Genomic DNA, 54,358 nt, shown 5'->3' with positions numbered 1-54,358 from the left:
CGCCTTTGACCTGACGGCCGTGCGGGCGACGTCCAGCGTCGACGTCGTTGACCCCGTGTGGCTGATCACGAAACAGACGTCGCGCTCATCAAGGCCGCGGGCGATCACCTCTTGGGCAATGAAGTCAGGGGTGAACGCGGCGTCGAGCCCAAGTGTCGTGAAACGGTAGGCAGCGTCTGAAGCGAGCGGGGCCGAAGTGCCCACCGCGGCGAAGCGCACGCGACGTGCCTTCACCAGCGCAGTGACAATAGCTACGACTGTGCTCGGGTCAAGATGCGCCGCAGCATCCTCAAGCGCAGCACTACTCTCGCGCAAGGTCCCCAACACGGTCGCGGTAACCGGATCGTCGTCGTGTGTCGCGGCCGGGCGCTGGGGAAGGACGGTCTCGCGGGAGAGAAGCAGCTTGAATTCCTGAAATCCGTGCAGGCCGAAGCGCTGGCAGAACCGCACTACCGAGCCGACGGACGTGCTAGAGACCTGAGCCAGTTCGGTCACCGAATAGGTCATAACCGAATGAGGGTCAGCACGCACCACTCGCGCGATCTGCGCCTCGGATGGCGAAAACGCAGCCGAATCGCGACGGATCTGCTCGAGGATCGGCTGCTCATCAGAGCGCCAGAGCCTCGACACTGTCTCAGGCTGTCTATTCATGGTGCTCACGCTAAGAATCGCGCGTGACCGGTCAGTGACACCCAATCAAACGGCGGATGAACTTTCCAGATACTCGCTGTTCATGGAAAGAAACTCCAGAGACACCCCTCTGATCATCCCAACGCAGAGTTGCCAGTAGTCGCGCAGGAACATTCAAAATCTTTGGTCACCCGGCCGTGAAGATCACCGTACCGAGGGGCCAGGCAGCCGTCCTGGGCTCCGAAAACGCAGCCACGCCCAACACACCGAGACCCCGGAACCGAGCGCCCAGGGCATTTCATTCTTGATCCTCTTCCAGCTGACGTTCCTTCTAAACACCTTTGTGCTGATCGACACGCTGCACAGTTGGTTGAGCGGTTTCGTCAAAGTCAGCGCGGTCGGTCGCATGATCACGACGGCAAGTTCGCGAGCGATATCTGGCTGGCCCTTACCGACGTCGCCGTGATCGTAGCGATCTCCGCGCGTCTGACCGTATGGGCGTACGTGTGGAAGCCCTAAATGTCAGGGTGCACAACTTCCGTGATGCGAACCCTGACTCAGCGTCGAAATTGGTCGCCTTCAGCCACGCTAAGCGCAAGGCGACTTTTCCGGCCGACACTCTGCCTCGGGAATCTAAAGCTTTCCGAGGCACGCAAACCCTCTCCCGGACCGCGGGAAGGAGTGGCGGATTTCCGGGGCGCGATGCGTCTCGGAAACATGTCTTACCGCAAAGTGTCTTTTCTCCGCCGCTGCTAGCAGTTGTTGAGGCAGAATGGCCCGGTGAGACATCTCGGGTACACACGGGTCAGCACCAGAAGCCAAGACGCGAAACTGCAAGTCGATGCGCTCGTCAAGTCCGGCGTCCAAGAGCGGGACATTTTTGCCGACGTCACCTCGGGCAGCCGGACCGCGATCTCGCGCCCAGGGATGAAGAAGCTCCTCGAGTACACCAAGCCCGGCGACACCGTCGTCGTCTGGCGGGTCGATCGGCTTGGACGGTCCCTGATCGATGTGCTCAACACGGTGAAGCTGCTCCGAGAGCAGGACGTGCAGGTGAAAAGCATCTCGGATGGGATCGACCCCTCGACGACCTCGGGCCGGTTGATGTTGAACATGCTCGCCACTTTGGCCGAGTACGAACGCGAACTGATCACAGAACGCGTCAACGCCGGGATCACCGCAGCCCGGCAAGGCGGAACCAAGTTCGGCCGGCCCCTGTCAGATCCCGTCGTCGTTGCTGACAAGCTCAAGCTCGTCGCCGAGGCCAGGGCGAAAGGCCGCACGGCGAAGGAGGCGGCGAAACTCGTTGGGTGGAGCCGGGCGACTCTGTACCGTCACCAACAGGCCCTCGCGGCTCGCGAGAGCGCCACCGTGTAGGTGGCTCGTGGATGCGGCGGAGCGGTGGCGTGTTCTTCGGCTGCATGTCGAAGACCAGATCCCGCTCGTCGTCCTCGCTCGAGAGACCGGGATCTCTGTCCGAACTCTGCAACGCTGGCTCCAGCTCTACCGCGCGGGCGGCGTCGCAGCCCTCGACCCTCACCCTCGCACCGACAAGGGTGTCCGCCGAACCTCATCGGAGACGGTCGCGTTCATCGAACGTTTGGCGCTGACCCGGCCACGCCCAAGCATCGCCACCCTGCACCGGCTCGCCTCCGCGGAGGCGAAAGCTCACGCACTGCCGGTGCCGAGTTACGCGACCGTTCGCCAGATCGTTCAGGCACTCGATCCGGCCCTTGTCACCCTGGCACTTGAGGGGCCGGTCTCGTACCGGGACAAGCACGAGCTCGTGTTCCGCCGCCGCGCAGAACACCCCAACCAGACATGGCAGTCCGATCACACCGAACTCGACATCCTCATCGTCGGCGCCAACGGGAAACCCGACCGGCCCTGGCTCACCACGGTCATGGACGACTACTCCCGCGCCATCTGCGGATACATGGTCTTCACCGGCGCACCCTCAGCGATCAACACCGCCCTGGCTCTCCGGCAGGCGATCTGGCGGAAGACTGACCCGGCGTGGGCGATGTGCGGCATCCCCGACATCCTGCACGTGGACCACGGCTCCGACTTCATCAGCCACCACCTCGAGCAGACCGCACTCGCCCTGCACTTCAGGATTATTCACTCGACCGTCGGCCGGCCCCAGGGCCGAGGGAAGATCGAACGGTTCTTCGGAACCATCAACACCGAACTCCTGGCCACGCTCCCTGGCCACCTCGGACCGGGCAGCCGAACACCAACGCCCCTGCTGGACCTCGCTGGTCTCGACCGCGCGATCAGCGAATTCATCGGCACCTACAACGACCGGACCCACAGCGAGCTGGGGATCTCACCGCGAGACGCGTGGGTCGCGGACGGCTGGATGCCTCGTATGCCCGACAGCCTTCAAGAACTCGACGGGCTCCTCCTTACTGTTCCAAAGAACCGGGTCGTTCAACGCGACGGCATCCACTTCCAAGGCCAGCGCTACCTCGCCCCAACCCTCGCCCAGTTCGTCGGTCACACCGTCACAATCCGGTACGACCCCCGCGACATCTCCGAGATCCGCGTTTACGACCGCGACACGTTTCTCTGCACCGCCATCGACGAAGCTCACCCCAACCTTCGCCTCAGCCTCCGCGACATCGAAACCGCCCGCCGCGCCCGCCGCAAGCAGCTGCGGCGAGCCATCAACGACCGCATCCCGATCGTTGCCACCCGCGAGGAACTTCGCACCCCCGAACCCAGCAAACGGCGGCCGAAGTTGCGCACCTACGAAGAGGATGAGTGATGAACCAAGCATTCATCGTCACCAAAGAACACCGACGCTTCACCGAGTTCGCCAACGCCGTCCGAAAGGAGAAGACCATCGGGATTTGCCACGGCGCCGCCGGCGTCGGGAAGACCAACTCCGCCCGCCGCTACGCGAACTGGGACGCACTCGAGCCGTATATCAACGCATGGGGACCGAGAGGTGATCACGACGCCAAGCACTACGCCCTGGCGAACCGATCCCGCACCGTCTTCTACACACCCGAAGTCCTCTGCCGGCCCAAGGACCTCATGCACGACATCGACCACTGGCAGATCAAAGTCGGGATCTGCGCCGACGAGCACCTCCGCTCCCTCATGCCCGACGGGGAAGTGGTCAGGCAGAACGACGTCACTCGCCTCGTCGAGCTGCTCATCATCGACGAAGCCGAACGGCTCACCCCCACCGCCCTGGAGCTTCTTCGGGACCGGCACGACCGCACCCACCTCGCGATGATCCTGATCGGCATGCCCGGCGTCGACGAACGCTTCCGCCACTACCCCCAGCTCTACAGCCGCCTCGGCTTCTCACACCACTACCGTGCCCTCGGCCGTGAAGAGCTCCTCTTCGTTCTCGATCGCCACTGGAAGCGACTCGGCAGGACTCTCGACCCTGACGACTTCACCGACGCGCAAGCCATCGCCGCGATCGAACGCATCACCCGAGGCAACTTTCGCCTCCTCGAACGGCTCTTCCCTCAGATCAACCGGGTACTCAAGATCAACCAGCTCGACACCATCACCGACGACGTCATCGAAGCCGCCGCCAGCATCCTCGTCATCGGCAATTAGCGACACAAAGCGATCACAGAACACCGCCAAAGAGCGGCAAACTCCACAGCCCAGGTGCTCAAAACCGTTGCCAAAACCCCATTCTGTGCAAAACCTCTTCTATGGGTTTTTGAGCATGTCGGGTAGACTAGAAGCAACGAGGGAGGTCACCATGAGCGTCAAGACCGCCGGCACGATTTCCGCAGCCGAGCGCGAGCTGCGCGAGCGGGTCGTGGCCGACGCCGCGCACAGCTCCGCGATGGAAGGCCTGACCGCCTCGCCGGAGTACCGCGCCGACGCTGCCGCGTTCGTGGCGGGGGAGTACGACGCCGACGAGCTGGTCGCCCGCACTCGCGCCCGTTACGGCCTTGCCTGAGTTCGTCGACCCGTACCTCGAGCCCGCATCGGGCATCCTTCGGAACAGACTCGGCATCACGACCCAGCAGGCGCTCGACGTCGCCGAGGCCGACCTGGTGGAGGCGCGTCGCGCACAGATGATCGCGCGGCCGGTGAAAGTCACCGGAGATCTCCGACAGCTTCAAGCGATCCACGGACAGCTCTTCCAGGACGTGTACGACTGGGCCGGCCAGCTGCGCACCGTCGACATCCGCAAGGGCACCGACCCCGCGGCGGAGTTCTTCATGCCGGTGTCCCGGCTGGAGTCCGCCGCGGGGTTCGCGTTCGCTGAGCTCGCGGACGACCATCAGCTTCACGGCCTGGACCGTGACCGGTTCGTGGCGCGCCTGGCGCACCACTACGACCAGGTGAACTACCTGCACCCGTTCCGGGAGGGCAACGGCCGCACGCAGCGAATCTTCTGGACGCAGATCGCCGCCGGCGCCGGCTTCGACCTCGACTGGAGCCGAGTGACCGGAGCGGAGAACGACCAGGCGTCACGGGCCGCGATGGAACGGCAGGACTTCACCGAGTTGCGCGCGATCTTCGACCGCATCGTGCAGCCCGCGGCGGGTGGCCGGCTCACCCCGGAACGGATGGAGCAGCTGCGCGCCTTCGCTAACCTCAGCAGCAGCCTGCCACCCGGCCGCTCCGTCCCGTCGACGTCGACGGGACGCTCGCGCCGCCAGGCAACGCCCGGCCGAGAAGCCGAACAGGGGAGGGGACTATGACCGTCGTCGGATATGCCCGGGTGTCCAAGCGTGAACAGAACCCGAAGGCGCAGGAGGCCGAGCTGCACGCCGCCGGTGCGGCGCGCGTGTTCGTCGACCACGGCGACTCCAGCCGGGTCAAGGACCGCCCGCAGTGGGTCGCGTGCATGGACTACCTGCGCGCCGGCGACGTGCTGTTGGTGCGGCGCCTCGACCGACTCGGCGGGACCGAGCGCATCCTGATCGAGACGCTGCACGAGCTGGAGGATAAGGGCGTCGACATCAAGAGCCTCACCGAACCGGTGATCGACACCACGACTCCGATGGGCCGTGCCCTGTTCGGCATCGTGGCCGTGTTCGCGCAGCTGCGCGTTGACACGATCCGGGAGAACACCCGGCTCGGTCTGGAGTACGCGCGCGCTCAGGGCCGCGTCGGCGGCCGCCCCACGGTGATGAGTGCTGAGCGGGTCGAGGTCGCCCGGCAGATGCGCGCCCAGACCCCACCGGCGACGTGGGAGACGATCGCTAAGACGCTGCACGTCAGCTCCGCGTCCGTGCGCCGGGCGCTGGCCCAGCCCGAGAACGTGAGGACATAGACATGTGCGGGCGCTTCGCGATGAACAAGGAGACGAACGAGCTGATCGAGGAGTTCGTCGCTCAGGGTGGCCGCGCGCAGGACTGGCGGCCGTCATACTCGGTTGCGCCGACATCGGACGCTCCGATCGTTCGCGAGTGGGCCGGCGAGGACGGCACGGTGAACCGAGAGGTCACCGTCGCGCGCTGGGACTGGCCGAAGCCTCCCAGCCGCCCTACGGGCGCGCCGATCATCAACGCCCGGATGGAGAAGCTGCCGACCGGGTTCTGGGTGGGCGCGTTCTCGAACGCACGGTGCATCGTTCCGATGCTGGGCTACTACGAGTGGACCGGCCCGAAGGGTGACAAGCAGCCGCACTTCATCCACAGCGACGAGCTGCTTGCTGCCGCTGGCTTGACGTGGACGATGGACGTTGCGGGGGAGAGGCGCCGGGTGTTCGTCGTCGTCACGCGCGAGGCCCGCGACGCCAGCGGAGAAGTACACGACCGGATGCCGGCATTCCTCACCCCGGACCTGTGGGACGACTGGCTGAGCCCCGTGTCGCTCACCGTCGACGGCGACGCCACGCAGTCGAAAGCTCACCGCGCCGAGCTGCTTGCGGACCTCGATCACACCTCGTCTGCGATCGCGTCAACGATGCGCACATACGAGGTCGACCGCCGGGTGAACAACTCCCGCACGGTCGACCCTTCCGACTCGTCCCTTATCGAGCCGGTGTCATAGCCGCAGCCTCCAGCACCGACTCGCGGGCGTAGCGGATCAGTCCGCGGCCGAGGTCGTGGAACGATGGCCCGATGTTCTGGCCACGCCACCGACGCAGCTCCGCCACGTCGCGGCCGAGGATCGCTGCCGCCTCGTCGGGGGTCAGCAGGACAGGGGCGGGGGAGTGCTCGTGCAGCATCACACGTCCTCTCTCGTGAGGGTGTCGATCACGGTGATGAACTCGGTTCCGTTGACCGTCACCGTGTTCGCCAATCGGTACCCGTGCCGGCCGTAGTCGTGCAGCTGTTGGTCGCGTTCCTCGACCTTCTGCGAGAGCCGGTAGTGGTCCTCGTCGCCGGTGGGGAACGTCGTCTGGATCGTCGCGAAGCTCACTGTCGTGCTCACCGCTCACGCCGCCCTGGACTTGACCAGCTCGTCGATCCGATCGGGTCGGAAACCCGACCACGGATCACCCGCGCCCTCGACCACGGGCGCCTGGAGGAAGCCCGACTCTTTGACGTGCTGCAACGCCACCGGATCGCCGCTCAGGTCGACCACGCGGTACGGGATGCCGGCGTTGTCGAGCGCCCGCAGCGTCGCCGTGCACTGCACACATCCGGCCTTGGAGTACACGGTCAGCGGTTCATCGTTCATGGCACTTCTCCTCTCCAAACCTCATTGCCTTTCGGCAAAAGCCGAATCACAGCGTTGGGGGCGCGGAGGCAAGAGACCGTGGAATACCGGACTGAGCGCAGCGAGGGAGGATATGCCGCGAAAGCCCTTGCCGCAGCGAAACCGGCGCGTATCATCCACAGGCCGAAAGGCAACGAAGTTGCCCCACGCAACGGCCCCCGTCAGCGCGCAGCGTGACGGGGGCCGTTGAGAAGATCAGAGCCGGAGGCTACTCCTCCGAAGAAGCGGAAACAGCACCAGTTGAGGATCGGGTGCCGGCGCTACGAGCACGTCGGGGACGGCTCGTCTGGCCAGGTGCGCGCGCGCCCGTCGCGCGCAGATCCTTCTCCGACCAGCCCGCATCAATCGCTGCACGCCACGCGCGCTCGTGAGCGGCACTGGCGTCCTTCCAGCGTCGTTCGGCGTCGTCCGCATCGTTGGTCGCCGCCACGACCTGGCGCACGGCCTCGACCCGCGCGTTCACATCGGCTTCGATCAGTTCCCGCGCTCGTTGGGCTGCCTCATCAGGCCTGGAGTCCCGCGGGGTGGTGGTCTTTCGGGCCCGCGGCGTCGTGACCGCGACGGGGTGAGCCATCGTGCGATGGTCAGTGAGAACGACCAAGAACTCACACAGAAAGACGACACCGCACGATGGCTCTTGACCAGTCTGCCCTCCTCGAGCTGCTCGGGGAACTGAAGCTCACCGGCACCACCGACCGCATCCGAGCCGCGACCGAGCGGCTCTACCAGGAGCTGATCGACGCGGAGACAGCCGCATTCATCGGCGCCGCCCCCTACGAGCGCACGAGCGAGCGCACGACTACCCGCAACGGTTCCCGGCCGCGGGTGCTGTCGACCACGGCTGGGGATCTGGAGTTGCGGATCCCGAAGTTGCGGCAGGGGTCGTTCTTCCCGTCGCTGCTGGAGCGGCGCCGCCGGGTCGACCAAGCCTTGTTCGCGGTCGTGATGGAGGCCTACCTCCACGGCGTCTCAACCCGGAAGGTCGATGACCTCGTCAAAGCGCTCGGCGCTGACACTGGCATCTCGAAGTCCGAGGTGTCCCGCATCTGCCAAGGGCTCGACGCCGAGGTCGCATCGTTCCGCGACCGCTCGCTGTCTGACATCGCCTACCCCTACGTGTTCCTCGACGCGACCTACTGCAAGGTCCGCATCGACCACCGTGTCGTGTCCCAGGCGGTCGTCGTCGCGATCGGCGTCGCCGCTGACGGGCGGCGGGTCGTGCTGGGCTTCGATGTCGGAGACAGCGAGACCGAGGAGTTCTGGAAGCAGTTCCTGCGCTCGTTGAAGACACGAGGTCTGGGCGGGGTGAAGCTGGTGATCTCCGACGCCCACGCCGGACTGAAGAAGGCCGCAGCGACCGTGTTGCAGGGCGCCGCCTGGCAGCGCTGCCGCGTCCACTTCATGCGCAACGTCCTGACCGCCCTCCCGAAGGGCCGGCAGGAGATGGTCGCCAGCGTGATCCGCACGATCTTCGCCCAACCCGACGCCGAGCACATCGATGCCCAGTTCGACGAAGTCGTGCGCATGATCGAGCGCGTCCACCCCAAGACCGCCGTGATGCTCACCGACGCCCGTGACGACATCCTCGCGTTCAAAGCGTTCCCCGCCCGGCATTGGCGACAGATCTGGTCCACGAACCCGCTGGAACGCCTCAATCGGGAGATCAAGCGCCGCACCGACGTCGTTGGCGTGTTCCCGAACAACGCCGCCCTGCTCCGCCTGGCCGGCTCCGTCCTCGTCGAGCAACACGACGAATGGGAAGCCGCCGACCGCCGCTACTTCTCCGAAGCCTCCATGACCGAGCTCACCGCGACCACCCCCACCATCGACGAGGCGGTGATACTCCCCGAGATCACCGCCGCCTAAACTAACGACAGCTGATCATCGCAACGAAGCGAAAGACCACCACTCAAACGGACGCGGCCCTCATCAGGGTTCAAGATTGCGTCGCTCATGCGACTCAGCTTAATCGTGGTCGAGTCCGTCGAGTAGAGAGAGAATGACCCCTAGCGGGGTAGACCTTCCGCCACTAGCGTTCTGGGCGGGGCGGAGCCGCTGGCAGAGCAAGCTATAGACTTAGGTACCCTAAGTCTGGACCCGGCGGGGTCGCCGGTGCATACTGGTCGTATGGTCCCCGCCAGGAGGCTGGTTCGCTGCGCTGGGCCGGAGGGACGGTGAGAACATGACGGAGCAGAACGAGCGGCGACTGTTCGGTCGTCAGCGGCGCGCGAACTCTGACACCCCGAGGGATGCCGGCCGGTATGTCGTGAAGACGAACGCCGAGGAAGACGCGCAGCTGCGAGCCCGCGCCGTTGTCGCGGGCGTGACGGTGCCGCGGTTCCTGGTCGAGGCAGGCATGAACGCCAACGTTGAGACGAGCACAGAGCAGAAGCAGACGATCGCGGAGTTGTTCGCTCTGGCGCGGACGCTCGGCACCGTGGCGAACAACGTCAACCAGCTCGCCCGGTACGCGAACACGGAGGGCCGGTTCCCCGCCGAGGCGGAGGCCGTGGTCGCGGAGTACCGCGGGCTGAGCGCACGCATCGACGAGACGATCCGCAGGCTGGCCGGCGCATGATCCCGAACATCACCCGCGGCACTCGCGTCGTCGGACTGATGACGTATCTGGCGGGGGAGGGGCGCGCCAACGAGCACACCGAACAGCATCTTGTCGCGGGCGATCACGCGATCATGGCGCGCCACGGGTATGCAGTTCTGGACAAAGCGGCGGCACGCGAAATCGGGATCGCGCTGGACACTCCGCGGCTCGCCTACGGCGTCGACGTGACTCGTCAGGTGCGGATCGAAGATCCTCAGACCGGCGAGCTGCACACCGAGCGAGTACCCGCGGACGTGTGGCACTGCTCGCTCTCGCTGCACGCTGACGAGGGCCAGCTCAGCGATGAGCAGTGGGGCACGATCGCGCAGCAGTTCGTCGACCGGATGGGCTTCACCGAAGAGTCAGGAAAAGCCCCATGCCGGTGGGTTTCCGTGCGACACGGGCTGTCGAAGAACGGCAACGATCACGTGCACATCGCCGTGTCGCTCGTGCGCGAGGACGGCACGAAGGCCACCACGCACAACGACTTCAAGCGCGCTCAGGACGTGTGCCGCGACCTGGAGCGCGAGCACTCCCTGACACCGTTGGAATCCCGTCAGCTCGGCATCGGTGAGCGTGGTGTCAAGCCGGGCGAACGCGAGAGCGCCGACCGCCGAGGAAGCGTCGAAGTCGACGCGCACCGGCTGGAGCGCACGGTGCGCGCCGCAGCGATCGCGTCGCTGGACGAAGGCGAGTTCGTGCGGCGGATGCGCCGCGGCGGGGTGCTGATCCGCCCCCGCTACGCGGCCGGACGCGATGACGTCGTGGCCGGCTACTCCGTGGCTCTGCGCCCCACCGGGGAGGACCGTCCCGTGTGGTACGGCGGCGGCCGCCTCGCTCGCGACCTGACCCTCCCGCGGCTGCGCGAGGGGTGGCCGGACAGCCCACAGACCGCGCAGACCGCGGTCGACGAGTGGCGCGCCACGAGCAAGAACCCGTGGCAGTACCGCCCCGTCGCGCCGGGCCGGGAGGAAAGCACCCCGGACCCGCAGCTGTGGGAACAGTACAGCCGGGAGCTGGGCGAGCTGCGCACCCGTCTGCGTGAAGTGCCGGCGACCGACCGGGCGACATGGGCCCACGTCGCCCGTGAGACGGCCGGAGCGTTCGCGGCCTGGTCGCAGCGGGTCGAGACGACACCAGGGCCTCTCGCGGAGACAGCCCGCGAGCTGTCCCGCAGCGCACACATCCGCGCTCACCAGTCCGCACCTAAGCCGGTGCGGATGGGCTCGGCATCCGGCGCAGCAATGATCCTGTTGCAGGCGGCCACAGCCGGACGCGGGACCGCGGCGGAGGCGATCTTGTTCCGCCAGCTCGGCCGACTGTCGGTCGCGTTGCTCGACGCGCACAAGGCCGCCGGGGACGCGCGACGCGCCGAGCAGATGACCGAATCGCTGCGCGGCAAACTCGCCGCGATTCAGGAGCGGCTACCCGCGATCGCGACGAAGGACACCGCGCAGCCAGCTGCGCCGGCGCTCACCCCGGAAGAGGAAGCGGTGCGCAGGGCGCAGCGCGGCCTCGCCGCTCCCGGCACACGCTCGCCGCTACCCAACCCGATCACCCCACGCAAACGCTCAACGTCCGACACGTCACGCGATCGTGACGGCAACGGCAGGGAATAGAAGGGACCAACGATCATGGCCGATGACACAGACGGCGTAGGCGAGACGTTCGACGACTCACTGCGCATCGCCCTGACAGTCGCCTCGCAGTTCGGGGAACGCATCTCCCGGCTGCGCGAACAGCTGTCCCGCCAGCGCGAGGCGGAGGCCCGGCAAGAGGCTCGCGAGCTGCAAGCACGCTTCGACGCCGAACGTGGCGCCGCTCGTGCCCAGCTCGCGGTAGTGAACCAGCCCGAGTGGTGGACTCGTGCGAGCGTCGAGGACATCGCCGGCGTGCACGAGACAGCGACCGCGTGGCGTGACCACGACGACACCGCGGCCGCCGCGCACGACACCATCCGCCGGGAGGTCCGCGACCGCCACGGCGTCGACGTCGACCGCCCCGGCGCCGACCCCGCCGCCGTCGCTCAGGCGCTCCGAGAAGCGGAGCGCGATCGCGCAGAAGCGCGCGAGGAACGCCGTCGCTCCGGCGAGGAGCTGACCGCCAGCCAGATCCTCCTCTCTACCGCCGAGGGCCGGGACAGGGACGCCGACGACGCACGCAGCCGCGCATGGGAGGCCGATGACCCCGACGTCGCCGCACAGGCCGAGAGAGAGGCCGCTGACGCCGCTCAGGATGCCCGGGCCGCCCGTGACGGCAGCACGGTGGCGTATGACAGCGCCGAGCGGCGAGACGCCTTCGCACGGTCGCTGGAAGGCACCGCGTCGGAGCAGGAGGTCCGCGGCCGCGTCCTCGCGGACACCGGCAACGCCAAGCACCCCCGCGAGGCGGTCACCACGCCCACTGGCCGCACCCCCAAGCCCCGCAAGGCCCGTGCCGGGCTCACGCAGCAGCGCGACCGCGGCGGCCTCTCCCGATGACCGACACCCCGCCGCCGGCACCCGCCGCACCGCGGCGGCGCCTCCCGGCGCTGTGGTGGCTGTTCGCCACCATCGGCGCCGTGGCCGGGGTGATCGCCGGGCTGATCATTCCGCCGCCCTACCCGGACGGACAATGGTGGGGCACGTTCCTCACATCGGCCGGGTTCGGCGGCAGCCTCGCCGTGATCGGCGCGGGCATCGCCGCGGCGATCGCGTTCTACAACTCGCGCAGCGACCGCCGGCAGAAGCAGGACGCCGACGCTCTCGCGCAATGGTGGGGCCGGTTCACCTGGGCGTGCGAGAAGGCCGTCAGCACCAAGCGCGGCGAGTCAGAGATGGGTTTGTCCGTCCTGACGGCGTTGATAGATGCGCCGTGGGCCAGAGACGAGGATAATGAAATGGCGATCGGGGTGGCCAACGTCATCAACGACGCGATGAACGCAGCACCGGACAAGAGGTGGTGGCAACGATGAGCGGATACAGCGAACAGTCGCAGAAGCTCGCGGAGGAGCTGGCCGAGAAGGCAGCGAAGAACCTCCGCCGCTCCGGCCGCACCGTCGAGCGCAGCGCCGCCACGGGCCGCTACGTCGTCAGCCGCAAGGGCGACGGTGCGACGATCCACAAGAGGGACGGGTCGGGCAGCATCATCGTCCGCCGCAACGGCTGATCACAGACCCCGAAGGGCCGCGCGATGCGCGGCCCTTTCTCATCCCCACCCGGTAGCTGATGATCCGGCCCTACACGCGGCGGTGTCAAGGGCGCGCAGCGTCGCAGAGCGATGCCCGACCGGGCACCCTTGACACCACCACGGAGGGGCCACAATCGGCCGGTTGTTGGGTGGGGAGAAGAGAACCGCGGGAACTACCCCCGCATGTCGGGAAACCAGCCCGCGGGCGGAGGCGCGTAGGGCAGCGGTTCGCCCGGCTCGCATGTGTCTTTCGACCGTGCGAACGGGCCGTCAGGGCTGAGGAGGATCGTCATGTGGTGGTCGGCGTGCTCTGCCCACCAGGTGCTCGATCCAGTCGCGGGGTCCTGGCGCAAGTGCTCCCACGCGCGCCACAGACCCTCGATGCGGGCGACCGCTTCGGGAGACTTCCACCACTCCGCCGCCCAGCGGTACCGCGCGTTGCCCCCGCCAACAGGGCGGGTGTACATGTGGCGCAGGTACTCGCGCACGAACTCGTCGACGGAGCCGTACACGAGGCCTGGCGCCTCGTCGACATCGGCCGAGTCGTCGTCCTCACGGAAGTCATCGAGCACGTCACTCACGCGCCCGGCTCCGTCCGGGTCGCATCGTTGATCCACGCATCCGACACATCCGCCGCTGGCGTCGACGCGCTGGGCGGCGCCGGGAGAGGCGCGGCAGGCGCCCCGGTGCTGTGAGAGGGATCGTGCGCGGCAATCGAGGCGCGCAGCGCAGCCGCGTGCGGGCCGTTCATCCACGGAACGGTCTCCACGAGCGTCGCGGGCGCTCCCGAGGCAAACACCACGGCACGGCCGCGGGGCAACGCGCCGAGGTCTGCAATGTCCAGGGTGCGCTCACGCTGGATGCCGTGCGAGGTCGAGCGGGAGCCGCGGCCAACGCTCGTCGACGTGGTGCGGCGGTCGTAGTCACCGATCATCTGTGACAGCTCGTTCAGGAACTCCGGTTCCTTCACCCCGCCGCCGTAGACGGCGACGTTCGAGGCGCTCCACAGCTTCCGCATGCCGTCACGCCCCCACACCTGCACGCCCTGAGACCAGGACTGCAGGATGGTCATGAGCACGATGCCGCGGGAGCCGTAGTGGCTGTAGAGGTCGGGGAGGTCATGCCACCGGCACACGTTCGCAGCCTCGTCGAGGACGCCGAGCATCGGCGTCTGGAGACGCCCGCCCGGCTGGGTGGTCGCGTACTCTTCCGCGGCCTCCACCGTCGCCGCGGTGAGCGCGGTGACCAGCGGGCCGGCGGTGCCGCGGCCCTCCTTGGACAGGCTGTAGAGGGTGTCCGTGCTGCGCACGAAGGCGTGCGGGTCGAACTGGGGGCGCGGGTCGTATCCGTCGCCCTGAGGGGTGACCCACTGCGCGATCGCGCGGACCTTCAAGCACGACGCCATTTGCGCGGCCGTGCCGTACACGCTGTCACGGCGACGGGACTCGCCGTTGACCTGCCCCGACACGGCGTCGGCCATTTGGTCGTACCCGTGCCGGCGGAGGATGCGCACCGGCTCGTCGTCTCCCGGTGTGGTCGTCCAGGTGAACGCCGTGGTGATCGGCAGGTTCTCGAGCGCGGCCGCCAGCAGGAAGCCGGCGAGAAGATCCTGGCCGGCGTTGTCGAAATAGGCGTCTCCGCGGCTGTCGCCTGCGCGCGAGCCGGACGCGAAATGAGCCGCGAGCTTCGCGGCTTTCACGTCGTCAGTGACGTAGCTGAGCGGATTCCACCACCAGGTGGGCGACTCCAAAGCGATGCTCTGAGGATCAAACGCCCACACGCGGCCCTTCGACGCGCGCAGCTCGCGCGTCGCGTCGAGCACGTCGCGCTTGTTCGACGTGGTGAGCACCGCGCCGGGCGCATCCGCGATCGCGGGGATGACGTAGGCGGTGGACTTGCCGACCCGAGGGCCGGCGATGAGCGTCAGCATGTCCTCCGGGGAGGCGTAGATGCGCTGCCGGCCCGCCACGGTGATCCCTACGAGCACACCGACCCAGTTCTGCACGCCGAGCCGCTGCGCGGTCTGACGGGCGCCTGTGGCCGACAGTGAGCGCAGCTGCTTGCCCTTGCCCATGTGCATCGCGGCGGAGTCGACCGCGCTGCGACGCCGGCGAGCTCGCGCGATCGAGACGCCGACCAGCACGGCCAAGGCCGTGATGACGGCGAGAATCCCCACGAGGATCCAGGTGGCGGATGCCGGCCAGGTCACCGTGCCGCGGATGACGCCGAAGAACACCTCGAACGGGTCAGATGTGCGGTCCGCATTCACCCCGTCGAACTGCGAGCCGAGCGCGACGGCCGCCCACACGCTGCCGAGGATCACGAACGCAGCGACGACCGCGATCAGCAGGGCGATCGTCGATCCATCGATGCCCTGCCCGCGCTTGTTGGTGGCGCTCACGCTGCGCCCTCCTCAGGCTCGACGGGCGCCGCGCCGTCGACTTCGACGGCGAACTCGTGCGCGGCGTGCTCCGCATCATCGAGGCCGATCATCGGGTTCGACTCGTCCGGGGCAGGGAACGCCGTGGTGGCGTGCCAGAGCTTGTTGGTGTCGTTGATAGCGCGTTCGGCCTCGACCAGCTCGACCTTGATCGGAATGCCGGGGTGGCCGCCGACCTTGATGAGGAACTTCCCGCGGCCTGGCGGTTCTGAGCCCGGTCCCGAGTCCCAGGTGCCGGGGTCCTGCCAGGACGTGAGAAGTTCCTGCTCGGCGCGCGAGAGCGGAACAGCGCTGGTCAGCATGTGCATTTCGGCGCCGGGGAGCCCTCCGCACACGACCATGCCGGCGCGTTCGACGAAGCCGCGCGCCTTCATCCGGTCCTCATCGGAAGGCAGCGCCAGAAGATCGCTCATCGTGTGAGAAATCATCGCCAGGCCGACGCCGCGCTGACGGTTCAGGCGTGTCAGGGCATCGACGCGATCGACCATGCCGCGACCGGCACGAAGCGCCCGCCACAGCTCGTCGAGGATGACGAAGTAGTGCCGGCGGGGCTCCAGGCCAGCATCGGCCAGTGCGTTCGCGACGTTCACGGTGCCGAATCCGGCCGACCAGCAGGCCAGCAGGATTGCGGCCTGCATGTCGGTGTCGGAGTCGTCGATCGAGGACACGTCGTACACAACCGGCCGGTCGCGCATCATCGGCACGTCGGTGGCGTGCGCGAACGTCTCACCGAGGCGACCGCCGGACGTGAGGCTGATCAGAGACGCCTCCAGATTCTCGGTGATCGCCTTGTAGCGGGTGTCGTCGCCCCGGTCGAGGGCGACGTCGCGGACCTCCTGAGGAGCCTCCTGGATCACGCGCAGCAGATCCCCGAGCACCGGGACGCCCGTGTGGTGCTCGTCGAGCACCCGCAGGGCGCGGTCGATGATCGACTCTTCCCGGTCGGTCGGAGGCTCCTTGCGGAGGATCGTCAGCAGCGCCGACACCATCGTGTGCCGGCGGCCGTGGGCGTCCGCGAGGACCTGGGCGCGCTCCTTCTCCTTCCCGGCCTCGCGCAGCCGCTCGGCGGCTTCGAACGCCTCGCCGGGGTCGAGGATGTTCAGGTGCCCACGGCCGCGGCCGAGGGTGATCACCTGGCCACCGAGCGCGCGGATCATGTCCACGTAGTCGGGTTTCAGATCACCCAGCACCAGCGGGAGGGTACCGAGGCCGGCCAGCCCCGCCGCGGTGCGGCGGGTGTAGGTCGACTTCCCCAGGCCGGGCAGGCCGAGGATGAACACCGAGGGGTTCGAGATGAGGTCGGCGTCCTGGAACCAGCTGATCGGGTCGGCGCACACCGTCGCGCCGGTGAACAGCTGGAGGCCCATCGGCACGCCGATCATGGGCGTGCCGGTACCGACCGAGAACGGATGCAGCCCACAGACCTGAACGGTGGTGCCACGCCACTCGTCGACGGGCTGGACCACGCTGGCCTCACCGCGGCCGCGACCGAGCCACCCGCGAGGGCCTGGCCGACGAATCTCGGGCTTCTTCTCCTTCTCCGGGCGCGCGGCCTTCGCGGTAGGCAGTTCGCGCGGCTTGCGCTTCTGTGACCGGCGGCGCCGGCTCTCGTCGATCGCGGGCATTACAGCTGCTCCCTAACCTCGCCAGGCACCCGCAGATGCTTGGGCAGAACCAGGCCCAACGGGAGCGCCGCAGCGAACGCGGAATCCTGTGAGCCGTGCACCAGCCGCAGCCGGAGCCGCGCCGTCGCGGACAGGTTGTCGATCGCCGCTTTCGCGTCCGCCTCCTGAGAGGCATCGAGCACCGTGGCGGTGATGAGCATGCCGAACTGCACCAAGCCGGCGCCGCCGGCTTCCTCCGCCGCGGTGGCCATAGCGGCCCGGGCCGCGGTCATGTTGCGGGCGGTCGGCTTGTTCGACGTCGTGAGGTTGAAGCTCGCCGCGCGCACATCAGACTCGACGATTGCGGCCGCCTTAGCCGCGTCGATCGGACGGTACAGCAGTGTGATCCGCTTGCGGGCGACGTCGCGGTGCGGTGCCAGCAGCCGTGACAGGACGCTGGAGGGCACGTTCCCGCGGGGCGCGCCGCTCATCATCCACGTCACGGACAGAGCCGAGTCGTGCCGGTAGGTGTCCCACCCGGCCTGATGCGCGGTCGGGCCCACTTCCGGCCAATACAGCTCCGGCGGCTCGCCGGCGGCGTTCGCCTCGTCGATCAGCCGCGCCGCCGCCGGGTCGTAGGCGATGCGGATGACCTCGCACAGCTGTTGTGCGCTCAGCGGGCGAGACGTGCCCGCGCCGGTCGCGGTGAGGCCCTGCGTGATGCCGGGCAGCCGGGACGCCAGCTCGCGCCCCATCTCATCCGGGGTGCGCTTGCGGCCGCCGGTGCGGGCCGCGGCGTGGAAGGTGATCGCGACGTAGGCCTTGATCGTCGCGGAACCGGCCGGATAACGGTCCACCAGGTCGCCCAGGAGCCGCTTGGCGAACTCCGGCGCGTTGTCGTCGATGCGGCTCGTGACCTCGCGGCGTAGCCGCGTGCCGGTGTCGGGAGCGGTCTCGATCGTGACCGACACGGCCTCGATGCCGGGCTCATCACCCAGGCTGGCCAACCACATCCCCCACTCGGCCACCCAGGCGTCGATCTGCTCACGGTCGACAAGCGCCGCGCCGTCCGGTTCCGTGCCGATGACGACGGTGTAGTGCGACGTCGCCGGCACCTGGACCAGCGCAAACGGGCGATTGTAGGAATCCCGCCACTCGGTGAGCCGGGAGCCCGCCGCCAAACCCGGCAGCTGCACCGTTCCCCACTCCGCCCGGCCCAACGGGCCAGAGCGGTAGATGTGCGTGCCCTTCGCTTTGGTGAACATCCATCCCGCCCTCGTTGTGGCCCGCATCAGCAGGCTTTGTCCGTGCTTGTCTTTGGCCGCCACCGTCAGCAGGAACAAGCCGAAGATGACGCCCGTGATGACGCCGTTGACAATGTTCGAGAACATCGTCACCAGCACCGCGAATCCGGCGCCGACGAACAGGATCGCGGTGCCGAGCGCGCTCAGGCCCAGCAGGCCGGCGGTCTTCGGTTTCGTCCAGTTGCCGTAACTGCGCGGCGCGTTGTCGTTCGTCTCGGTTGCCGTCGTGATCGTCATGAGAACCCTCCCCGCCTACTGCGACCCGCTCGGGCCGCCAGCTGAGTCATCTGTCGCGGACTGCACAGCCCCCTTGGCCGTGTTCGCGGCACCCTTGGCCACGTCCGCGGCGAGCTTCGCGCCGAGAACCACCGGAGCCGCCGGGCCTGCCGCGGCAGCACCACCCGCGGCAGCTGCTCCGCCACCCGCAGCTGCGCCACCAGCGGCCGCGCCGCCCGCAGCGGCACCACCACCGGCAGCAGCAGCGCCCCCGGCGCCTGCTCCTGCCCCGGCAGGGGCCGCACGGCTCGCGGTCGCGGCCGCGCCGCCGCCGGCAGAGCTGGCGCCGCTGGGCGCCGACGACGCGCCCCCACCACTACCGCCGCCCGCGTAGGAGGCTCCGCCGCCCGAGCCGGAAGAACGCCGGATCGCGCCAGTAGCCATTTCGCCGCCGACCGCCCCGGCCGCGCCCGCAACAGCCATCCCCGACATGCCGCCGCCGGCAACGGCACTCGTCATCGGAGCGACGAAGCGCAGCAGGGCCGGGAGGGCGATGAGAGCCATGAGCATCAGTGCGAGGCCGGTCAGGATCGACCACAGCCCGCCGCCGTCGTCCTGGAAGGCATCGGTTCCGACGAGTTGGAACGCCGCCGCGTAGATCAGCGCAGCGGCGGGCTTGTAGAGAATGAACGCGATCGTCCAGCCGACGATGCGACCGAACCACTGCTTGCCCATCTGCGTGTTGGTAAAGCTCGCGGCCAGCGGCAGAACCCCGGCGAGGATCACGAGGAGCCCGCCGCGCACGACCATGAGCGCGACCTGGACGAACACCATCAGCAACGCGATCGCACCGAGGATCAGCACGCCGATCAGCCCGATAGGCGAGGACGTGCTGAGCGCGATCATGGCCGCGACGTTCGTCCCGAAGCACTGCGATTCACCGCCCGCTGACACGTCGCAGTCCGTCGCGTTGTTCAGCACCCACACGGAGAACGAATCCGCCGCAGTAACCGCGAGGGTGAGGATCGCCAGACCCGCACCCGAGACGACGATGAGCGTCAGGAGCGACTGAATGAGATCCTTGCCCGGCTGCGCGCGCTGCTCCCACGCCATGCGGATGCCGCCGACGATCACGGAGAGCACCGCGAGGCCGCCGACGTAGAACCACAGCGAGTTCTGGAGGAAGCCGACCGCCGACGATGAGCCACCAGGTGCGCTCGAGCTGAGGATGCCGCCGACGAGCGCGGAGGCACCCGAAATCAGCATGACGGCGATGAACACGACACCGAGCGCGCCCAGGTTCCGCATCCCCTCACCGCGCCGCATCCGCAGCGCGATCAGCGCGCCGAGAGCGATGAGCGAGAGAACCGCGATCGCCAGGCCGATGTAGGTGACGTAGTTGAGGATCGTCGTGAACGCCTCGCTACCGGGCGGCGTTCCCCCGCCCGTCGTCGACCCGTCACCGGCCGTCAGAATCGGCGTCGGCACCGCGACCCACATGCTGCCCATGCTCGCGATCGCCTTGCCGAAGCCCTCCATAACCCGGTTCGTCAACTCTTGAATCGCATCGTTCGACGCCTGCGACACAACGTCGCCAACCCCTTGCTGGATGCACCCGAAGGGATCGGTGAGCCAGTTGCAGCCCTCGTCGGCGGCAGCCATCTTTAGACCCCCGCCCAGGGAATGTACCCGCCCAGATTCTCAAGCGGTGAGGCGGCAAATGGAGGTTGCCCGTTGTCGTCGAGCACGATCTTCCAATCGCCGTCGACCCAGTGCAGAACAACCGGCATGCTTACGAGGGCACTACCCGACGACGTGACAGTCCAAGCGATGTCAACGACCGCCTCATCTGCGCTGTACGAGTTGATCTTGAAGCCGGCGACCTGGACTCTCGTGCTCGACGACCCTCCGCCGCCGCCGGCGGCTAGCGCCGCGTCGCGGCCCGGACCAGGCTCGACCAGCTCGGGGAGACGAGGAACGTTCCGGCTGTCGGAGGCGAGAGCCACATAGTTGACCGCGGCGAACAGTGAGCCCTCTGCCGTGTGCGCGTAGCACGAACGGAAACCTTCGTCGACGGTACCTGGCCCTGCGCCGCTTGCGTCGGTGGGCGCGGCCACAGTGCCCACCAGCTCCCACTCGTTCTCGGGAGCGGCGGTGAGAGAGCTTGTCTCCTCGAACCCTTCCAGGCCGCACACGCTCGGGTCGGCCGAGCCCGGATCGGTCGACGCCGACGTGGTGGGCGCGGGTGTGGGATCGGCGTTGTTGTTCCCTCCGCCGAGGAGGGACGTGACGAGTACGACGATCGCGGCCAGGACAATCGCCCCGACCACGATCGCGGCGACGATGAACCCTCTACTTCGGAAAGGGCTTTGCGAGTCAGCGGTGCTCATATGTCAGTCCCTCCTCAGTGGTCAGGAGCCGGAGATGAAGCCGACGAGAGCGGTGGCAGCGCCAATGACCATGACGCCGACGAGGATCGCCACGAACGTCTTGACGTGCTCGCCGCCCTCGCCGCGGCGGGAGTTGAACATGAACATCACGGCAACTGCGATCAGAGCCAGGATCGCGGCGATGAGGCCGACCCACTTGGCCCAGCCAAGGATCGTGCCGACCGCCTCGAACCCGGGAGGGGCCACCGGGTCGGGGTCGGGCAGGGCGGCGATGACGTTGACGACGTCGGCTGCAAGAAGCTGGAGCGACATGGTTCTTCCTTTCAGTTGTGAGCGGGGCCGCTCGGAGACAGTTGCAGATCCGCCAGCAGGGCACGGAACTCTTTAGGGACAGGGACAGAAGGATCAACGGGGCCGAGCCGCCAGGCGTCCACCCACGGCAGCGTCCACACGCGCGGAACGCCGCCGGCGATGACGTGCTGAAGGTCGCGCAGCGGCTTCGGAAGGCGACCCGGTGCATCGGGGATCAACACCAGGCCGACCAGCTGCACGGATTCGCCCAACACTCCCGACGCCCACTCGGTCGCGGCACGCTGGGCAGCGGTCAGGCCGCTCCAACTCGTCCGTGCGACGAGAGCGACGCGACTCGGGGTGCCGGGGGTCTCGGCCACGGGCCAGCCGTGCTGCGCGGGGCGGCTGCCCGCGGCGAGGGTCGCGAGGGTCGATTCACCGGCACCCCCGTGCACCCCCAACCACCACACCGTCGCCGGCCACGCTTGCGACCACCGCGGCAAACGGTCGGCCGTGTCCGGGGTCGGAACACCAGCCTGAGGGGTGGACGGCCCGGTGCGGGCCTGACGCCGCGTGGCGGCGGGAGCCGCCTCCGGCTCTGGCTCCGGCGACTGCTCGGGGCCGGTGAGCCAGGGGTTTGCGTTGGTCATGCTCGCTCCGCTCTGAAAGGAAACTTCAACACCCATACTCCGTCCGACCTCCGTCAAGTGCTTCACTTGTCCACCCCCATGTGCGGGGGGCGGCCAGGTGACGTAATCCTACCCAGAATGCGTGGGAACGGTCGATTATTATTCGAAACACCCCAATATCACGATACGCTGACCTTGTGAACGTGACCTCACCGACAGCGGAGTGGCCCGACTCGCTGCTCCGCGACTACGGGCAGATGATGAGCGTGCGCGACGTCGCGCAGGCACTCAACATCGAAGAGTCGAACGTGCGTGCCCTGCTCACTGCGACGCACCCCGCCGGGCGGATGCCGGGGGTGAAGCTCGGCAAGAGCTGGCGCATCGACCGCAACCAGCTGCGCGTGTATCTCCTCGCGCACCACAACGACCGATCATTGAGCTCCACCCAGATCAGAGAGGCGCATCATGGCTGACACTGTGGCCACCTACCCCCGGATCGTCGCTGTCGTGGAGACACCGACCGGCGGGACCGTCAGCATCGACGGTCGGACGACACCCGTGGCCGGGCCGGACGAACAGGGCGTGCGCAAAGAGATCCACGCGCTCGTCACCGCGACCGCGATGGAGCTGCACCGCCCCGTGCGACTGACCACACGGGATGCGCTCGGCGAACAACAGTTCGCCGTGCACCCGGACGGCCGGATGGAACCCCTCTCCCTCCTCGACGAAACCGCCGCGGTGCCGCCCACGCTGCCCGCGGCCGTCGAGGAGCCCACGGGCGCTGCGCCTGCATCGGCCGCACCGACCCCCGCAGCGACTCCGCAGCCGATGACGCGCGCAGAAGCCAGGCGGCCCACACTCGACGACCTCCTGCAGTCGCGCCCGCCCGCACCCCTTGGGCCCGCAACGATGGGCTGGCAAGGAACCGTCCGCCGCCTCACCGGCGGGCTCGTATCGCCACGACCGAGCGAGTTCGAGCTATCTCACCGCTCCGCGATCGAGCGCGTACAGCGCTCCCTCCGCGGACCGAGGACCGTCGTCGTAATCAACCCGAAGGGCGGCGCGCACAAGACAACCGCCACGCTTCTCCTGGCCGCGACGTTCGGCACCCACCGGGGCGGCTCCACGCTCGCCTGGGACAACAACGAGACCCGCGGCACGCTCGGCTGGCGAGCCCAGCCCGCACGGCATCAGAACACCGCCGTCGATCTACTCCGCGACCTCGATCGCTTCAACGACGTCCGCAACGCGAAGGTTGGCGACCTGGACAACTACACCAGGTCGCAAGGGTCGACCCAGTTCGACGTCCTGGCCTCCGACGAAGACGCGGCCGCCTCGAGCACCATCGACGCACGCGCATTCAACGAGCTGCACGCCACGCTGAGCCGCTTCTACCGCGTGATCGTCGTCGACACCGGAAACAACATGCGCGCCTCGAACTGGGAGGCCGCAGTGGCCGCCGCCGACCAGCTCGTAATCGTCTCGACCCTCCGCGAGGACACCGCAGCGTCAGCGGCATGGCTCGTCGACGGACTCTACGAGAAAGGCCACGAGGCGAAGATCCGCGAGGCGGTCACCGTCCTCGCGTCACCCACGAAGGTCCCCGACCCCCAACTGCACACCCGACTGCACAGCCACTTCAACAGCCTCACCCGTGCCGTGCTGGACGTGCCGCACGACCCCGCGCTCGTCGACGGCGGCACGCTCAACTTCGACGCGCTGACCGCCGAGACGCGCGAGGCATGGCTCCAGGTGACGGCCACCGTGGCGGACGGACTATGAACCGCGCAGCCGCGGCCGCGATCCCCCTCGTGGCCGCCCTCGCCCTGGCCGGGTGCGTCAACAGCAACGATCCCGGCCCGCCGCCCTCGCCCAGCAGCTCGCCCACCGTCACGTCGACGAGCCCCGCCAACCCCACACCGCCCGTCGACATGGGCGCCACCGCTGATCCCGTCCCCGAAGCGGGCACAGACAGCCAAGCCGCCGCGATCGACACCGCAGAGAAGGCCGTCACGGCGTTCGCGCGCCCTGACCTGAGCTACGACGAGTGGATCAACGGCCTCTACCCGTACCTCACCCAGGCCGGCGCCGCCGCCTATGAGGACACCGACCCGGCGCGCGTGCCCGTCCGCCAGGTCACCGGCACCGGCACCATCCTGCCGGCGTCGACAGAAGTCGCGCTCATCGTCCAGGTCCCCACCGACGCGGGCCCCTACAACGTGAGCCTGAGCCGGCCGAGCCCTGACGCGCCGTGGCTGGCCGATCGGATTCGCCCGGCAGAGGGATAACCGCATGCCAGAAGGAAAGTCCGCAGCCGGCGCGCTCATCGTGGCCACGCCGCTCGTCGTCGTGGCCAGCATCTTCGCCCTCGTGCTCCTGTTCATGACCGGAGCCGGGTCCGCGGCCGCATGCGCCGGCGGCGCCGGCACCGTGGACCCCGAAAAGGTACCCACCGAGCCCGTCGCCGGCTACTCCGGGGAGCAGCTGACCAACGCCGCGCTCATCATGAACGCCGCCGTCCCGCTCGGCCTAGACCGCCAGGCGCAGGTCATCGGCGTCATGACGGCGATGGGCGAAAGCTCGCTGCGCAACATCGGCTACGGCGACGACATCAACGGCGTCACCAACCCGGACGGCACACCCACGTGCTCGCTCGGCCTGTTCCAGCAGCAGTGGTGCTTGGGCAGCTGGGGCACCCGCGACCAGGTGATGGACCCCACCTACGCGGCGACGCAGTTCTTCACGCGCCTCGCCGCCGTCCCCGACTGGCAGAGCCTCGAACCGACGATCGCCGCCCACAAGGTGCAGCGGAACGCCGACCCGTACCACTACGAGAAGTTCTTCGACGCCGCCAACCAGGTCGTCACCGCGATCGCCGGCGACGGCGCGAGCGGCGGCGGTTGCAGCGGCAACGGAAAGATCGTGTACCCGCTCGGGCCCGGCTTCAACATGACCGACGACTACGGTCCCCGCGTCATCGACATTCCCGGCGCCTCCACATGGCACCCCGCCGTCGACCTCCAGCACTGGCCGAACAACTGCCTCGACCAGATCTACTCCATCAGCGACGGCACCGTGACCTACATCGGCGGTATCCAACTCACGATCAAATCACCGGACGGGTGGAGCGCGTCATACCTGCACATGAAGCTCTCCGATATCTCCGTCGCCGTAGGCGACACCGTGACCGCTGGGCAGCCGATCGCGCTCACCGGCAACGAAGGCCCATCAGGCGGATGCCACCTGGACCTCCGTATCAACAAAGACGGCACCACCGACCCCGCGATCGCCAGCCTGAAAGCCGGCGAGGACCTGGGCGGCCCGTCCAACTCTTACGGCTTCGTCAACCCGGAAGAGTTCTACCAGGCGTTCGGTATGGAGCTGTGCCAGCCGGATTCGTGCCGGAGGCCCTGAATGAGCACCGCCCCCATCCCCGCCTACCCCGTCGTCTACGTCGACGTCGCCGTCGACGGCAGCGCCCACGTCAACGTCGCAGGACGGCACGAACACTTCGACCCCGCCCCGAGCGAGGTCACCCGCCGCGCGGTCACCGCTTACGCGGCCGCGGTCGCGGCCGAGCTGCACCGCCCCGTGCGCACGCAGATCACCGACCCAGACGGACAGTGGCTCGTCGCCGTCCACCCCACCGGGACGGTCACCGACCTTGCGGCAGCTCCCCAGAAAGCAGCCCGGCCGCGCAAACAGACCGTTACTGTGCCCGCAGCCCAGGGCTCGCCGCCCCCCGAACACCGCCCGGTAGACCCGCCACCGGCCACCACACCGGCGCCGGCGTACTTCCGGCCGCCGTTGCGCGCGTTCGCTCCGATCGCACCTCCCCCCGCGCCCGAGCCAGCAGGCGACGTCGAGCTGGAGCGAACCCGTCTCACTCGACGATCGGAGCAAGAACCGCAGCCGCCCGTCGCGATCCTGCGATTCAGCACAGGCGACATCGCGCACGTCCTCGGCGCCGCCCTCATCGGCCGCAATCCAGCTGGCGACGCCGGCGAGAACGTCGACCTGATGGTCACCGTCGACGACGAGTCGCGCATGCTCTCTCGCACCCATCTGCGCATCGAATGGCACGACGGGGCACTCTGGGCCACCGATCGCGCCTCCTCGAACGGCACCACGATCGAACGCCCGGGCGCTGCGCCCGTCGATCTAACACCCTGGCAGCCCTTCCAGCTGCACGACCAGGACGTCGCCGTGCTCGGCGACGTGCGCCTGACCGTCTCCGTTGACGAACATGGCCCGGAGGTGAACCTGTGATGACTGGACACCCGCGGGATACTGGGAACGACCCGGGAGTCGTCTTTGACAGCTCGCGCGGCAATTCCTCAGGTGAACAACACTCCGAACCCGAACGGAGCACACATGAAACCCTCGAACCGGTGAGCGAAGAGGACTACTGGTCACAATTCCCCGACACGCTGACCACCGCGGACGTGGCCAAGATCATTCGCACAGGTGCGCCGGCGGTCCGAGCGCGCCTGCGCGACGGAACGATCCCCGGCCACCGCATCGCTGACTCCTGGATCATCTTCAAGTCCGAGATTCGCGCCTGGCTCGCGGCCACCAGCAACCGGCCACGCACCAGCGAGCCCGTCGACGTGCTCGCTGACTACCCGGACGAGCTGAACTACCGCGACCTCATGCAGCTGTTCCGCGTGAAGTACAAGGGCACCATCTACATCTGGCTCGAACAGGGCCACATCCCCGGCTCCTTCGTCGGCGGCCGCTGGATCGTCCACAAGTGGCAGCTCCGCGAACGTCTCGACGAAACCAGCAACCAGCGGCCCTCCCCTAGCGCTGGCGACAATGAATAGCCCCGACACGCCGCGGCGGTCCCGAGCATTATGCATACTCTCGCCAGCATGGACTCATGAGTGAGTTCGGTCGGCGCGCGCGGCGCGCCAATGACGCGCCCACGGTCCTTCTCCAAGGCCGCGTGTCGCCAACCGTGCGCGACGATGTCCGAGAGGCCGCTGAGGCGTCCGGGGTCACGATGTCGTACTACCTGGAGGCGCTCATCACCAAGCTCGTCGATGAGAACGGCGCTATGCCGCTTGTCGACCGCCCGTCGCGCGATCGCGCGAATCAGCTCGACATTCCGCAGGAGGCCACCACAGCCGCCGCATAAACGAAAGAGCCCGCCGTTACCGGCGGGCCCCTCAAGGATTCGTAGCTCCGAGTCTCCCGTCGCCAAACTTGCGACTCCGAGCTAATCAACACCATCCGAGCCGGTGAAGCCGGAGGCTTCGTCGTTCCCAGAAGGAGTTGCGACTGACTATACCAAGCGCTAGCACTAGCGCCAGCATTTCCTTTAGCGATCCCCGCGTGTCGGAGCCTGACCTGGCATCCGCGTGGGTCCTCACGCGCGCCCTCAGCCCCCGGGAGCACGTGCGCGCGGCCGCGCAGCTCGCCTCCGGTGAGGTCCTGAACGAGTACGACCACCAATGCTCGGTGAACGAGCTACCCCCCCGCACCCCGTGGGCGATGTACCTCGCCGGCGAGGACCGCCGCTACACCTACCTCTGCTTCGACTTCGACAGCTCCCGCGGCAACGCCCCCTACGACGCCGGACGACTCTCGCACTGGCTCGACGAGCTGAACGTCCCCCACCTGGTCTGCGCCTCCGGCCCCACCGGCGGCCGCCACGTCTGGATCGGCATGGCCGAATCCGCCGACGCCGACCTCGTGCGAGATCTCGCACTCCTCGCCACGCAGCTGCTCCCCTCCCTCGACCCCACTCCCCTGACCAACCCCGCCACCGGCTGTGTGCGGCCGCCCGGAGCCCCCCACCGCCTCGGCGGTGTATCCGTGGCCCAAGGGCCGCTCACAGCCCTCACCAGCTGCACCGTCCCCCTCGACGCGATCACCGACCTCACGGCGTTCCTCGTCGACGCGGGCGCCGAGCTGCCGTCGCCCACAACGGGCCTGCTGCGCGGCATGGCCGTCGACGACGACGGCCACCCGTACATCGCCGGCCCCAGACGCCCGCTCACGGCCCGCGTCGACGCGATGCTCAACGGCTCCCCCGGGGAGGACACGTCCTACACCCTTGCCGCCGTCCTCGCCGGCTGTGCACACTCCCGCTGGCGCTACGCGGACGTCCTGGCCGTCGTCGACGCGCCCGCGTTCGAGCACGTCCGCACCCTCCGCGGCCGCACCGGCCGCGATCGCATCCCCCGCACCGAGCGGGGCCGTATCCGCGCCCTCGACGCCGCGTGGAACAACGCCGTCCGCTACGTCGCTGCTCACCCGCTCAACGGCACCGGCGACGACACCAACTACCTCGCCCGCGCGAATACCGCCCTAGCGGCCGTAGAACGCGCTCAGGAGCGCGCAGACGCCATGCCGGGCCTCTGGGGCGCGGACCGGGCATCATCAGCCGCACGCCGCAGCACAGGGACGCACAGCACCCGCGCCGTCCTCGATGCCCTCTGCCTCTACATCGCCCAGTCCGCGCAGCTGATCGTCGAAGCCGACATACGCCGACTGTCGGCCGACACCGGCTACGGCCGCACCACCGTCCACACCGCCCTCCAGGCCCTCACCCGCCCGCTCGTCGACGACGACCCGGAGTCCGCATGGTTCATCCGCGTCGGAGAGCCCGAGGCCCCTCACGGGCAGCGGTACCGACTCTCCGAACGGTTCTCCACAGACCCGGAGCACCGTAACCGGACACAAGTGCCTGCACGCCCCGCCCCCACCCGCCACCCCCTCAACGCCGGCTACTGGATCACCCGACTGACCGCTGAGCTCCAACCGCTCACGCACGATACGTTCGCCGCGCCGCGCAGCCTGGGCCGCACCGCAGGCCTGGTGTTCAAGCATCTGCCGGAAGCGGCCGCGACCACGATCGACGACCTGGTGCACCGGACCGGCCTGGACGCCGAACGCATCCGTACCGCGCTGCACCGCCTCCGGTTCCACCGTCTGGCACGCCGCGGCGGTGCAGGCTGGAGCCGCGGCGACACCACGGCCCTCGATACCGCCGCCGACGCCCTCGACGTCGCCGGTTACCTGGAGGCCCGCCGAGCACGCTACGGCGTCGAGCGCGGCCGGTGGGAATGGTGGAACGCCGAGCTGACCTGGATGCGGAAGCCGAACAAGAAGCGCCGAGGCCGGCGAGCCCCCTCCGGCGTCGCTCTGTTCGCCCAGAACGATCGTCCCGACTACTCGCGCTACCCGCGAGGCCCAGACGGTCGTGCCGACCACAAAGAAGCGCTCCGACTCGTCGACGCCGGCATCCTCTCCCCCGCCACAGCTCTCGCCGCGGCGTAGAACCACGCTCGAGCGCGATCGGCGCATGAGCTGCACCGATAGGCGGAGCCGCTACGCGGCCGCAGCTTGTCTGTTGTCCGTCTGCCTGGCCGCCGAATCGTAGTTCGCTCCACGGCTGCCGTGCCGGGCTTTCGCGGCATATCCTCCCTCGCTGCGCTCAGTCCGGTATTCCACGACCCGGCACTCTCGCCGCTCCGCTCTCAAACGATCCTCTTGCCAGACAGGCGAACAAAACAGTTGATCGGGAGAGAAAACAGATCATGCCTGACACCACTACCCAGACCGGAACCGTCGAGCACATCGACCCGCAGTCCCTCGTCATCGAGGCCAACGTGCGGCCCAGCGCACCGCTGACGGCCGCGTTCGTGCAGAGCGTCCGAGAAAACGGGGTACTCACCCCCGTCCTGGCACGCCGCGATGAGCAGGGCAACGTCCTCGTACGAGCCGGACAGCGCCGCACCCTCGCAGCCCGAGAGGCAGCGGTCACGACGATTCCCGTGTACATCGTCGACGCCGACGAGGCCACGGCGGAGCGCATCATTCAGCAGATGGTCGAGAACGACCAGCGCGAAGCCCTCACCGACGGCGACCGCGCGGCCGCGTTCCAGCAACTCGCGTTCGAGGGCATGAGCGTCACCGCGATCGCCAAGCGCACCGGCACCAAGCCCAAAGAGGTCAAGACCGCCCTCGTCGTGGCCGAGAACGCCACCGCCGCCTCCGCGATCCACGAGCACTCGCTGACCCTCGACCAGGCCGCCGTGCTGATCGAATTCGACGACGACGCCGAGGCCCGCGGCCAGCTGATCGACGTGGCCACCCACGACCCGGCGCAGTTCGCCCACGCGGCACAGCGCGCCAGAGACGACCGGGCACGCGCGAAGGTCAAGGCCGACACCGAGGCAGACCTGACCGCCCGCGGCTTCGAAGTCCTCGACCGCGACCGTGGCTACTACGAAACCGACTACACCCGGCTCAGCGAACTCGTCACTGGCGAAGGCGAGCAGGCCACCGTCGAGGACATCGAGAACGTCGAAGGCCGCGCCGCGTTCGTGCGGGTCTACATCACCGGCAACGCCGACGTGACCTACTACCTCCGCGACCCCAAAGCCGCCGGATTCCGCAAGGCCACCGGCTCCGGCAGCACTAGCGGGCCGATGACCGACGAGCAGAAGGCCGAACGCCGAACCCTCATCGCCAACAACAAGGCGTGGGCATCGGCCGAGGTCGTCCGACGCGAATGGATCACCACGTTCCTGTCGCGCAAAACGCTCCCCAAAGACGCCTCCGCAGTGATCGCCACCGGCCTCACCCTGCACCGTCAGGCCGTGAGCCTGGCCACCCGGGACGGCAACACGCTCGCCCACGAACTGCTGGGCATCGAGCGCGGCGGCTACTGGGAGGCCGACAAGCTCGCCGCGATCGTCGAGCAGACCCCCGCCAAGGCCCAGCACGTGGCCCTCGCCGTGGTGCTGGGCGCCGTGGAGAACGTCACCAGCAAGCAGACCTGGCGGCACCCCTCCCCCACCGACCGGGCCTACTTCACCCAGCTCGCCGCATGGGGCTACGGCCTCAGCGAGGTCGAGCAGATCGTGACCACCGTCACCGATGCCGCCACGAGCGACTACGCCGAGGACTACGACGGCGTCGACGAGGAGTAACCAACCGGAGGGGGCCGACCCGGCCCCCTCCCCGACTCCCCCGGAGACACCCATGCTGACTATGACCACCCCCGAAGGGCGCACCTTCACCGCAGACACCGACGTGCGCCTCGCGTCGCTCTGGGCCGACGTACAGTTCGGAGCGCACTGGGACGACGGTCTGCCGCCGTTCGACCAGCACGACGTGATGAACGACATGATCGACGAGGTTCACGCGATGCAAGACGGCGAGATCCCCGGCTACACCGTCACCGAATCCAGCCCATAGCCGTCATCGACGGCCCCGCTCCGCGATCGCCGGCGAGGGGGCCGTCCCCCTCGCGCTCCCCCACCGCATGAATGCACACTGATATCACAATGCAGGCAGATCGCCAGCACACCAGCTCGACGCATCAATCGGACCGGCCACAGGCCGGGCAGCACGGCCCTGACGGGCCCATTTTCTTGCCGTGAAGCCTTCGGCAGCATACGGTCGGCCGCCCTCCGCGCAAGCGGCTACGCCGCCGGCTCCCCCGACAACTGCGGCACGCGGTCGCTGCGCTCCCTCCCATCGCGCCGAACTTCTCTCCTCCACCGCCCTCACGGGTTGCACTCCACCCGGCACTCCCTAGCGGCGACAAGTCGCCTTCACGGCAAGAAAACGTGAGGGGTTGTTGAAAGGAGAGAGCCATGACTCGCAAAGTCACCACCCGCAAGAGCACCGAGGAACGACGCGCCGAGGCCGAAGCCCTACAGGCGACGATCGCTGAGCAGATCGAAGCGCTCCGCGACTCCGGGACGTGGACGCGGTTCCTCGCGTTCGCTCAGGCATTCCACCGGTACAGCCTGGGAAACCTGCTGCTGATCTTCGCGCAGAGCCCCGAGGCCACCCACGTCGCCGGATACCGGACATGGCAGAGCCTCAACCGCCAGGTGCGCAAGGGTGAACGCGGAATCCGCATCTTCGGCGGCCGCGACATCCGCGAGACGGTCGAGAACGAGCAGACCGGCGAAGAAGAAGAACAGCGCCGCGTGCGGTTCTTCCCCGTGTCCGTGTTCGACATGAGCCAGACCGACCTCATCGACCCCGAGGCAGGCGACCCCAGCGACATCGCGCACCAGCTCACCGGAGAGGACCCCGCAGGCATCTACGACGCCGTAGTCGACTACCTCACCGGCAAGGGATGGACCGTCGAGCGCGAGAACATCCCCGGCGCCACCAACGGCTACACCACCACCGACGACAGCCACCGCGTCGTCATCGACGCTGACCTCTCCCCCGCCCAGGCCGCCAAGACCGCACTGCACGAGGCCGCGCACGTCATCCTGCACGCCGAGGAAGATCACGCCGAGTACGTCGAGCACCGTGGCGTCAAGGAAACCGAAGCCGAGAGCGTCGCCTACATCGTCGCCGGGATTCTCGGGCTGGACTCCAGCGCCTACAGCGTCGGCTACGTCGCCGGATGGAGCAACTGCGACACCGACACCATCAAGGCCACCGCGGCCAACGTCCTCCGCACCGCGCACGCCCTCGCGGACGCGATCACCACCGACACCCCCGCACCCGTCGCGGCCTGAGAACGAAGGGACAAGACCCATGAGCCAGAGCATCCAAGTCATCGAGAACCGCGTTACGAAGAGCGACGCCGACACCGTGGCCAAGAGCCGCCAGATCGGATACCGGGCGCAGGAACTCGCGGACTACGCCCGCGCAGGCTACGCCCTCGCCCACACCGCCACCGTTGACGGGTCCGAGTACGTGACATTCGTGGACACGCTGACCCGCACCAACGACTGACCGGCCGGGAGGGGCGGCAGCGGGCGGCCCCTCCCCCACCGGCGCGGCCTCCCTCCGGTCGGCCGGCGAGGGGTGGTCCCCTCGCGCTCCCCCACTGATATCACTGTGAAACCACCAAGTGATATCACTACGGATGCACGTTGCATCTACAGCGATAGCATGGCATTCTAATATCAGAACACTTTCATGGTGCTATTAGTTTGCAACTGCTATCAGTTTGAAACCGTGTTGATACCGAACCGCTACCACATCGAAAGTAGAGTGCAACCATGATCATTCTCGTCGGAAGCCAGAAGGGCGGCCCCGGCAAGACGACCATCGCCGTCAACCTCGCCGTGGAGTACGCCCGCCGCGGCAAGGACGTGTGCCTCGTCGACGCCGACCCGCAACGCTCCGCCGCCCGGTGGCACGCCGATCGCGAAGAACAGGGCCACGAGCCGGCGATCGCGTGCGTCGAGAAGATCGGCAGCATCCATCAGACCTTGCAGGACCTCGCCACCCGCTACGACGTTGTGATCGTCGACGTCGCCGGTAAAGACAGCAAGGAGATGCGCACGGGCATGACCGCCGCCGACAAGCTCGTCGTCGTTGTCCGGCCCAGCCAGCTCGACCTCGACACACTCGGCCACATGACCGAAGTCATTGACCAGGCCCTCGACTTCAATCCCGAGCTGGACGTGCGCGGTCTGATCACACAGGCACCAGCCAATCCGAACATCACCGAACGCACCGACGCGGGGGAGTACCTGGCCGACTACCCCCGCATCCGCCCGCTGGAGACAGTGATCTACGAGCGGAAGGCCTACCGCGACGTCGTGGGCGAAGGACTCGGCGTCGTCGAGTGGAGCAACCCCAAGGCCAAGGCAGAGATTCAGGAACTCGCAGCGGAGTTGGTGGCGTAATGGCAATCAAGAAGCGACCCCAGGCAGACCCGGCAGCTATCGAGGCGTTCGGTGCCGCCGCAGACACACCCCCCGAAGCGCCGTCACCCGTCGCTTCAGCGCCGACGCCGCCGCGGCAGGTCGCACCGGCGCGCAGCACGCAGCCGGGGGAGTGGCCGGCCGACGTGGCCAAGACGCTGCTAATCCGCTGGCCCGACGCGACCCTCCCGTCCGAACTGGCCGAGGTCGCAGGCCTGGAGGACCGCAGTCAGCACAAGACCGCGCTCCGCGCCCTGCAACGCGGCCTCGAAGTCCTCCGAGCCGAACACCGCGAATAGCCTCGGCGGCCCACGATGACGCGCTATCGCAGTGATATCACTCTGAAAGTACGTTGAAAGCAGACCCGCGTGCACGGCGTAGAGCAACACCAGGCGCACCGGCACGGAGGCCGGCCCGCTAGAGGAGCCGCTGCGCGGCACAGTGACTCTCACGCATTCTTTGACCTGTCCGGCTGTCGAGGATACGACGGCTCCACTCCGGGCCAACGGCTTTCGCGGCATATCCTCCCTCGCTGCGCTCAGTCCGGTATTCCACGGACCGTTGCTCCCTCCGCTCCGCTCGCCGTTAATCCCTCGATTGCCGGAAGGCAAAGAAAAACGGTTGGTAGGGAGAAGGGCAAGAGCAATGGCTGAGCAGATCACGGTGTACACCACCGGCCCGTCATGCGCCCGCTGCACACTCACCAAGAAAGTGCTGACGACCAAGGGCATCGAATTCGTAGAGGTAAACATCCGAGAGAACGAGGCGGCGCGTACCTACGTCGTCGAGGACCTGGGATACACCGAAGCACCCGTCGTCGTCATCACCGACGAGGACCACTGGAGCGGCTTCCGCCCCGACCACATCGACCGCATCGCAAGTAACCGATAAGGAGAGACACCCATGTCCACGCGCACCATCACCGGAAACCTGGCCGCCGACCCCGAGGTCGTGCAGGCCGGCAGCATCCAGATCACCAAGCTCCGCGTCATCGAGAACACGGGGGAGTACCGACAGGGCAAGTGGCAGGCCCACGACACCCCGACGACCCACTTCATCGAAGCCCGGTTCGAGCTGGGCGAGAACGCGGCCGCATCCCTGCACAAGGGAGACGCCGTGATCGTCACCGGACGCGAGCACACGTCGAGCTGGGGGGATGACGCCAACAAGCAGTACGGCCGCGTCATCGACGCCGACAGCATCGGCGCGGACCTCGCTCGAGCGACGGTCACCATCAGCCGCAACGCCCGCGACGACCAGCAGTAGCCACCCCACGACCCGGCCGGGGCGCATCAGAGCCGCCCCGGCCGTGTCAGTGACCCAGAGAAGGTAAGACATGGCCGAGAACGAACAACACCGCCAGGTCGAGGTCGCCCGCGACCTCTCAGCCCAGGCCAGAACCCTCGCGCACTCAACCCGAGACGTCCCGGCGCCGTTCGACTCCTACACACTTCTCGGTGAGCTCGTCGCCACAGTCGACGACCTCGAACAGGTGTGCCAGCAGCTCGGAGCCTGGCACTCGCGCGTCGTCGACGGCCGGCACTATGCGGGCGAAGACAACCGAGGAGACGGAGCGACAGGCACCATCACCGCCGCCGCCGAGCTTCAACGGGCCGCCGCCGCGCTCGGCACCGCCTCCGAAGCCCTCCGAGCCGCCCACTCCGCCAACGGCGTCGTGCGGTGGTTCGACGAACTCGCAAGAAACGCCGGCGACGAATGAACGGCCCACCGACCCACGTCCAAAGGCTCGTCGACGCCATGCTCGACGCGGCCCAAGCCGCTGACCCAAGAACCGAGCACAGCATCACCCTGACGCCCGAGAACTCGCTTCTGCTACCGATCCACGCCAACGAGCTGCCCCGCATCGTCGACGGCGTAGACGGGGCTTACCGTGGCCACGTCTACCGCGACTGCATGGTGTGGGATCAGCCCGTCCTCGACCACCTGGTCATCGTGCAGCCTGTCGTCGGCCGAGTCACGGAGGATTCGCACGGACCGACCTACTTTGGCGACCTTCGCAGCGTGAAGCGCCCCGGGTTTCGTGGAGGCTCGGTTATCTGGAACCGGCTCCGATCGGAACCTGCTCGTGAGCGTATCGGGTCGCGTCGAGCGATGCCCAATGCGACCGCTCGAACTCGGCCGGCGGGACGTGCCCGATCTCGCCGTGCAGTCGCCGCTGGTTGAACCAGTCGACATATTCGGCGACGGCGATCTCGACATCGCGGATCGACGCCCAGCCGCCCTTCGGCCGCATCGCTGGGTTCCGGATGCACTCGCCCTTGAACAGCGAGTTGAACGCTTCGGCCATCGCGTTGTCATACGAATCGCCTTTGCTTCCAACGGAAGCGACGGCATCGGCTTCGGCGAGGCGCTCGGTGTAGCGGATGGCGCGATACTGGGCGAGTTCAACCGGTCGATGCAACACCGGGCTGTTGAAGCGAGGATAGCTGCTCGGCGAACACCTCCGCCGGGGTGCGCCAGCCGAGGATCTTCCGGGGCCGGTTGTTGAGCGCGAGAGCGACCGCTTCGAGGTCCTCGGCCGACCACCGCGACAGGTCGGTGCCCTTCGGGAAGTACTGCCGCAGCAGCCCGTTGGTGTTCTCGTTCGTCGGGCGCTGCCAGGGCGAGTGCGGGTCGGCGAAGAACACTCTCGTGCCGGTATCGAGGGTGAGCTGCGCATGCCCGGAGAGTTCCTTCCCACGATCCCAGGTGAGGGTCTGGCGCAACTGGACGGGCAGCGTGGTGAGCGACGCGGCCAGTGCGGCGTTCATCGCGAGAGCGCCGTAACCACCGAGCGCGGGCCCGTTCTTCACCACGGGCTGCTCGCCCCAGCCCTCCAGCCGGGGCAGTTGCACCAGCATCGTGGACCGGCTGGAACGCTCGATGAGCGTCCCGATCGCCGAGCGACCGGTGCCGATGATCAGGTCGCCCTCCCAGTGCCCGGGAACCGCGCGGTCGGCAGCCTCGGCGGGACGCTCGGAGAGCACGACGTCCGCGGTGACATGCCCCTGCGGCTTGTTCCGCGACCGTTCCCGCGGCTGACGCAGCGCTCGCCCGGTGCGCAGGCAGGCCACCAGCTCGCGCTTGAGCGCGCCGCGGCCCTCGATGAACAGCGACTGGTAGATCGCCTCGGGGCTGATGCGCATGGACTCATCATCGGGGAAGTCGATCTTCAGCCGGTGGGAGATCTGCTCCGGGCTCCATGCCAGCGACCAGCACCTGTCCGCCCGATGCGGCTTGTTCAACCCCTTCCAGGGCGGCGGCGTCGGCCCTTCGACCGCGGTGCCGTCGGGCCGGCGCACCTTCCCCGCGAGACGGTCCTGCACGTACTCACGCAGCGCGTCGTTCACGACCAGCTTCGCGACCTTCGGTCGCTTCGCCGACTCCTGCGCCTTCCACTGCGCCACCAACGCCCGATACTCCGACTTCCCGCTCCTCGTCGCCGCGTTCCGCCGCAGCTCCCGGGAGATCGTTCCCGGATCCCGGCCCAGCTCACGCGCGATCTCGCGCACGCCCTTGCCCTTCGCGCGCATGAGTGCGATCTCCTCGCGTTCTTCGAAGGACAGGTATCGGCCCGACGGTTCGGTCAGACTCAGCGGCGTCATGCCGCCAGCGTGGCGAAACCAGCGCATCCCGACCGGCACGGACACGCCCACCGCGATCGCAGCTTCCGCGGACGTGATGCCCGTCGCGATCAGCCGCCAGAACTGTCGCTGCACCGCCTTCGAGGGCGCAGGCCGTCCGGGCGAACGCATCGGCGGCCTGAGAGCCCGATCCGCGCGCCACTGCCGACGAACCCCCTCGGGCGCATCGCCGGTCTTCGCAACCCAGTCTTTCGTCGCCACCGCTCACCTCCGCTGTCAAGGTGTTGCGACGACCGATTGAATCCGCCCTGGACTCCTCGGTCGCTGTGGTGGACGAGCCCGGTCGTGTCCTGCCCGTTCCGGCGGCGCTGCCAGAGCCCCATATCGAGCGCGTCGAGCGCGAGGTCCGTACGCAGGCTCGTGGACACCTGCCAGCCGACGACGAGCCTGCTGAACACGTCGATCACGAACGCCGCGTAGACCCATCCGGCATGGGTGCGGATATAGGTCAGATCCGCGACCCAGAGCTGGTTCGGTGCCGTCGCGGTGAACGCTCGTCCGACGAGATCCGCTGGCCGCTCCGTCTCCGCGCCATCACCCGAGGTGGTCTTGACCTGCTTATCGCGCCGAAGCCCTCGCAAGCCGAGCTCGCGCATCAGTCGCTCGACGGTGCAACGGGCAACCGAGACGCCTTCCCGGTTCAGCTCGGCGTGGATCTTCCGCGCCCCGTAGACGCCGAGATTGTCGGCATGGACAGCCGCGATGTCGGCTTTCAGTTGCTCGTCTCTGACCGCTCTGGCAGACGGCGGGCGCGTCTTGGCGGCGTAGTAGGTGCTCGGGGCGATCTTCAGGCCCGCGTCACGCAGGACGTGGCAGATCGGCTCGACCCCGAACCGGTCGCGGTGCTCATCGATGTAGTCGACGAGCACCGCGGTGGGCACCTCGGTTACTTCAGCTTGCGGTCGAGCTCCGCGGCCGCGAAAAAAGCCGACGCGGTCTTCAGGATCTCGTTCGCCCGCCGCAGCTCGCGGACCTCCCGCTCGAGGTCGGCGATCTTCTGCGTGTCCGCGGTCGTCGTGCCGGGCGCTTCACCGGCGTCGATCTCGGCCTGCCTGACCCAAGTGCGCAGGGCCTCGGGATGGATATCGAGCTGGTCGGCGATCCGCTTGATCGCTCCGGTCTTCGTCGCGGGATCTCGTCGCGCGTCGAGCGCCATCCGCGTCGCGCGCTCCTTGAGCTCCTCGCTGTACTTCCGTGGTGCTGCCATGACTCTCATCCTTCACTGGTTTGAGAGCCTCCATCAGACCCGGGGCGCTTCACCTCACCGTCAAAGCCGTCATGACCGACAACGGCTCCTGCTACCGCTCCCACGACTTCGCCGCGGCCCTCGGCGAGGGAGTCCGGCACATCCGCACCCGCCCCTACCGGCCACAGACGAACGGGAAAGTGGAGAGATTCAACCGCACCCTCGCCGCCGAGTGGGCCTACGCATCGACCTACCTCTCGAACGCGGCAAGATCAGCCACCTACGCCGACTGGCTCGAGGAATACAATCACCGACGACCCCACACCGCCCTCGGAGGCCACACCCCCACCTGCCGCCTTCACAACCTCACGGGTCGCTACACCTAGGGTGGTCGCCATGAGTGACAGCGACGTCTACGTCAGCCCCACCCGCGTCCCTGCCGGCATCGCCCTCCTGCTCGCCGTGCTTGGCACCGCCGCCATGTACGCCGGCTTCGTGCTCGGGGTTCCCGCCGCCCTCGACGGCAGCGGCAGCGGAGCGGGTGGATTCATCGTGCTGTTCCTCGCCGGAGCCGCGCTCGTGCTGGCGGCGCTGGTGATCTCGATCGTCTGCCTCGTGCGCGGTCTCGCGCGCGGCATCGCGATCCTGGCGCTGGTCGTCGCGCTGGTGCCGGTCGTCGGCGTCGTGATCCTGCGGATCGCGGCGGTGTCCTAACCCGCGGCGTCCTGACCCTCCGCCGCCTTGTACACCTTCGACCGCGGCACATAGCGCGCGGAGTTGCCGAGCAACCCCGCGACCTCCTCGTCAGTGAGCTCGCGGCGCACCTTGCCCGGGATGCCCGCGACGAGCGACTGCGGCGGCACGATCGTGCCCCTCGAGCACCACCACCTCGCGTGCCGTGGCAGACCACGAGCACCGCCTTGCCGGGAAGTCGGTGGCGATGCGGGTCAGGGCCACGACCCCGTGCACAGCGACGGAGTCGAGCGACGCTGCGCCCGGATACTCCCGGTCGGGCCAGCGCGCGATCGCGGCGGCGGCCGAGGTGCCCTCCAGCTCGCCGTAGTCGCGTTCGGCGAGCTTCGGATACGCGGTGCCGAACGGGGTGTTCAGCCCTTCCGCGATGATGCGGGCCGTCTCGCGGGCGCGCAGGAGCGGGAAGTTCACGACCGCATCCACGGCAGTGAGCGCAGGGTCATCGGGGTATCCGCCACCTATCGGTGTCCGGTGTTGTTGAGCCGGATGTCGCTCGATCCCTGGATGAGTCCCTCGGCGTTCCAGTCGGCCTGACAATGCCGGATGAACGCGACGATCATGACGTGAAGGCACCGATCACGCCGACCACGGGTCCAGACCGCCCCGGAGCCCACGACGACGAGCCTCACGGGCGCCACCAGCAGGAGGAACCGCGCCCGGTGGGCGAGGCGCCACGGCAGCACGCCCAGGTATCGCCGCGCGAATTCCCGGATCGCGGGGGTCGTCGATCGTCGGCGTTGTGATCCTGAGGATCGCAGCGACCGCCTGACTTCGGGGTGCTCGCCGAACGCTTCAGTGCCGGGAACGGCGCCGGTGACCCGCCCCTGCGGGCGGCGCAGCATCTTTTACACGCTGGAAATGTTCAGGCCATGCCCGCGCAACGACAGCCAGCGAGCATGGATCGTATACAAAACGCGAGAGATCGCGTCATGATTGCCGCGAGAATTGAGAGGCTTATGAAGACTTCAAGCCACCGCGATAGGCGTCTCGCCTGGGCGGGTGCGGCCATGGTGGGGATGCTGACGATCGCCGGTTGTGCGGCGGAGCCATCGACCGAGGAAGAGTCCCTTCCGGTCGTGGCGACACAGCTGAACTGGGTCACCAACGTGGAGTTCGCCGGAATGTGGATCGCCGAGAGCGAGGGCTACTACGCGGAGGAGGGCATCGTCGCCGAATGGCTGCCGGGCGGCCCCAACGTCTCCAACACCGTTCAGATCGTCGCATCCGGTGACGCACCGATCGGACTCGATACGAACTTCACCTCGTTCATCGACGCCGTGTCGGAGGGAGCCGACGTGGTGCTCGTCGGTGCTGTCTACCAGGAGAGCCCATTGGCAATCCTGTCGCTCTCCGAGAACCCGATCAACTCGGTCGAGGACATGATCGGCAAGCGCATCGGAAGCCCCCAGGGGCAGCAGCGTGAACTGGATGCCATCTTCACCATCAACGGGCTAGAGCCGGATTACGAGTTCGTGCCGATCGGCTACGACGTGCAAGCGCTCGTGAACGGAGACGTCGACGGGATCACCGCCTTCGCCACCAACCAGGGACTCATCCTCGAAGAGCAGGGTGTGGACTACACCAGCGTGTCGTGGCAGGACCTGGGTCTGGATGTCTACTCCAACATGATCTTCGTCGACCGCACCTACCTGGAAGAGAACCGCGACCTGGTTGTCGCCTGGTTGCGGGCTACCGTGAAGGGCTGGGAGAAGAACGCCGACGACCCCGAAGTGGCCGCGCAGCTCGCGGTCGACGTGTGGGGAGCCGACCTGGGACTCTCGCTGAGCCAGCAGATCAAGGAGAACATCAATCAGATCCCGATGACGACGAGCGATCTCACCGCGGAGTCGGGTCTGTTGCGGATCTCGGCGGAGGACATCGAGCAGAAGATGTACCCGATCCTGCGGGCTGCGGGCATGACCGATCTTCCTGATGTCGCGACTTACGTTGACGAATCGCTGCTCGACGAGGTCTTCGGCGGATCGGCAACCCTGCTCCGATGACTGTGCAGGACCTCGGTCCGGTCGGCACGGCGACGCGGTCCCGAAAGACCATCGAGATCGTGATCGGCGTGCTCCTCTTCGCCTCGGCGTGGGAGATCATCGGCCGGACCGGGGTCCTCTCCACCTCCTGGCCACCCCTCACCGACGTGTTGTGGGTGATCGTCGATCCCGCGCGTGCGCCGAGGTTGTGGGGGGCGCTCGGGGTGACCGTCCAGGAGGGGCTTCTCGGCGGCGTGATCGGAATCAGCGCCGCGGTGGCGACCGCGGTGCTCTCCCGCCTGATGCCGGTCACGCGTCGCCCGGCGGAGCGCTTCGCGGTTCTCGTCGAGGCGGTTCCGGTCGTCGCCCTCGGCCCGCTGCTCATGGTCCTTCTGCCCCGCGCCGTCGTGCCCGCGGCGCTGGCGGCGACAGCGGCCTACTTCGCTGCCTTTGTCGTCATCTGCTCCGCGCTGTGGACCCGACGGGCGGCGCAGGAGGACCTGTTTGCCGTACTGGGTGCCCGGCGGATCGCGGTGCTCGCGCAGCTGGAAGCGCCCGCGGCGCTCCCAGCGGTGTTCGCGGCTCTTCAGCTGGCGATTCCCGCGGCCCTGTTGGGGGCGGTGATCGGCGAGTGGTTCGGCTCCGCCCGGGGCATCGGGCCCCTGCTGATCAACTCGATGCAGAACTACGACATCCCGTTGCTGTGGGCGGCGGGGGTCCTGACCGCAGTGCCCGCCAGCATCGTCTACGGCGGCGCTGCGTCACTCGCCCGGCGGAGCGCGGCGAGGTTCGGGCTGTGAACGCGCGCGTGACGGCTATCGGGCGAGCGGTCGCCCGGTTCGCCTGGGACAACGTGGCGGTCGTGGCGATCGTCGCCGCGTGGGCGCTGTGGGTCGTGATCGGGCAGGTCAACCGGGTCGTCATGCCCTCCCCGGCGAGTGTTCTCGCCGACCTGGTCGGACATCCGGATGCGTATCTTCCCGACCTCACGGTGAGCGCCGGGCTGGCCGCGACGGGTCTCGTCCTGGGACAACTGCTTGGCATCGGACTCGCCATCGCGGCCCATCTCTCAGGAGTCGTGCGTGCGGCGGTGCGGCCCGCGGTGCTGATCGTCCGCGCTGTTCCCATGGTGGCGATGGTTCCGATCTTCGCGCGGATTGTCGGTTACGGAACGCCGACCGTGCTGGTCGTCGCCACACTGGTCGCGTATTTTCCAGCGTTCGTCCTGGTGTCGCGCGGTCTGGCCTCCGCCTCGCGCAGCAAGCAGGACCTGCTGACGGTGCTGGGAGCCTCGAGATGGACGAGGTTCCGGCGGCTCGATCTCCCGGCCGCGGTCCCTTCGCTCTTGGAGGCGTTCCGGCTCTCTGCGGTCGGGTCGGTGGTCGGGGTGCTGCTCGCCGAGTTCGTCGTCGGGTCGTCGGGTCTCGGGCAGCTCTTCGTGGTGTCGCGGGTCTCCTACGACATGTCGCGATCCTGGGGTGCCGCCATCGTCGCCACAGTGCTCTCTCTCGCATTCTTCGGGCTGGCTTCGGCCGTGACGCGGTGGCTCGAAGCGGCTTATCACGACGGCAGTAATGGGAAGGGATGATCGTGAACGACAACATCGACGAGGCTTGGGTACGGACGGTACCCAAAGCCGAGGTCCACGTGCACCTGGACGGATGCATCGACCGGGAGGAGCTGATGCGACTGGCCGGCAAGTACGGGGTGCCCCTTCGCCGACCGGCCGAGCAGCTCTTCGATTTCGACGGACTCACCGAATTTCTCCAGTTCCTCGACTGGGGTGCGTCGCTGGTCAGGACCGCCGACGACGCGGCATCCGTCGCCTATCGGTTCGCCCAGAGGCAGGCGGCCAGCGGCATCCGCTACACCGACGTGATCATCAACCCGACCCACTGGGAGGCCTGGCGCGGAAATATCGCGGGACTCGTCGACGCCCTCGACGCCGGATGGCGAGAGGCGGAACAGGACGGACTCCCGTCGACTGGCCTGTGCCTGAGCTTGTTGCGCCAGCAATCCGCCGCTGAGGCCGATGAACTGCTGGATTGGATGCTGGAGCGGGACCATCCGCGGGTGGTCGCCCTGTCGATCGACGGCGACGAAGCGGTTGCCGGGCGTGTGTCCGCAAGGTTCGCCGACACTTTCCGCCGCGCGGCATCCCGTGGCATTTACCGGACCGTTCACGCAGGGGAGTCCAGTGGTCCCGAGGGTGTCCGCGATGCGATCGACCTCCTGATGGCCGATCGTATCGATCACGGCTTCCGCGCGATCGAGGAACCGGCGCTGGTCGCCGAGATCGCCGACCGAGGCATCCCGCTCGGCATCTGCCCGGGGTCGAACGTCGCTCTTGGATTTACCGAGAGCCGGGCCGCGCATCCAGTCGAGGAGTTGCGGCAAGCCGGGGTGCGGATCAGCCTCAACACCGACGACGGCACTGCCCTGGGATCGATTCTCGACCAGGAGTACGCCGCGACCGCGCGGGCGTTCGGCTGGCAGCGCGATGACCTTCTCGCCATCGCGCGAACATCGATCGAGTCGGCCTTCTGCGACGATGACCGTCGTAGCGCGCTGCTCGCGGAGCTCGATGCGGTGGCAGCCGGCGAGGAGGCGCGGGCATGAGCGCGGTGGCGATCGTTGACGCGCGAGTGCTGACGATGGACGATGAGCGCCGCGACCTCGAGCGGGCGACCGTGTTGGTCGAGGACGGCGAGATCGTCGCAGTGGGATCGAACGTCGAGATTCCCGTCGGCTCGCGGGTGATCGAGGCGGCGGGGCGCGCGGTGATCCCGGGACTCGTGAACGCGCACACCCATGTGCCGCAGATCCTGCTTCGCGGCGGCTACTCCCACGATCGGCCACTCTACGAGTGGCTCTACAACGTGCTGTACCCGGGCCTGAGCGTGTACGAGAACGACGACATCCGGTGCGCGACCTTGCTGTTCGCGACGGAGGCGTTGATGAACGGTGTGACGACGATCGTTGACAACGAGGATGCTGGAACGCGTTCCATGGTCTCCACCGCGGCGAGCACTGTCGAGGCCCTCGTCGAGAGCGGCATCCGCGCTGTATACGCTCGCATGTTCGCCGACCAGCCTGCGCCGGGTTTCGAGGATTATCTCGGCGCGGTCCGTGCGAAGGCCCCGGACGTTCCGGACAGCGACATCTTCGTCGACACCGATCGCGTCTTGGCCGACCTCGATGAGATCGTGCGGAGGTACGACAGGGCCGGTGAGGGTCGGATCCGAGTGTGGCCGTCGCCGGCGATCCCCGGAATCGTCTCCCGACGCGCCCTGCAGCGGAGCCGACAGATCGCGCGCGAGCGCGGAACCATGTGGACGATGCACGTCGCCGAGGACGAGCGGGAGCGCGTGCAGCACATGATGGGCGCGGTCGAGTATCTCGACAGCGTCGGTGCGCTCGATGAGAGGTTGCTCGCGGCGCACTGCATCGACGTCTCCGATCGTGAGATCCGGTTGCTCGCAGAATCGGGCACCCGGGTATCGACGCAGCCGGCGAGCAACGCCTTTCTAGGCGCCGGGGTCGCGCCGGTTCCGCGAATGCTCCGGGCGGGCATCCCGATGGGGATCGGCACGGACGATGCGAACTGCTCGGATGCGGTCGATCTCTTCGGTTCGATGAAGCTCCTGGCGCTCCTGCACCGCGCGGTGAGTCGTGACCCGGGGGCGATCAGTCCGCAGCGGGTCGTGGAAATGGCAACGATCGAGGGAGCGCGGGTTCTGGGTATGGATGACCTGATCGGATCGATCGAGGTCGGCAAGCGCGCCGACCTCGTCATCCTTGATCTGGAGGAGCCGCGGATGACGCCCGCGGCCGACTTGTACGCGGCGCTCGTATTCTTGCAACCCACGGTCGCGGTACGTACCGTGATAGTCGACGGTCGGGTCGTCGTCGAACGCGGCGTTCCTACCTTCCTTGGCGCTGACGGCGACCTCGCGGCCCTGGTGCGGGAGGCCTCGGAGCGTTCCCGCGGCATCGCGGACCGCGCACGACTCCAGGTGGGCCGATGAACGCCGGCGCGCCTCTCGGGCGCAGCGTGCGGGTCGAGGCGGTCTCGAAGTCGTTCCGGCTGAAGCGCGGAGCGTCGGTCCAGGCGATCAAGCGGGTAGACCTGGAGATCGCCGAGGGGGAGTTCGTCGCGCTCATCGGCCCGTCGGGCTCGGGGAAGTCGACGATCTTGCGGATGATTGCCGGACTTGACGAGCCGACTTCGGGGTCCGTGACGATCGCCGGTGAGCATCCGCGAGTCCTCGCGCGCGATCATCGCCTGGGTGTCGCGTTCCAGGACCACGCACTGCTGCCGTGGTTGACGGTGCGCAAGAACATTGAGCTCCCTTTCCGAGTCGCGGGCCGTGACGTCGATCGGCACCAGGTAGATGATCTGATCGACTTGGTCGGACTCCGGGGCTTCGCCGATGCGCGCCCGTCCCAGCTTTCCGGCGGGATGCGTCAACGAGTCTCGATCGCGCGGGCTCTGGCTCTGGATCCCTCCGTTCTGCTTCTGGACGAGCCGTTCGGAGCGCTCGACGCGGTGACGCGACGACGACTCAATGTGGAGCTGCAGGCGGTGTGGACGCGGTTGCGCATCACGACGCTCCTCGTCACGCACAGCGTCGAGGAGGCGGTGTTCCTCGCCGACCGAGTCGTCGTGCTGAGCGCCAGACCGGCGCAGGTCGCCGATGTCGTCGAAGTGGGGTTCGAGCGACCCCGTGAGCCGGATCTGCTGCGGGATGATCGCTTGCATCGCATCGTCGACGGGCTGAACGCGCGACTGGACGCGACGGAGGCGGAATCGTCCGCAAGCGGGGGAGCATCCAGCTGAGGCGACCGGAACTCGGCATCTGGCGGGGTTGGTCCCTAGAGTGAGGAGCATGGCTTCTCGTGCTGGGCTTCCCCTGCGCGACGTGATTGCCGCCGCGATCCGGGGACGGATCATCGATGGCTCGTACGTTCCCGGCAGCCGGCTTCGCGAGGAGGAGATTGCTTCCGATTTCGACGTCTCCCGAGTACCCGTGCGCGAGGCCTTTCAGGTGCTGGAGCAGCAGCGCTTTCTCGAGTTGCGCAAATACAAGGGTGCAATAGTCGCCCAGCCCGAGTCATCGGGCACCCGCGAGCTCATCGCGATCCGCGCCGAACTCGAGGCGATGGCGGCGCGGCTTGCCGCGGCTGCCCACGGAGGGGCGATGGCACGCGAACTTCGATCTCTTACAGAAGAGGGCAGCACCCTCGACCCGGTGACCGAACCCGAGCGCCATTCGGAGCTGGTGGAGCGATTCCACGACACGGTGGCGATTGCTTCCGGAAATCGAGAACTCGTCGAGATGCTGAGGACGCTGCGCAGCCGCCTCAGTTGGATATTCGGAGCGGAGCTGGCTGCGCGCGCTGCCGGGTCGTGGGATGAGCATCGCGACATCTGCGCGTCGATTCTCGGCGGCGAGGAGGCCGCGGCTCATCTCATGCGCGAGCACGTCCTCGGCGACCTTGCGTTCTTCGACGAGCTCATCCGTCGCTGAGGTTTAACACGGCGGTAACACTCCGACGCCGGCCCTCTCCGGTAGGTCGTATACGATCGAGGTGAGCAAGGGAGTCATAGTGACCACGACAACACCGCAGGCGATCCAGGCGGATCCCTATGCCTGGCCGTGGCACGGTCAACTCGATCTCACGCGCACGGCTCTGCTCTGCATCGACTGGCAGGTCGACTTCTGCGGCAGCGGTGGATTCATTGATTCGCTGGGCTATGACATCAGCCTGACCCGTGCGGCGATAGAACCCACCCAAAGAGTGCTTGGGCGGGCGCGCGAACTCGGGCTGACGGTGATCCACACGCGAGAAGGGCACCGCCCCGATCTCTCTGATCTGCCCGACACCAAGAGGTGGCGTTCCGCCAGTCAGGGGGTCGAGATCGGGTCCGTCGGGCCTCTGGGACGCGTGCTGATTCGAGGCGAGGCTGGGTGGGAGATCATCCCCGAGTTGGCCCCGCTTGCGGGTGAGACGGTCATCGACAAGCCCGGCAAAGGTGCGTTCTACGCCACCGACCTCGAGCACATTCTGCGCATGGCGGGGATTACCGATCTGCTGATTACGGGGTTGACCACCGATGTCTGCGTGTCGACCACAATCAGGGAGGCCAACGATCGCGGGTTCGAGGTACTCGTGCTGTCGGATTGCACGGCCGCGACCGATCGCGCCCGGCACTTGCAGACGATCGAGATCCTCACGATGCAGGGCGGCTTGTTCGCGGCTGTCGCTTCATCGGACTCCGTCCTCGCCGCGCTGGGTGCGGAATCGCTCCCGGCCGACGACCGGACGCGCTGATGTATGTCGATCTGACGGTCGTGCCGGTTGCTGCCCCCGACGACGCCCCGGTCGACAGGGTGTTCGGGCGAAGGGTCCTTGCCGTCATCGGAAAGACGGAGGGGAACGGCGGCGTTAACGACTTCAGCCGGGCTCTCGCGACTCGCGCCTGGACCGAGGGGCTCTCGGAACCGGCGTTGACCGTCATGTCGGGCGGCACTGAGGGAGTCCTCAGCCCGCATGTCACCGTGGTTTCGGAGGGTTCGACATCAGGCAACGGGCGACTTGCGGCGGGGTTCGCGCAGACCCCTCGGTTATCTGTCGAAGGGCTCGGGCGCCGAGAGCAGGTCGACGCGGTCGCTGCGGCGACGCTCGAAGCGTGCCGCAACGGAGGCTTTGATCCACGCAACGCCCACATGGTGCTCGTGAAATGCCCTTTGCTGACGACCGAGCAGATCGTGTCAGCGAGAGGCGGGGCCGTGACGGATGATCCCTACCTATCGATGGCGCGATCCCGAGCGGCTAGCTCGCTGGGCGTCGCGCTCGCGTGCGGAGAGATCGGCGGAGTCGAAGCGGACCAAGGCCTCGCAGGCGATCCTTCTGTCTGGTCGGCGGTCGCTTCGGCTTCCGCCGGTATCGAGCTCGACCGGTGCCTCGTGCTGGCGTTCGGGTCTCGACTCGACCCCGGCGGACAGCTGAACGCTGAGACGGTGGTCATGCACGACGCGATCGACGTGGAGGAGATCGTCGCGCTCCGCGATCGCATCCGAGCCGCCGGCGGCACCATCGTGCAGGTCTTCGCGAAGGCCGAGGCGAGTCCGGACGGGCGGATCCGAGGGTTACGGCACACGATGCTCACCGACACCGACCTCTCGTCGACACGACACGCGCGCGCGGCCGTAGGAGGCCTTCTAGCGGGGGTGTTCGGGCGCACATCGATCTACGTCTCCGGAGGCGCCGAGAACCAAGGGCCACCTGGAGGAGGTCCGGTGACGGTGGTGTGGCAGGAACCCACGGGCGGAGGTGAGACGAGGCGATGACGAGCAGATTCGGGCCGGTAGCGGCCACACCGTACGCGTGGCCGTTCGACGGAACGTTCTCCGCCCAGTCGACCGCGCTCCTGTGTATCGACTGGCAGGTGGACTTCTGCGGGATCGGTGGCTACGTCGACCGCATGGGGTACGACCTCACACTCACCCGACGCGGACTCGCGCCCACAGCGCGGATCCTCGGTTCCGCTCGCGCGGCAGGCCTCCAGGTGATCCATACTCGCGAGGGTCATCGGGCGGATCTCTCGGACTGCCCGCCCAACAAACTCTGGCGCTCGCAGCAGATCGGTGCCGAGATCGGGTCGTCAGGACCGGGAGGACGCATCCTCGTACGCGGGGAACCCGGGTGGCAGATTGTGCCCGAAGTGGCACCTCTCGTGGGCGAGATCGTCATCGACAAGCCTGGCAAGGGGGCGTTCTACGGAACCGATCTCGACGTGATCTTGCGCACTCGGGGGATCACTCATCTGATTCTGACGGGGATCACAACCGACGTCTGCGTGCACACGACGATGCGGGAGGCGAACGATCGCGGCTACGAGTGCCTTCTGCTCAGTGACTGCACAGGCGCCACCGATCACGGAAACTACGAGGCGGCGCTGAAGATGATCACCATGCAGGGGGGTGTTTTCGGTGCGGTCGCGGAGTCGTCGGCGCTGGATGACGCGTTCGGTAAGGGATCCGCGCGGTGATCTCTCCTCGCATGGAGATCGCCCGCCTCCACTCCGCGTACCGGCGGGGAACCTGCACACCTCGCGATGTGGCGGAGCGCACTCTGGCTGCGATCGATGCGCGAGGACGTGACGGAGTCTGGATCTCGGTCTCCGATCGACTCGTCCGAGATGCTGAAGCACTCGATCCTGCCGATCGCGATCGTCTTCCGCTCTGGGGCATCCCCTTCGCGGTCAAAGACAACATGGACGTCGAGGGGTGGGCGACGACGGCGGCGTGCCCGTCTTTCGCCTACAGCCCCCAGCAGTCGGCACCCGTGGTTCGCGACCTGATCGCGGCAGGCGCGATCCTCGTCGGCAAGACCAACCTGGACCAGTTCGCTACCGGTCTGAACGGTACCCGTTCTCCTTACGGGACGCCCTCCTCGGCCCACGATAGCTCCCTCATCTCCGGCGGGTCGTCATCAGGATCCGCGGTAGCTGTTGCGGCGGGCCTGGTTGCGTTTTCTCTGGCGACCGATACCGCGGGGTCCGGGCGCGTTCCCGCGGCGTTGAACGGGGTCGTCGGTCTCAAGCCGAGTGTGGGCCTTGTCAGCACTCGCGGTGTCGTGCCGGCGTGCCGGTCGCTCGATTGCGTTTCGGTGATGGCGAACTCGGTTGCCGACGCAGCCATCGTGGCTCAGGTGATCGCCGGCTTCGATGATCAGGACCCCTGGTCGCGCCCGCTCCCGGTTCCTTCCGCCCGGGTTGCTTCGGTCTCGCTCGCCGGAGTCCGCCTGGGCGTGCCTGAGGTTGTCGCCGGATGGGGCGAGCGTGGCGAGGAGGACGCGTGGAGTCGGGTCCGTGCCGACCTCGTCCGAGCCGGAGCCGAACTGGTTGAGATCGACTACACCCCGCTTCTCGAGGCAGGTCGTCACCTGTATGGCGGTGCGTGGCTTGCTGAGCGCGCGACCGCCGTCTCGGTCGCGCTCGAGGAGGACCGAGACGACGTCGACCCGGTCGTGCGCCAGATCTTGGCGGGCGCCGGTGCGATGTCGGCCGCACAGGTCTGGTCGAGTATGCACCGCGTGTGGGAGTTGCGGCGGGAGGCGGATGACATCCTCCGTTCGGTCGATGCTCTGCTCACTCCCACGGTGACGAAGACCTACACGGTCGAGCAGATGCGCGCTGACCCCGTCGAACTCAACGCGCAATTGGGTACCTACACGACCTTTACCAACCTGCTCGACATGTGCGCCATCGCGGTCCCGGCGGGGAGTACGGCGGCGCACGTCCCCTTCGGTGTCACCCTTCATGGGCCTTCCGGTGCCGACCAGGAACTCGCAGGGCTGGCGTCGGCGCTCGCGGATGCGGTCGACCAGGACTCGCTGATGGAGGTCGCCGTCGTCGGCGCCCATCTCGAGGGGTTCGGACTTCATCACCAAATCACCGATCGCGGCGGGCTCCTGAGCCGGCGCACGATGACCGCACCCCGGTACCGGCTCTACGCGCTCCCCGGCGACGAGCCGCGACGTCCCGGGCTGGTGACCGATCTACGAGAAGGCGCTCGTATCGAGGTCGAGGTCTATCGGCTTCCGACTGCTACCGTCGGGTCCTTTCTCCGCGGTGTGAGTGCACCGTTGGCGATCGGCACGCTCGAGCTCGACGACGGCACCGCCGTCCACGGATTCGTCTGCGATCCGACGGCGCTCGAGGGAGCGCGTGACATCACCGCGTACGGCGGGTGGCGCTCGTATATGGCCGCGGCGGCCGATGATCTCAACAGGGCGGCCGATGCCAGCTGACGACGTCCCGATCCTCGCGGTTCACGGGGTCGCGGCCTCACCTGCCGTCTGGGATCCTCTGAAGCGCTTGATTCCACAGCTCCGGGCGCTTCGTCGCCCGAAGACCGGTCGGTTGGAGGACGAGATCGAGTGGCTGGCCGAGTATGCGGCGGGCGCGGTCATCGTGGGGATGTCAGGCGGGGCAACCCTCGGTCTCGCGCTCGCGGGCATGGGTGCCGCGTGCCATGGATTCGTCCTCCATGAGCCGGCGGCGGGGAACCTGGTGCCGGACCTTCTCTCCCCGACCGCCGAGGCCTTTCGCCGTGGCGGGACGACAGCGGTGGGTAAGGCGCTCTATGGCAGGAGGTGGTCGGTCGACCTGCTCGATGACCACGGAGACGTCGACGCGACGACGGCGAAGGAGATCGCCATGTTCCGCAGCTTTCAGCCTCGACGTCGACCGGTCGGGGGACCCCGATGCGTGGTCACGACGGGGTCTCGGTCGGCTGCGCCCAGGCACCATGTTGCGAGAGAGCTGCGGCGGCTGGGCTACGAGACTCGCACCATCGAAGGCTCCCGGCACTTCGTCACATACGAGCAGCCCGCGAGGCTGGCCGCCCTGGTGCGCGAGGTCGCCGGATTGGATGCGCCCGGGCATCCGGGGATCGATGACGGAGGTTCGGGGTGGGCGAGGTTCTGGTGGTGACCTCGCGGCGGTCTTCTAGACCTCGGCCGCGCGGTAGATCTTCGACCGCGGCACATAGCGCGCGGAGTTGCCGAGCAGCCCGGCGACCTCCTCGTCGGTGAGCTCCCGCCGCACCTTGCCGGGGATGCCCGCGACGAGCGATCGCGGCGGAACGACGGTTCCCTCGAGCACCACCGCCCCCGCGGCGACGAGCGAGTTCGCGCCGATGACGGCGCCGTTCAGCACGGTCGCGTTCATGCCGATGAGGCATCCGTCTTCGACGACGCAGCCGTGCACGACGGCGGCGTGGCCGATGCTGACGTCGGCGCCGATGATCGTCGGGTTGCCCGCCTCGGTGTGGATCACCGCGTTGTCTTGGAGGTTGCTGCGTTCGCCGAGCACGATCTCGTCGATGTCGCCGCGCAGCACCGCGCCGAACCAGACGTTGGCATCTGCAGCGATGCGCACCTTGCCGATCACGGACGCGTTCGGGGCGACCCAGGCGTCGGCGGAGATGTCGGGCTCGTGCCCGTCGAAGGGGAGGATGACCGGCATTCCGCCAGCCTAGCTGTACTGCCCAGGCAGGTTGTTTGAGATCCGGCTGATGGGCGGGAGCTTCCCGATCGCAGTGTGGGGCCTGTGGTGATTGTAGAAGTGCAGCCAGGCGGGCAGGGCTGCGCGGCGGGCTGATTCGCTGTTGTAGTGCTTCACGTAGGCCCAACCGTCGGCCATAGTGCGATGGAATCGCTCGATCTTCCCGTTCGTCTGCGGACGGTAAGGACGTGTGCGCTTGGGTGTGATGGCGAGCTCGGCGCAGACGCGTCGCCAGGCGTGGGAGCGGTAGGCGGGGCCGTTGTCCGAGAGGACCCGTTCGACGCGGACGCCGCGGTCGGCGAACCAGGACACGGCCCGTTGCAGGACGCCGATCGCGGTCTCGGCGCGTTCGTCGTCGTGGATCTCGGCGTAAGCGACGCGGGAGTGGTCGTCGATGACGGTGTGGACGTAGGCGGTGCCGGTGACCATGTCGCCGGCGATGCCTCGCTTTCCGGTGCGCTTGGCCGTGACTGCTCGGTTGCGGTCGCCTTGGGACCGTCCGACGTAGCGCCAGCCGCCGCCGTCGGGGATGTTGCCGAGCTTCTTCACGTCGACATGGATCAGCGCGCCGGGCTTGTCGTGCTCGTACCGGCGGGCGGGTTCCCCGGTCTTCACATCGACATGCGAGAGCCGGTTCAGTCGACACCGTTTCAGCACCGCGTGGACGGTCGAGGCCGGCATCCCGACGCGGTCGGCGATCTGGACCGGCCCCAGGCGCTTGCGGATCCGCAGGTGCACGATCTTCTTCACACGGTGCGTCGGGGTGAAGCGCCCCGGGTTTCGTGGAGGCTCGGTTATCTGGAACCGGCTCCGATCGGAACCTGCTCGTGAGCGTATCGGGTCGCGTCGAGCGATGCCCAATGCGACCGCTCGAACTCGGCCGGCGGGACGTGCCCGATCTCGCCGTGCAGTCGCCGCTGGTTGAACCAGTCGACATATTCGGCGACGGCGATCTCGACATCGCGGATCGACGCCCAGCCGCCCTTCGGCCGCATCGCTGGGTTCCGGATGCACTCGCCCTTGAACAGCGAGTTGAACGCTTCGGCCATCGCGTTGTCATACGAATCGCCTTTGCTTCCAACGGAAGCGACGGCATCGGCTTCGGCGAGGCGCTCGGTGTAGCGGATGGCGCGATACTGGACTCCTCGGTCGCTGTGGTGGACGAGCCCGGTCGTGTCCTGCCCGTTCCGGCGGCGCTGCCAGAGCCCCATATCGAGCGCGTCGAGCGCGAGGTCCGTACGCAGGCTCGTGGACACCTGCCAGCCGACGACGAGCCTGCTGAACACGTCGATCACGAACGCCGCGTAGACCCATCCGGCATGGGTGCGGATATAGGTCAGATCCGCGACCCAGAGCTGGTTCGGTGCCGTCGCGGTGAACGCTCGTCCGACGAGATCCGCTGGCCGCTCCGTCTCCGCGCCATCACCCGAGGTGGTCTTGACCTGCTTATCGCGCCGAAGCCCTCGCAAGCCGAGCTCGCGCATCAGTCGCTCGACGGTGCAACGGGCAACCGAGACGCCTTCCCGGTTCAGCTCGGCGTGGATCTTCCGCGCCCCGTAGACGCCGAGATTGTCGGCATGGACAGCCGCGATGTCGGCTTTCAGTTGCTCGTCTCTGACCGCTCTGGCAGACGGCGGGCGCGTCTTGGCGGCGTAGTAGGTGCTCGGGGCGATCTTCAGGCCCGCGTCACGCAGGACGTGGCAGATCGGCTCGACCCCGAACCGGTCGCGGTGCTCATCGATGTAGTCGACGAGCACCGCGGTGGGCACCTCGGTTACTTCAGCTTGCGGTCGAGCTCCGCGGCCGCGAAAAAAGCCGACGCGGTCTTCAGGATCTCGTTCGCCCGCCGCAGCTCGCGGACCTCCCGCTCGAGGTCGGCGATCTTCTGCGTGTCCGCGGTCGTCGTGCCGGGCGCTTCACCGGCGTCGATCTCGGCCTGCCTGACCCAAGTGCGCAGGGCCTCGGGATGGATATCGAGCTGGTCGGCGATCCGCTTGATCGCTCCGGTCTTCGTCGCGGGATCTCGTCGCGCGTCGAGCGCCATCCGCGTCGCGCGCTCCTTGAGCTCCTCGCTGTACTTCCGTGGTGCTGCCATGACTCTCATCCTTCACTGGTTTGAGAGCCTCCATCAGACCCGGGGCGCTTC

General features: G+C 67.7%; 65 protein-coding genes, 2 pseudogenes and 2 other annotated features (1 of these 69 cut by a window edge). Of the genes and pseudogenes, 44 read left to right on the top strand and 23 right to left on the bottom strand.

Annotated features, from left to right (window positions below; genetic code table 11):
• A protein-coding gene (locus ABC271_RS18295; RefSeq protein ID WP_158505502.1) for a MurR/RpiR family transcriptional regulator crosses the window boundary here: on the bottom strand, positions 1 to 651 show its 5' portion. Its footprint begins 228 nt before the window's first position; only the first 651 of its 879 coding nucleotides appear in the window; it begins with the start codon at positions 649 to 651; its stop codon lies beyond the left edge, outside the window.
• 759 nt (positions 652 to 1,410) lie between these two features.
• On the opposite strand from ABC271_RS18295, the gene ABC271_RS18290 reads away from it, so the two are divergent.
• The 7 genes from ABC271_RS18290 (at position 1,411) to ABC271_RS18260 (ending at position 6,615) form a co-directional block, all read left to right on the top strand.
• Positions 1,411 to 2,007: a recombinase family protein gene (locus ABC271_RS18290; protein ID WP_045245692.1), complete on the top strand. Its 597-nt coding sequence runs from the start codon at positions 1,411 to 1,413 to the stop codon at positions 2,005 to 2,007.
• A gap of 7 nt (positions 2,008 to 2,014) precedes the next feature.
• Positions 2,015 to 3,400, top strand: a complete 1,386-nt coding sequence (locus ABC271_RS18285; RefSeq protein ID WP_085370114.1) for a Mu transposase C-terminal domain-containing protein — start codon at positions 2,015 to 2,017, stop codon at positions 3,398 to 3,400.
• A complete protein-coding gene (locus tag ABC271_RS18280) occupies positions 3,400 to 4,212 on the top strand; it encodes an AAA family ATPase (RefSeq protein WP_045245673.1) in 813 nt (270 codons plus the stop codon). The genes ABC271_RS18285 and ABC271_RS18280 overlap by 1 nt, the downstream gene beginning before the upstream one ends.
• 151 nt (positions 4,213 to 4,363) lie before the next feature.
• The gene (locus ABC271_RS18275) at positions 4,364 to 4,567 is read left to right on the top strand and encodes an antitoxin VbhA family protein (protein ID WP_412926268.1); all 204 of its coding nucleotides are present in this window, start codon (positions 4,364 to 4,366) and stop codon (positions 4,565 to 4,567) included.
• Positions 4,560 to 5,318, top strand: coding sequence for a Fic/DOC family protein (locus tag ABC271_RS18270; protein ID WP_412926267.1), 759 nt, complete (start codon positions 4,560 to 4,562; stop codon positions 5,316 to 5,318). Before ABC271_RS18275 ends, ABC271_RS18270 begins: the two co-directional genes overlap by 8 nt.
• On the top strand, positions 5,315 to 5,893 hold the full coding sequence (locus ABC271_RS18265) for a recombinase family protein (RefSeq protein WP_412926266.1): 579 nt from the start codon (positions 5,315 to 5,317) through the stop codon (positions 5,891 to 5,893). Before ABC271_RS18270 ends, ABC271_RS18265 begins: the two co-directional genes overlap by 4 nt.
• A 2-nt stretch (positions 5,894 to 5,895) precedes the next feature.
• Positions 5,896 to 6,615 carry an SOS response-associated peptidase gene (locus ABC271_RS18260; RefSeq protein ID WP_412926265.1) on the top strand — a complete coding sequence of 240 codons (720 nt, stop codon included), beginning with the start codon at positions 5,896 to 5,898 and terminating at the stop codon, positions 6,613 to 6,615.
• Here ABC271_RS18260 and ABC271_RS18255 read toward each other — a convergent pair.
• From ABC271_RS18255 to ABC271_RS18240, 4 genes are all read right to left on the bottom strand, one after another.
• Complete coding sequence (locus ABC271_RS18255; protein ID WP_412926264.1) at positions 6,596 to 6,793, bottom strand: helix-turn-helix domain-containing protein; 198 nt, start codon at positions 6,791 to 6,793, stop codon at positions 6,596 to 6,598. The two genes, ABC271_RS18260 and ABC271_RS18255, sit on opposite strands and share 20 nt — an antisense overlap.
• Positions 6,793 to 6,999 (bottom strand): hypothetical protein, encoded by a 207-nt coding sequence (locus ABC271_RS18250; protein ID WP_412926263.1) that lies wholly within the window; start codon positions 6,997 to 6,999, stop codon positions 6,793 to 6,795. Before ABC271_RS18250 ends, ABC271_RS18255 begins: the two co-directional genes overlap by 1 nt.
• Before the next feature lie 3 nt (positions 7,000 to 7,002).
• A complete protein-coding gene (locus ABC271_RS18245) occupies positions 7,003 to 7,248 on the bottom strand; it encodes a glutaredoxin domain-containing protein (protein ID WP_412926262.1) in 246 nt (81 codons plus the stop codon).
• 247 nt (positions 7,249 to 7,495) lie between these two features.
• Complete coding sequence (locus ABC271_RS18240) at positions 7,496 to 7,861, bottom strand: hypothetical protein (RefSeq protein WP_412926261.1); 366 nt, start codon at positions 7,859 to 7,861, stop codon at positions 7,496 to 7,498.
• A gap of 56 nt (positions 7,862 to 7,917) precedes the next feature.
• Here ABC271_RS18240 and ABC271_RS18235 point away from each other — a divergent pair, with 56 nt between their 5' ends.
• The 6 genes from ABC271_RS18235 (at position 7,918) to ABC271_RS18210 (ending at position 13,033) form a co-directional block, all read left to right on the top strand.
• Positions 7,918 to 9,153 (top strand): IS256 family transposase, encoded by a 1,236-nt coding sequence (locus ABC271_RS18235; protein ID WP_046746337.1) that lies wholly within the window; start codon positions 7,918 to 7,920, stop codon positions 9,151 to 9,153.
• 316 nt (positions 9,154 to 9,469) lie between these two features.
• On the top strand, positions 9,470 to 9,865 hold the full coding sequence (locus ABC271_RS18230) for a plasmid mobilization protein (protein ID WP_412926260.1): 396 nt from the start codon (positions 9,470 to 9,472) through the stop codon (positions 9,863 to 9,865).
• A complete protein-coding gene (locus ABC271_RS18225) occupies positions 9,862 to 11,505 on the top strand; it encodes a relaxase/mobilization nuclease domain-containing protein (protein ID WP_412926259.1) in 1,644 nt (547 codons plus the stop codon). The genes ABC271_RS18230 and ABC271_RS18225 overlap by 4 nt, the downstream gene beginning before the upstream one ends.
• Before the next feature lie 15 nt (positions 11,506 to 11,520).
• The gene (locus ABC271_RS18220; protein ID WP_412926258.1) at positions 11,521 to 12,366 is read left to right on the top strand and encodes a hypothetical protein; all 846 of its coding nucleotides are present in this window, start codon (positions 11,521 to 11,523) and stop codon (positions 12,364 to 12,366) included.
• On the top strand, positions 12,363 to 12,839 hold the full coding sequence (locus ABC271_RS18215) for a hypothetical protein (protein WP_412926257.1): 477 nt from the start codon (positions 12,363 to 12,365) through the stop codon (positions 12,837 to 12,839). Before ABC271_RS18220 ends, ABC271_RS18215 begins: the two co-directional genes overlap by 4 nt.
• Complete coding sequence (locus ABC271_RS18210) at positions 12,836 to 13,033, top strand: hypothetical protein (protein ID WP_412926256.1); 198 nt, start codon at positions 12,836 to 12,838, stop codon at positions 13,031 to 13,033. Before ABC271_RS18215 ends, ABC271_RS18210 begins: the two co-directional genes overlap by 4 nt.
• Positions 13,034 to 13,227: 194 nt before the next feature.
• Here the strand turns inward: ABC271_RS18210 and ABC271_RS18205 are convergent, their stop codons facing one another.
• From ABC271_RS18205 to ABC271_RS18170, 8 genes are read right to left on the bottom strand one after another with little or no spacing between them, the layout of a single operon-like run.
• Positions 13,228 to 13,635 (bottom strand): DUF4913 domain-containing protein, encoded by a 408-nt coding sequence (locus tag ABC271_RS18205; protein ID WP_412926255.1) that lies wholly within the window; start codon positions 13,633 to 13,635, stop codon positions 13,228 to 13,230.
• Positions 13,632 to 15,455, bottom strand: a complete 1,824-nt coding sequence (locus ABC271_RS18200) for a type IV secretory system conjugative DNA transfer family protein (RefSeq protein ID WP_412926254.1) — start codon at positions 15,453 to 15,455, stop codon at positions 13,632 to 13,634. Before ABC271_RS18200 ends, ABC271_RS18205 begins: the two co-directional genes overlap by 4 nt.
• Positions 15,452 to 17,119, bottom strand: coding sequence for an ATP/GTP-binding protein (locus ABC271_RS18195; RefSeq protein ID WP_412926253.1), 1,668 nt, complete (start codon positions 17,117 to 17,119; stop codon positions 15,452 to 15,454). The genes ABC271_RS18200 and ABC271_RS18195 overlap by 4 nt, the downstream gene beginning before the upstream one ends.
• A complete protein-coding gene (locus tag ABC271_RS18190; RefSeq protein ID WP_412926252.1) occupies positions 17,119 to 18,639 on the bottom strand; it encodes an SCO6880 family protein in 1,521 nt (506 codons plus the stop codon). Before ABC271_RS18190 ends, ABC271_RS18195 begins: the two co-directional genes overlap by 1 nt.
• Before the next feature lie 15 nt (positions 18,640 to 18,654).
• On the bottom strand, positions 18,655 to 20,280 hold the full coding sequence (locus ABC271_RS18185; protein WP_412926251.1) for a TrbL/VirB6 family protein: 1,626 nt from the start codon (positions 20,278 to 20,280) through the stop codon (positions 18,655 to 18,657).
• Between the two features lie 2 nt (positions 20,281 to 20,282).
• Positions 20,283 to 21,008, bottom strand: a complete 726-nt coding sequence (locus ABC271_RS18180) for a DUF8175 domain-containg protein (protein WP_412926250.1) — start codon at positions 21,006 to 21,008, stop codon at positions 20,283 to 20,285.
• A 21-nt stretch (positions 21,009 to 21,029) separates the two neighbouring features.
• Positions 21,030 to 21,320, bottom strand: coding sequence for a hypothetical protein (locus tag ABC271_RS18175; RefSeq protein ID WP_092558257.1), 291 nt, complete (start codon positions 21,318 to 21,320; stop codon positions 21,030 to 21,032).
• 11 nt (positions 21,321 to 21,331) lie between these two features.
• A complete protein-coding gene (locus tag ABC271_RS18170; RefSeq protein WP_412926249.1) occupies positions 21,332 to 21,949 on the bottom strand; it encodes a DUF6668 family protein in 618 nt (205 codons plus the stop codon).
• Between the two features lie 182 nt (positions 21,950 to 22,131).
• On the opposite strand from ABC271_RS18170, the gene ABC271_RS18165 reads away from it, so the two are divergent.
• The 17 genes from ABC271_RS18165 (at position 22,132) to ABC271_RS18085 (ending at position 35,290) form a co-directional block, all read left to right on the top strand.
• On the top strand, positions 22,132 to 22,401 hold the full coding sequence (locus tag ABC271_RS18165) for a helix-turn-helix domain-containing protein (protein WP_412926248.1): 270 nt from the start codon (positions 22,132 to 22,134) through the stop codon (positions 22,399 to 22,401).
• Entirely contained in the window at positions 22,394 to 23,710 is a 1,317-nt protein-coding gene (locus ABC271_RS18160; protein ID WP_412926247.1) for a MinD/ParA family ATP-binding protein, read from the top strand. The genes ABC271_RS18165 and ABC271_RS18160 overlap by 8 nt, the downstream gene beginning before the upstream one ends.
• Entirely contained in the window at positions 23,707 to 24,216 is a 510-nt protein-coding gene (locus ABC271_RS18155) for a hypothetical protein (RefSeq protein ID WP_412926246.1), read from the top strand. Before ABC271_RS18160 ends, ABC271_RS18155 begins: the two co-directional genes overlap by 4 nt.
• Before the next feature lie 4 nt (positions 24,217 to 24,220).
• Positions 24,221 to 25,342 carry a M23 family metallopeptidase gene (locus ABC271_RS18150; RefSeq protein WP_412926245.1) on the top strand — a complete coding sequence of 374 codons (1,122 nt, stop codon included), beginning with the start codon at positions 24,221 to 24,223 and terminating at the stop codon, positions 25,340 to 25,342.
• A complete protein-coding gene (locus tag ABC271_RS18145; protein WP_412926244.1) occupies positions 25,343 to 26,197 on the top strand; it encodes an FHA domain-containing protein in 855 nt (284 codons plus the stop codon).
• A gap of 122 nt (positions 26,198 to 26,319) precedes the next feature.
• Entirely contained in the window at positions 26,320 to 26,754 is a 435-nt protein-coding gene (locus ABC271_RS18140) for a helix-turn-helix domain-containing protein (protein ID WP_412926243.1), read from the top strand.
• A 56-nt stretch (positions 26,755 to 26,810) separates the two neighbouring features.
• On the top strand, positions 26,811 to 27,068 hold the full coding sequence (locus ABC271_RS18135; protein WP_412926242.1) for a hypothetical protein: 258 nt from the start codon (positions 26,811 to 26,813) through the stop codon (positions 27,066 to 27,068).
• A gap of 197 nt (positions 27,069 to 27,265) precedes the next feature.
• Positions 27,266 to 29,215, top strand: a complete 1,950-nt coding sequence (locus tag ABC271_RS18130) for a hypothetical protein (protein ID WP_412926241.1) — start codon at positions 27,266 to 27,268, stop codon at positions 29,213 to 29,215.
• A gap of 260 nt (positions 29,216 to 29,475) precedes the next feature.
• A complete protein-coding gene (locus ABC271_RS18125; protein ID WP_412926240.1) occupies positions 29,476 to 30,873 on the top strand; it encodes a ParB/RepB/Spo0J family partition protein in 1,398 nt (465 codons plus the stop codon).
• A 61-nt stretch (positions 30,874 to 30,934) separates the two neighbouring features.
• Entirely contained in the window at positions 30,935 to 31,141 is a 207-nt protein-coding gene (locus tag ABC271_RS18120; RefSeq protein ID WP_412926239.1) for a hypothetical protein, read from the top strand.
• A gap of 401 nt (positions 31,142 to 31,542) precedes the next feature.
• On the top strand, positions 31,543 to 32,430 hold the full coding sequence (locus tag ABC271_RS18115) for an ArdC-like ssDNA-binding domain-containing protein (RefSeq protein ID WP_412926238.1): 888 nt from the start codon (positions 31,543 to 31,545) through the stop codon (positions 32,428 to 32,430).
• A 19-nt stretch (positions 32,431 to 32,449) separates the two neighbouring features.
• A complete protein-coding gene (locus ABC271_RS18110; RefSeq protein WP_412926237.1) occupies positions 32,450 to 32,650 on the top strand; it encodes a hypothetical protein in 201 nt (66 codons plus the stop codon).
• Positions 32,651 to 32,919: 269 nt separating this feature from the next.
• On the top strand, positions 32,920 to 33,552 hold the full coding sequence (locus ABC271_RS18105; RefSeq protein WP_412926236.1) for an AAA family ATPase: 633 nt from the start codon (positions 32,920 to 32,922) through the stop codon (positions 33,550 to 33,552).
• Positions 33,552 to 33,869 carry a hypothetical protein gene (locus tag ABC271_RS18100; RefSeq protein WP_412926235.1) on the top strand — a complete coding sequence of 106 codons (318 nt, stop codon included), beginning with the start codon at positions 33,552 to 33,554 and terminating at the stop codon, positions 33,867 to 33,869. The genes ABC271_RS18105 and ABC271_RS18100 overlap by 1 nt, the downstream gene beginning before the upstream one ends.
• Before the next feature lie 346 nt (positions 33,870 to 34,215).
• Complete coding sequence (locus ABC271_RS18095) at positions 34,216 to 34,461, top strand: glutaredoxin domain-containing protein (protein ID WP_412926234.1); 246 nt, start codon at positions 34,216 to 34,218, stop codon at positions 34,459 to 34,461.
• A gap of 12 nt (positions 34,462 to 34,473) precedes the next feature.
• On the top strand, positions 34,474 to 34,836 hold the full coding sequence (locus ABC271_RS18090) for a single-stranded DNA-binding protein (protein WP_412926233.1): 363 nt from the start codon (positions 34,474 to 34,476) through the stop codon (positions 34,834 to 34,836).
• Positions 34,837 to 34,906: 70 nt separating this feature from the next.
• Entirely contained in the window at positions 34,907 to 35,290 is a 384-nt protein-coding gene (locus tag ABC271_RS18085) for a hypothetical protein (protein WP_412926232.1), read from the top strand.
• Positions 35,291 to 35,623: 333 nt separating this feature from the next.
• On the opposite strand, the gene ABC271_RS18080 is transcribed toward ABC271_RS18085, so the two are convergent.
• The 4 genes from ABC271_RS18080 to ABC271_RS18065 all read right to left on the bottom strand — a co-directional run bounded on the left by ABC271_RS18080 (position 35,624) and on the right by ABC271_RS18065 (position 38,421).
• Positions 35,624 to 35,992, bottom strand: coding sequence for an integrase core domain-containing protein (locus ABC271_RS18080; RefSeq protein WP_412926231.1), 369 nt, complete (start codon positions 35,990 to 35,992; stop codon positions 35,624 to 35,626).
• Positions 35,976 to 37,325 (bottom strand): IS30 family transposase, encoded by a 1,350-nt coding sequence (locus ABC271_RS18075; protein WP_459564428.1) that lies wholly within the window; start codon positions 37,323 to 37,325, stop codon positions 35,976 to 35,978. The genes ABC271_RS18080 and ABC271_RS18075 overlap by 17 nt, the downstream gene beginning before the upstream one ends.
• Entirely contained in the window at positions 37,265 to 38,095 is an 831-nt protein-coding gene (locus ABC271_RS18070) for an IS3 family transposase (RefSeq protein ID WP_412926230.1), read from the bottom strand. Before ABC271_RS18070 ends, ABC271_RS18075 begins: the two co-directional genes overlap by 61 nt.
• Positions 37,991 to 38,143, bottom strand: a sequence feature (AL1L pseudoknot). It overlaps the preceding gene by 105 nt.
• A complete protein-coding gene (locus ABC271_RS18065) occupies positions 38,101 to 38,421 on the bottom strand; it encodes a transposase (protein WP_167760810.1) in 321 nt (106 codons plus the stop codon). Its footprint overlaps the feature before it by 43 nt.
• Before the next feature lie 53 nt (positions 38,422 to 38,474).
• Here ABC271_RS18065 and ABC271_RS18060 point away from each other — a divergent pair.
• Together ABC271_RS18060 and ABC271_RS18055 are read left to right on the top strand one after the other, a co-directional pair.
• Positions 38,475 to 38,786: pseudogene (locus ABC271_RS18060) on the top strand (integrase core domain-containing protein); the annotation flags it as partial.
• Positions 38,787 to 38,796: 10 nt separating this feature from the next.
• Entirely contained in the window at positions 38,797 to 39,114 is a 318-nt protein-coding gene (locus ABC271_RS18055) for a hypothetical protein (RefSeq protein WP_195691675.1), read from the top strand.
• On the opposite strand, the pseudogene ABC271_RS18050 reads toward ABC271_RS18055, so the two are convergent.
• The 3 genes and pseudogenes from ABC271_RS18050 to ABC271_RS18040 all read right to left on the bottom strand — a co-directional run.
• Positions 39,111 to 39,272, bottom strand: a pseudogene (locus ABC271_RS18050) (gamma carbonic anhydrase family protein); the annotation flags it as partial. The gene ABC271_RS18055 and the pseudogene ABC271_RS18050 sit on opposite strands and share 4 nt — an antisense overlap.
• Positions 39,205 to 39,564 carry a histidine phosphatase family protein gene (locus tag ABC271_RS18045; RefSeq protein WP_408904883.1) on the bottom strand — a complete coding sequence of 120 codons (360 nt, stop codon included), beginning with the start codon at positions 39,562 to 39,564 and terminating at the stop codon, positions 39,205 to 39,207. The pseudogene ABC271_RS18050 and the gene ABC271_RS18045, both read right to left, overlap by 68 nt.
• Positions 39,565 to 39,611: 47 nt before the next feature.
• Positions 39,612 to 39,995 (bottom strand): histidine phosphatase family protein, encoded by a 384-nt coding sequence (locus ABC271_RS18040; RefSeq protein ID WP_267189647.1) that lies wholly within the window; start codon positions 39,993 to 39,995, stop codon positions 39,612 to 39,614.
• Between the two features lie 114 nt (positions 39,996 to 40,109).
• Here ABC271_RS18040 and ABC271_RS18035 point away from each other — a divergent pair, with 114 nt between their 5' ends.
• The 12 genes from ABC271_RS18035 to ABC271_RS17980 all read left to right on the top strand — a co-directional run bounded on the left by ABC271_RS18035 (position 40,110) and on the right by ABC271_RS17980 (position 51,639).
• Positions 40,110 to 41,156 carry an ABC transporter substrate-binding protein gene (locus ABC271_RS18035; protein ID WP_412926229.1) on the top strand — a complete coding sequence of 349 codons (1,047 nt, stop codon included), beginning with the start codon at positions 40,110 to 40,112 and terminating at the stop codon, positions 41,154 to 41,156.
• A complete protein-coding gene (locus ABC271_RS18030) occupies positions 41,153 to 41,935 on the top strand; it encodes an ABC transporter permease (protein ID WP_195691673.1) in 783 nt (260 codons plus the stop codon). The genes ABC271_RS18035 and ABC271_RS18030 overlap by 4 nt, the downstream gene beginning before the upstream one ends.
• The gene (locus tag ABC271_RS18025; protein ID WP_195691672.1) at positions 41,932 to 42,723 is read left to right on the top strand and encodes an ABC transporter permease; all 792 of its coding nucleotides are present in this window, start codon (positions 41,932 to 41,934) and stop codon (positions 42,721 to 42,723) included. Before ABC271_RS18030 ends, ABC271_RS18025 begins: the two co-directional genes overlap by 4 nt.
• A gap of 2 nt (positions 42,724 to 42,725) precedes the next feature.
• A complete protein-coding gene (gene add, locus ABC271_RS18020) occupies positions 42,726 to 43,754 on the top strand; it encodes an adenosine deaminase (protein WP_228178106.1) in 1,029 nt (342 codons plus the stop codon).
• Positions 43,751 to 45,163, top strand: coding sequence for an amidohydrolase family protein (locus ABC271_RS18015; protein ID WP_195691670.1), 1,413 nt, complete (start codon positions 43,751 to 43,753; stop codon positions 45,161 to 45,163). Before add ends, ABC271_RS18015 begins: the two co-directional genes overlap by 4 nt.
• A complete protein-coding gene (locus ABC271_RS18010) occupies positions 45,160 to 45,975 on the top strand; it encodes an ABC transporter ATP-binding protein (protein WP_228178107.1) in 816 nt (271 codons plus the stop codon). The genes ABC271_RS18015 and ABC271_RS18010 overlap by 4 nt, the downstream gene beginning before the upstream one ends.
• Before the next feature lie 49 nt (positions 45,976 to 46,024).
• Entirely contained in the window at positions 46,025 to 46,666 is a 642-nt protein-coding gene (locus ABC271_RS18005; protein ID WP_195691669.1) for a GntR family transcriptional regulator, read from the top strand.
• A 79-nt stretch (positions 46,667 to 46,745) separates the two neighbouring features.
• On the top strand, positions 46,746 to 47,471 hold the full coding sequence (biuH, locus tag ABC271_RS18000) for a biuret amidohydrolase (RefSeq protein ID WP_195691668.1): 726 nt from the start codon (positions 46,746 to 46,748) through the stop codon (positions 47,469 to 47,471).
• A complete protein-coding gene (locus tag ABC271_RS17995) occupies positions 47,471 to 48,490 on the top strand; it encodes a ring-opening amidohydrolase (RefSeq protein WP_195691667.1) in 1,020 nt (339 codons plus the stop codon). The genes biuH (ABC271_RS18000) and ABC271_RS17995 overlap by 1 nt, the downstream gene beginning before the upstream one ends.
• Positions 48,487 to 49,191: a biuret amidohydrolase gene (biuH, locus tag ABC271_RS17990; RefSeq protein ID WP_412926228.1), complete on the top strand. Its 705-nt coding sequence runs from the start codon at positions 48,487 to 48,489 to the stop codon at positions 49,189 to 49,191. Before ABC271_RS17995 ends, biuH (ABC271_RS17990) begins: the two co-directional genes overlap by 4 nt.
• Positions 49,188 to 50,954 (top strand): allophanate hydrolase, encoded by a 1,767-nt coding sequence (gene atzF, locus ABC271_RS17985; RefSeq protein WP_286932984.1) that lies wholly within the window; start codon positions 49,188 to 49,190, stop codon positions 50,952 to 50,954. Before biuH (ABC271_RS17990) ends, atzF begins: the two co-directional genes overlap by 4 nt.
• Complete coding sequence (locus tag ABC271_RS17980; protein ID WP_195691666.1) at positions 50,944 to 51,639, top strand: alpha/beta fold hydrolase; 696 nt, start codon at positions 50,944 to 50,946, stop codon at positions 51,637 to 51,639. Before atzF ends, ABC271_RS17980 begins: the two co-directional genes overlap by 11 nt.
• A 15-nt stretch (positions 51,640 to 51,654) precedes the next feature.
• Here ABC271_RS17980 and ABC271_RS17975 read toward each other — a convergent pair whose 3' ends face one another.
• The 3 genes from ABC271_RS17975 to ABC271_RS17965 all read right to left on the bottom strand — a co-directional run bounded on the left by ABC271_RS17975 (position 51,655) and on the right by ABC271_RS17965 (position 54,307).
• Entirely contained in the window at positions 51,655 to 52,173 is a 519-nt protein-coding gene (locus ABC271_RS17975; protein ID WP_228178109.1) for a gamma carbonic anhydrase family protein, read from the bottom strand.
• 9 nt (positions 52,174 to 52,182) lie between these two features.
• Entirely contained in the window at positions 52,183 to 53,067 is an 885-nt protein-coding gene (locus tag ABC271_RS17970) for an IS481 family transposase (protein WP_412926274.1), read from the bottom strand.
• Positions 53,007 to 54,307 (bottom strand): IS3 family transposase gene (locus ABC271_RS17965; RefSeq protein WP_283715845.1). Its coding sequence is split into 2 segments (ribosomal slippage): positions 53,007 to 54,013 and positions 54,013 to 54,307, totalling 1,302 coding nucleotides; the frame shifts between segments, so codons are not numbered across the junction. The genes ABC271_RS17970 and ABC271_RS17965 overlap by 61 nt, the downstream gene beginning before the upstream one ends.
• Positions 53,877 to 54,029: a sequence feature (AL1L pseudoknot), on the bottom strand. It overlaps the preceding gene by 153 nt.
• Positions 54,308 to 54,358: the final 51 nt, after the last annotated feature.

Origin of the sequence: Microbacterium canaveralium, from assembly GCF_047238045.1 — a bacterium.
GTDB lineage: Bacteria > Actinomycetota > Actinomycetes > Actinomycetales > Microbacteriaceae > Microbacterium.
The sequence above is the reverse complement of the archived record's forward strand: the minus strand, read 5'-3'. Positions and strand labels throughout refer to the sequence as shown.

Bases quoted from the DNA above. Each gene is read 5' to 3' on its own strand.
- ABC271_RS18040 (WP_267189647.1), bottom strand. From the start codon at position 39,995: ATGCTGCGCCGCCCGCAGGGGCGGGTCACCGGCGCCGTTCCCGGCACT.
- ABC271_RS18075 (WP_459564428.1), bottom strand. From the start codon at position 37,325: ATGCGTTCGCCCGGACGGCCTGCGCCCTCGAAGGCGGTGCAGCGACAG.
- ABC271_RS18100 (WP_412926235.1), top strand. From the start codon at position 33,552: ATGGCAATCAAGAAGCGACCCCAGGCAGACCCGGCAGCTATCGAGGCG.
- ABC271_RS18170 (WP_412926249.1), bottom strand. From the start codon at position 21,949: ATGACCAACGCAAACCCCTGGCTCACCGGCCCCGAGCAGTCGCCGGAG.
- ABC271_RS18135 (WP_412926242.1), top strand. From the start codon at position 26,811: ATGAGTGAGTTCGGTCGGCGCGCGCGGCGCGCCAATGACGCGCCCACG.
- ABC271_RS18110 (WP_412926237.1), top strand. From the start codon at position 32,450: ATGAGCCAGAGCATCCAAGTCATCGAGAACCGCGTTACGAAGAGCGAC.
- ABC271_RS18010 (WP_228178107.1), top strand. From the start codon at position 45,160: ATGAACGCCGGCGCGCCTCTCGGGCGCAGCGTGCGGGTCGAGGCGGTC.
- ABC271_RS18190 (WP_412926252.1), bottom strand. From the start codon at position 18,639: ATGACGATCACGACGGCAACCGAGACGAACGACAACGCGCCGCGCAGT.
- ABC271_RS18105 (WP_412926236.1), top strand. From the start codon at position 32,920: ATGATCATTCTCGTCGGAAGCCAGAAGGGCGGCCCCGGCAAGACGACC.
- ABC271_RS18245 (WP_412926262.1), bottom strand. From the start codon at position 7,248: ATGAACGATGAACCGCTGACCGTGTACTCCAAGGCCGGATGTGTGCAG.
- ABC271_RS18280 (WP_045245673.1), top strand. From the start codon at position 3,400: ATGAACCAAGCATTCATCGTCACCAAAGAACACCGACGCTTCACCGAG.
- ABC271_RS18160 (WP_412926247.1), top strand. From the start codon at position 22,394: ATGGCTGACACTGTGGCCACCTACCCCCGGATCGTCGCTGTCGTGGAG.
- ABC271_RS18235 (WP_046746337.1), top strand. From the start codon at position 7,918: ATGGCTCTTGACCAGTCTGCCCTCCTCGAGCTGCTCGGGGAACTGAAG.
- ABC271_RS18030 (WP_195691673.1), top strand. From the start codon at position 41,153: ATGACTGTGCAGGACCTCGGTCCGGTCGGCACGGCGACGCGGTCCCGA.
- ABC271_RS18065 (WP_167760810.1), bottom strand. From the start codon at position 38,421: ATGGCAGCACCACGGAAGTACAGCGAGGAGCTCAAGGAGCGCGCGACG.
- ABC271_RS18005 (WP_195691669.1), top strand. From the start codon at position 46,025: ATGGCTTCTCGTGCTGGGCTTCCCCTGCGCGACGTGATTGCCGCCGCG.
- biuH (WP_412926228.1), top strand. From the start codon at position 48,487: ATGACGAGCAGATTCGGGCCGGTAGCGGCCACACCGTACGCGTGGCCG.
- ABC271_RS18275 (WP_412926268.1), top strand. From the start codon at position 4,364: ATGAGCGTCAAGACCGCCGGCACGATTTCCGCAGCCGAGCGCGAGCTG.
- ABC271_RS17980 (WP_195691666.1), top strand. From the start codon at position 50,944: ATGCCAGCTGACGACGTCCCGATCCTCGCGGTTCACGGGGTCGCGGCC.
- ABC271_RS17995 (WP_195691667.1), top strand. From the start codon at position 47,471: ATGTATGTCGATCTGACGGTCGTGCCGGTTGCTGCCCCCGACGACGCC.
- ABC271_RS17975 (WP_228178109.1), bottom strand. From the start codon at position 52,173: ATGCCGGTCATCCTCCCCTTCGACGGGCACGAGCCCGACATCTCCGCC.
- ABC271_RS18215 (WP_412926257.1), top strand. From the start codon at position 12,363: ATGACCGACACCCCGCCGCCGGCACCCGCCGCACCGCGGCGGCGCCTC.
- ABC271_RS18115 (WP_412926238.1), top strand. From the start codon at position 31,543: ATGACTCGCAAAGTCACCACCCGCAAGAGCACCGAGGAACGACGCGCC.
- ABC271_RS18265 (WP_412926266.1), top strand. From the start codon at position 5,315: ATGACCGTCGTCGGATATGCCCGGGTGTCCAAGCGTGAACAGAACCCG.
- ABC271_RS18035 (WP_412926229.1), top strand. From the start codon at position 40,110: ATGAAGACTTCAAGCCACCGCGATAGGCGTCTCGCCTGGGCGGGTGCG.
- ABC271_RS18180 (WP_412926250.1), bottom strand. From the start codon at position 21,008: ATGAGCACCGCTGACTCGCAAAGCCCTTTCCGAAGTAGAGGGTTCATC.
- ABC271_RS18150 (WP_412926245.1), top strand. From the start codon at position 24,221: ATGCCAGAAGGAAAGTCCGCAGCCGGCGCGCTCATCGTGGCCACGCCG.
- ABC271_RS18185 (WP_412926251.1), bottom strand. From the start codon at position 20,280: ATGGCTGCCGCCGACGAGGGCTGCAACTGGCTCACCGATCCCTTCGGG.
- ABC271_RS18125 (WP_412926240.1), top strand. From the start codon at position 29,476: ATGCCTGACACCACTACCCAGACCGGAACCGTCGAGCACATCGACCCG.
- ABC271_RS18175 (WP_092558257.1), bottom strand. From the start codon at position 21,320: ATGTCGCTCCAGCTTCTTGCAGCCGACGTCGTCAACGTCATCGCCGCC.
- ABC271_RS18090 (WP_412926233.1), top strand. From the start codon at position 34,474: ATGTCCACGCGCACCATCACCGGAAACCTGGCCGCCGACCCCGAGGTC.
- ABC271_RS18260 (WP_412926265.1), top strand. From the start codon at position 5,896: ATGTGCGGGCGCTTCGCGATGAACAAGGAGACGAACGAGCTGATCGAG.
- ABC271_RS18225 (WP_412926259.1), top strand. From the start codon at position 9,862: ATGATCCCGAACATCACCCGCGGCACTCGCGTCGTCGGACTGATGACG.
- ABC271_RS18095 (WP_412926234.1), top strand. From the start codon at position 34,216: ATGGCTGAGCAGATCACGGTGTACACCACCGGCCCGTCATGCGCCCGC.
- ABC271_RS18120 (WP_412926239.1), top strand. From the start codon at position 30,935: ATGACCACCCCCGAAGGGCGCACCTTCACCGCAGACACCGACGTGCGC.
- ABC271_RS18155 (WP_412926246.1), top strand. From the start codon at position 23,707: ATGAACCGCGCAGCCGCGGCCGCGATCCCCCTCGTGGCCGCCCTCGCC.
- ABC271_RS18145 (WP_412926244.1), top strand. From the start codon at position 25,343: ATGAGCACCGCCCCCATCCCCGCCTACCCCGTCGTCTACGTCGACGTC.
- ABC271_RS18210 (WP_412926256.1), top strand. From the start codon at position 12,836: ATGAGCGGATACAGCGAACAGTCGCAGAAGCTCGCGGAGGAGCTGGCC.
- ABC271_RS18195 (WP_412926253.1), bottom strand. From the start codon at position 17,119: ATGCCCGCGATCGACGAGAGCCGGCGCCGCCGGTCACAGAAGCGCAAG.
- ABC271_RS18240 (WP_412926261.1), bottom strand. From the start codon at position 7,861: ATGGCTCACCCCGTCGCGGTCACGACGCCGCGGGCCCGAAAGACCACC.
- ABC271_RS18085 (WP_412926232.1), top strand. From the start codon at position 34,907: ATGGCCGAGAACGAACAACACCGCCAGGTCGAGGTCGCCCGCGACCTC.
- ABC271_RS18230 (WP_412926260.1), top strand. From the start codon at position 9,470: ATGACGGAGCAGAACGAGCGGCGACTGTTCGGTCGTCAGCGGCGCGCG.
- ABC271_RS18055 (WP_195691675.1), top strand. From the start codon at position 38,797: ATGAGTGACAGCGACGTCTACGTCAGCCCCACCCGCGTCCCTGCCGGC.
- ABC271_RS18220 (WP_412926258.1), top strand. From the start codon at position 11,521: ATGGCCGATGACACAGACGGCGTAGGCGAGACGTTCGACGACTCACTG.
- ABC271_RS18255 (WP_412926264.1), bottom strand. From the start codon at position 6,793: ATGCTGCACGAGCACTCCCCCGCCCCTGTCCTGCTGACCCCCGACGAG.
- ABC271_RS18015 (WP_195691670.1), top strand. From the start codon at position 43,751: ATGAGCGCGGTGGCGATCGTTGACGCGCGAGTGCTGACGATGGACGAT.